At 75.6% G+C, this 57671-nt stretch carries 41 protein-coding genes and 4 pseudogenes (2 of these 45 only partly in view); 19 read left to right on the forward strand and 26 right to left on the reverse strand.

The genetic code is table 11. The annotated features are described in order from the left end of the window. Positions 1-521, forward strand: the 3' end of a protein-coding gene (locus tag LUW75_RS03350; protein WP_250334294.1) for a helix-turn-helix domain-containing protein. It extends 1009 nt beyond the left edge of the window; only the last 521 of its 1530 coding nucleotides appear in the window; its start codon lies beyond the left edge, outside the window; the stop codon is at positions 519-521. Between the two features lie 460 nt (positions 522-981). Next, a complete protein-coding gene (locus LUW75_RS03355) occupies positions 982-1335 on the forward strand; it encodes a hypothetical protein (RefSeq protein ID WP_462933689.1) in 354 nt (117 codons plus the stop codon). 257 nt (positions 1336-1592) lie between these two features. On the opposite strand, the gene LUW75_RS03360 is transcribed toward LUW75_RS03355, so the two are convergent. Further along, complete coding sequence (locus tag LUW75_RS03360; RefSeq protein WP_250334295.1) at positions 1593-2258, reverse strand: MSMEG_1061 family FMN-dependent PPOX-type flavoprotein; 666 nt, start codon at positions 2256-2258, stop codon at positions 1593-1595. Positions 2259-2339: 81 nt separating this feature from the next. Then, complete coding sequence (locus LUW75_RS03365; protein ID WP_284453798.1) at positions 2340-2678, reverse strand: NUDIX hydrolase; 339 nt, start codon at positions 2676-2678, stop codon at positions 2340-2342. Positions 2679-2810: 132 nt separating this feature from the next. Between LUW75_RS03365 and LUW75_RS24520 the strand changes: the two are divergent. Continuing rightward, positions 2811-3219: pseudogene (locus LUW75_RS24520) on the forward strand (SDR family NAD(P)-dependent oxidoreductase); the annotation flags it as partial. A gap of 319 nt (positions 3220-3538) precedes the next feature. Here the strand turns inward: LUW75_RS24520 and LUW75_RS03375 are convergent. Together LUW75_RS03375 and LUW75_RS03380 are read right to left on the reverse strand one after the other, a co-directional pair. Continuing rightward, complete coding sequence (locus tag LUW75_RS03375; RefSeq protein WP_250334297.1) at positions 3539-3826, reverse strand: hypothetical protein; 288 nt, start codon at positions 3824-3826, stop codon at positions 3539-3541. 27 nt (positions 3827-3853) lie between these two features. Beyond that, on the reverse strand, positions 3854-4078 hold the full coding sequence (locus tag LUW75_RS03380; RefSeq protein ID WP_250337527.1) for a zinc-binding dehydrogenase: 225 nt from the start codon (positions 4076-4078) through the stop codon (positions 3854-3856). Between the two features lie 74 nt (positions 4079-4152). On the opposite strand from LUW75_RS03380, the gene LUW75_RS03385 reads away from it, so the two are divergent. Further along, positions 4153-4953 carry a MerR family transcriptional regulator gene (locus tag LUW75_RS03385; protein WP_250334298.1) on the forward strand — a complete coding sequence of 267 codons (801 nt, stop codon included), beginning with the start codon at positions 4153-4155 and terminating at the stop codon, positions 4951-4953. Continuing rightward, positions 4950-6164 (forward strand): glycosyltransferase, encoded by a 1215-nt coding sequence (locus LUW75_RS03390; protein WP_250334299.1) that lies wholly within the window; start codon positions 4950-4952, stop codon positions 6162-6164. Before LUW75_RS03385 ends, LUW75_RS03390 begins: the two co-directional genes overlap by 4 nt. Positions 6165-6904: 740 nt before the next feature. Here the strand turns inward: LUW75_RS03390 and LUW75_RS03400 are convergent. The 3 genes from LUW75_RS03400 to LUW75_RS03410 form a co-directional block, all read right to left on the reverse strand. After that, positions 6905-7096: a DUF397 domain-containing protein gene (locus LUW75_RS03400; RefSeq protein ID WP_250334300.1), complete on the reverse strand. Its 192-nt coding sequence runs from the start codon at positions 7094-7096 to the stop codon at positions 6905-6907. Beyond that, positions 7093-7980 (reverse strand): helix-turn-helix domain-containing protein, encoded by an 888-nt coding sequence (locus LUW75_RS03405; protein WP_250337528.1) that lies wholly within the window; start codon positions 7978-7980, stop codon positions 7093-7095. Before LUW75_RS03405 ends, LUW75_RS03400 begins: the two co-directional genes overlap by 4 nt. A 224-nt stretch (positions 7981-8204) precedes the next feature. Next, positions 8205-8747, reverse strand: coding sequence for a hypothetical protein (locus tag LUW75_RS03410; RefSeq protein ID WP_250334301.1), 543 nt, complete (start codon positions 8745-8747; stop codon positions 8205-8207). 204 nt (positions 8748-8951) lie between these two features. Here LUW75_RS03410 and LUW75_RS03415 point away from each other — a divergent pair, with 204 nt between their 5' ends. Continuing rightward, positions 8952-11348 carry a hypothetical protein gene (locus LUW75_RS03415; RefSeq protein ID WP_250334302.1) on the forward strand — a complete coding sequence of 799 codons (2397 nt, stop codon included), beginning with the start codon at positions 8952-8954 and terminating at the stop codon, positions 11346-11348. A 357-nt stretch (positions 11349-11705) separates the two neighbouring features. Here LUW75_RS03415 and LUW75_RS03420 read toward each other — a convergent pair whose 3' ends face one another. Continuing rightward, positions 11706-13064 carry an alkaline phosphatase PhoX gene (locus LUW75_RS03420; protein ID WP_250334303.1) on the reverse strand — a complete coding sequence of 453 codons (1359 nt, stop codon included), beginning with the start codon at positions 13062-13064 and terminating at the stop codon, positions 11706-11708. Positions 13065-13568: 504 nt separating this feature from the next. Here LUW75_RS03420 and LUW75_RS03425 point away from each other — a divergent pair. Together LUW75_RS03425 and LUW75_RS24525 are read left to right on the forward strand one after the other, a co-directional pair. Next, the gene (locus LUW75_RS03425) at positions 13569-13916 is read left to right on the forward strand and encodes a hypothetical protein (RefSeq protein WP_349816391.1); all 348 of its coding nucleotides are present in this window, start codon (positions 13569-13571) and stop codon (positions 13914-13916) included. A gap of 1150 nt (positions 13917-15066) precedes the next feature. Next, a pseudogene (locus LUW75_RS24525) lies at positions 15067-16728 on the forward strand (tetratricopeptide repeat protein); the annotation flags it as partial. A gap of 674 nt (positions 16729-17402) precedes the next feature. On the opposite strand, the gene LUW75_RS03435 reads toward LUW75_RS24525, so the two are convergent. Further along, positions 17403-19058: an N-6 DNA methylase gene (locus LUW75_RS03435; protein WP_250334305.1), complete on the reverse strand. Its 1656-nt coding sequence runs from the start codon at positions 19056-19058 to the stop codon at positions 17403-17405. A gap of 344 nt (positions 19059-19402) precedes the next feature. On the opposite strand from LUW75_RS03435, the gene LUW75_RS03440 reads away from it, so the two are divergent. Together LUW75_RS03440 and LUW75_RS03445 are read left to right on the forward strand one after the other, a co-directional pair. Beyond that, positions 19403-19843, forward strand: coding sequence for a hypothetical protein (locus LUW75_RS03440; protein WP_250334306.1), 441 nt, complete (start codon positions 19403-19405; stop codon positions 19841-19843). Next, positions 19840-20613 carry a hypothetical protein gene (locus LUW75_RS03445; protein ID WP_250334307.1) on the forward strand — a complete coding sequence of 258 codons (774 nt, stop codon included), beginning with the start codon at positions 19840-19842 and terminating at the stop codon, positions 20611-20613. Before LUW75_RS03440 ends, LUW75_RS03445 begins: the two co-directional genes overlap by 4 nt. 88 nt (positions 20614-20701) lie before the next feature. Here the strand turns inward: LUW75_RS03445 and argF are convergent, their stop codons facing one another. The 12 genes from argF to LUW75_RS03505 all read right to left on the reverse strand — a co-directional run bounded on the left by argF (position 20702) and on the right by LUW75_RS03505 (position 42316). Next, positions 20702-21721, reverse strand: a complete 1020-nt coding sequence (gene argF, locus LUW75_RS03450; protein ID WP_250334308.1) for an ornithine carbamoyltransferase — start codon at positions 21719-21721, stop codon at positions 20702-20704. A gap of 149 nt (positions 21722-21870) precedes the next feature. After that, a complete protein-coding gene (locus LUW75_RS03455; protein ID WP_250334309.1) occupies positions 21871-23103 on the reverse strand; it encodes an arginine deiminase in 1233 nt (410 codons plus the stop codon). A gap of 43 nt (positions 23104-23146) precedes the next feature. Further along, the gene (locus LUW75_RS03460) at positions 23147-26068 is read right to left on the reverse strand and encodes a hypothetical protein (protein WP_250334310.1); all 2922 of its coding nucleotides are present in this window, start codon (positions 26066-26068) and stop codon (positions 23147-23149) included. Beyond that, positions 26068-28155 carry a hypothetical protein gene (locus LUW75_RS03465; protein ID WP_250334311.1) on the reverse strand — a complete coding sequence of 696 codons (2088 nt, stop codon included), beginning with the start codon at positions 28153-28155 and terminating at the stop codon, positions 26068-26070. Before LUW75_RS03465 ends, LUW75_RS03460 begins: the two co-directional genes overlap by 1 nt. Continuing rightward, positions 28152-30812 carry a hypothetical protein gene (locus LUW75_RS03470; RefSeq protein ID WP_250334312.1) on the reverse strand — a complete coding sequence of 887 codons (2661 nt, stop codon included), beginning with the start codon at positions 30810-30812 and terminating at the stop codon, positions 28152-28154. The genes LUW75_RS03465 and LUW75_RS03470 overlap by 4 nt, the downstream gene beginning before the upstream one ends. Next, positions 30809-34162, reverse strand: a complete 3354-nt coding sequence (locus LUW75_RS03475) for a tubulin-like doman-containing protein (protein ID WP_250334313.1) — start codon at positions 34160-34162, stop codon at positions 30809-30811. The genes LUW75_RS03470 and LUW75_RS03475 overlap by 4 nt, the downstream gene beginning before the upstream one ends. A gap of 44 nt (positions 34163-34206) precedes the next feature. After that, positions 34207-36627: a vWA domain-containing protein gene (locus LUW75_RS03480; RefSeq protein ID WP_250334314.1), complete on the reverse strand. Its 2421-nt coding sequence runs from the start codon at positions 36625-36627 to the stop codon at positions 34207-34209. Positions 36628-36634: 7 nt separating this feature from the next. Beyond that, entirely contained in the window at positions 36635-37129 is a 495-nt protein-coding gene (locus tag LUW75_RS03485) for a Pycsar system effector family protein (RefSeq protein WP_250334315.1), read from the reverse strand. After that, on the reverse strand, positions 37126-38370 hold the full coding sequence (locus LUW75_RS03490; protein ID WP_250334316.1) for a hypothetical protein: 1245 nt from the start codon (positions 38368-38370) through the stop codon (positions 37126-37128). Before LUW75_RS03490 ends, LUW75_RS03485 begins: the two co-directional genes overlap by 4 nt. Then, the gene (locus LUW75_RS03495) at positions 38367-40697 is read right to left on the reverse strand and encodes an nSTAND3 domain-containing NTPase (RefSeq protein ID WP_250334317.1); all 2331 of its coding nucleotides are present in this window, start codon (positions 40695-40697) and stop codon (positions 38367-38369) included. Before LUW75_RS03495 ends, LUW75_RS03490 begins: the two co-directional genes overlap by 4 nt. Then, the gene (locus LUW75_RS03500) at positions 40694-41503 is read right to left on the reverse strand and encodes a nucleotidyl cyclase domain-containing protein (RefSeq protein ID WP_250334318.1); all 810 of its coding nucleotides are present in this window, start codon (positions 41501-41503) and stop codon (positions 40694-40696) included. The genes LUW75_RS03495 and LUW75_RS03500 overlap by 4 nt, the downstream gene beginning before the upstream one ends. 87 nt (positions 41504-41590) lie before the next feature. Continuing rightward, entirely contained in the window at positions 41591-42316 is a 726-nt protein-coding gene (locus tag LUW75_RS03505; protein ID WP_250334319.1) for a Crp/Fnr family transcriptional regulator, read from the reverse strand. 375 nt (positions 42317-42691) lie between these two features. Between LUW75_RS03505 and LUW75_RS03510 the strand changes: the two are divergent. Both LUW75_RS03510 and LUW75_RS03515 read left to right on the forward strand, forming a co-directional pair. Next, a pseudogene (locus tag LUW75_RS03510) lies at positions 42692-44120 on the forward strand (3' terminal RNA ribose 2'-O-methyltransferase Hen1); the annotation flags it as partial. 237 nt (positions 44121-44357) lie between these two features. After that, positions 44358-44858: pseudogene (locus LUW75_RS03515) on the forward strand (AAA family ATPase); the annotation flags it as partial. Here LUW75_RS03515 and LUW75_RS03520 read toward each other — a convergent pair. From LUW75_RS03520 to LUW75_RS03535, 4 genes are all read right to left on the reverse strand, one after another. Further along, positions 44829-45752 (reverse strand): LLM class F420-dependent oxidoreductase, encoded by a 924-nt coding sequence (locus LUW75_RS03520; protein WP_250334320.1) that lies wholly within the window; start codon positions 45750-45752, stop codon positions 44829-44831. The pseudogene LUW75_RS03515 and the gene LUW75_RS03520 sit on opposite strands and share 30 nt — an antisense overlap. Before the next feature lie 84 nt (positions 45753-45836). Further along, positions 45837-46397 (reverse strand): DUF6099 family protein, encoded by a 561-nt coding sequence (locus LUW75_RS03525; RefSeq protein WP_250334321.1) that lies wholly within the window; start codon positions 46395-46397, stop codon positions 45837-45839. Between the two features lie 125 nt (positions 46398-46522). Continuing rightward, positions 46523-46891 carry a nucleotide pyrophosphohydrolase gene (locus tag LUW75_RS03530; RefSeq protein ID WP_250334322.1) on the reverse strand — a complete coding sequence of 123 codons (369 nt, stop codon included), beginning with the start codon at positions 46889-46891 and terminating at the stop codon, positions 46523-46525. Between the two features lie 298 nt (positions 46892-47189). Beyond that, complete coding sequence (locus LUW75_RS03535; protein ID WP_250334323.1) at positions 47190-47588, reverse strand: cell division protein SepF; 399 nt, start codon at positions 47586-47588, stop codon at positions 47190-47192. 498 nt (positions 47589-48086) lie between these two features. On the opposite strand from LUW75_RS03535, the gene LUW75_RS03540 reads away from it, so the two are divergent. Beyond that, positions 48087-48581 (forward strand): CBS domain-containing protein, encoded by a 495-nt coding sequence (locus LUW75_RS03540; protein WP_250337529.1) that lies wholly within the window; start codon positions 48087-48089, stop codon positions 48579-48581. Positions 48582-48880: 299 nt separating this feature from the next. On the opposite strand, the gene LUW75_RS03545 is transcribed toward LUW75_RS03540, so the two are convergent. After that, on the reverse strand, positions 48881-49726 hold the full coding sequence (locus LUW75_RS03545; RefSeq protein ID WP_250334324.1) for a caspase family protein: 846 nt from the start codon (positions 49724-49726) through the stop codon (positions 48881-48883). Between the two features lie 213 nt (positions 49727-49939). On the opposite strand from LUW75_RS03545, the gene LUW75_RS03550 reads away from it, so the two are divergent. From LUW75_RS03550 to LUW75_RS03575, 6 genes are all read left to right on the forward strand, one after another. Next, entirely contained in the window at positions 49940-50809 is an 870-nt protein-coding gene (locus LUW75_RS03550) for a DNA/RNA non-specific endonuclease (protein WP_250334325.1), read from the forward strand. Positions 50810-50825: 16 nt separating this feature from the next. Then, a complete protein-coding gene (locus LUW75_RS03555) occupies positions 50826-51839 on the forward strand; it encodes an alpha/beta fold hydrolase (protein WP_250334326.1) in 1014 nt (337 codons plus the stop codon). Positions 51840-51950: 111 nt separating this feature from the next. Continuing rightward, positions 51951-53117: a hypothetical protein gene (locus LUW75_RS03560; RefSeq protein WP_250334327.1), complete on the forward strand. Its 1167-nt coding sequence runs from the start codon at positions 51951-51953 to the stop codon at positions 53115-53117. Further along, on the forward strand, positions 53095-56022 hold the full coding sequence (locus tag LUW75_RS03565) for an AAA family ATPase (protein WP_250334328.1): 2928 nt from the start codon (positions 53095-53097) through the stop codon (positions 56020-56022). Before LUW75_RS03560 ends, LUW75_RS03565 begins: the two co-directional genes overlap by 23 nt. After that, a complete protein-coding gene (locus tag LUW75_RS03570) occupies positions 56019-57176 on the forward strand; it encodes a trypsin-like peptidase domain-containing protein (protein WP_250334329.1) in 1158 nt (385 codons plus the stop codon). The genes LUW75_RS03565 and LUW75_RS03570 overlap by 4 nt, the downstream gene beginning before the upstream one ends. 23 nt (positions 57177-57199) lie before the next feature. After that, positions 57200-57671, forward strand: partial view of a trypsin-like serine peptidase gene (locus LUW75_RS03575; RefSeq protein WP_250334330.1) — the beginning only. The gene runs 596 nt beyond the window's last position; the window shows 472 of its 1068 coding nt (coding positions 1-472); its start codon is at positions 57200-57202; its stop codon lies off the right edge, out of view.

Below are 57671 nucleotides of genomic sequence, written 5' to 3' on the forward strand. Positions count from 1 at the left end.
AGATCGAGCTGGCGGTCCTGGAGGAGATGGGCCTCGACCACGACCGCTCCACCGAGTACACCGCGGACAACGGCCGTACGCGCCTGACGGACCTGACCGTGCGCCCCTCCAAGCTGGAGGCGCCCATCGACAAGATCCACCCCATGCCGTTCCCCGGCCTGAACATCGACAACGTGCCGTTCTTCGCGGCCATCGCCGCGTCCGCCCAGGGCAAGACCCTCATCCACGACTGGGTCTACGACAACCGCGCCATCTACCTGACCGACCTCAACCGGCTCGGCGGGCGCCTCCAGCTCCTCGACCCGCACCGCGTCCTCGTCGAGGGCCCGACCCGTTGGCGCGCCGCCGAGATGATGTGCCCGCCGGCCCTGCGCCCCGCGGTGGTGGTCCTCCTGGCCATGATGGCCGCCGAGGGCACCTCCGTCCTGCGCAACGTGTACGTCATCAACCGCGGCTACGAGGACCTCGCCGAGCGCCTCAACTCGGTGGGCGCCCAGATCGAGACCTTCCGCGACATCTGAAAGCCTTCAGAACCAACGCCGTTACCCCCTCCTGAACTGCGCGTATGCGAGCCGGGAGGGAGTTCGGCTTCACCTGTGGGACTTCTCGGGGACTTTGCGCCCGGGCCCGGAGACCGTCGATCCCGAGGAACTGAAGTTCTCCTCGGGGTCTTGGACACCCGATGGTTGCGCCGCGGGGGTGTGCTGATGCCGCTGCCCGGCCCCGGCGGGGGTGAGGTAGCCGGAGGTGTTGTGTCTGCGCAGGCGGCGACGGCTCTGGAAGGTCTCGATGGAGGTGAAGGCCCCGGCGCGGGCGGTGGCCCGGTCGGGCCGGGTGCGGGTGCCGATCTCCTCCTTGAGCGGGGCCCGGAGACTCTCCGCGGCGGCGTTGTCGAAGCGTGATCCGGCGCGTCCGCGGCTCAGCCGTAGTTCCGACCCCCTTGTGCGGTCGCGAAGTCGGGCTGACGTGTACTCGCCCCCCGTGATCGCTGTGCATGACGCAGCCGGGCTCCGGTCCGCCGCAGCCGCAGGCCATGCCGAGGGCGTCCGCAACGGGTTCGGCGCGGTGGTGGTCGGCCATGGCGTGGCCGACGGGCTCGGGGTGGCACAGGTCGACATCGCGTTCGAACCGCGCGAGCTCAACGGACAGCCGGGCGCGCTCTTCCACGATCGCGACGGCAAGATCCTCCACGTCCTCGCCCTCGACGTGCTCGGCGGACGGATCCGGACCATTCGCTCGGTCATCAACCCCGACAAGCTCGGCCACCTCGGCTCTGTCGCCGACGCCTGGGCCGCTGACCGGAAAGTGAAGCAGACCCGTAAGCAGACCAGGTGACCTCCCGACCAGCAGGACCTGACGTACAGAACAGCCACAGGCCGATACCGGGTCGGAATCGGAACGGCCCAGGAAACCGGTGTTGCTGTCGGAGTGCTGATAGCGGTGATCCGAACCTCATCGCGTTGGAGCACCATCAGCCGGTCCCAGACGGCGCGCTCATGCCGACTTCGGCGTCCACCCGAACACGCTGGCGAAGCGGCTCCGATCCGGAGCCGATCCGCGTCGCGGTGATCGGCTCCGTAAGCCGACGACTCTCACTCGTAGCGCAGGCGCAGTGACTCCTGCTCGGCTTCCTCGATCTGGTCCAGGGTCAGGCCGGGCAGGTTCAGTTGGGCCAGGGTCACCTCGGCGCTGGTCGGCTGGGCGTCGGCGGGCAGCCACTGCTCGGGGCGCCAGGCGCTGGCACGCATCAGTGACTTCGGGCAGTGCGGATAGACCTGCTCGATCTGCACCACCAGTGCCGTGACCGGTGGCTTTCCCACGGGAGTGAGGTGGGCCAGTAGCTCCGGGCGCGCCGAAACACAGGCACGCCCGTTGATCCGCAACGTGGTCGGGCGCCCGGGGATGAGGAAGAGCAGCCCGAGGCGTCCGGTCTCCAGCACGTTGTGCAGGGTGTCGAGCCGCTTGTTGCCGGTCGCGTCGGGAATCACCAGGGTCTGCTCGTCCAGCACCGAGACGAACCCGGCCGGGCCGCCACGGGGCGTTACATCCGCCCGGCCTTCGCGGTCCGCACTGCCGATGAACACCAGCGAGGAGCAGCCGATCAGCGCCCGGGTCTCCTCGTTCAGGCGGTCGGTCTCCTTGCGCAGCGCGTTCGGGTTCGGCTGGGGATAGATCTCACGCAGTTGGTCCGAGTGGGTCAGCGCATCCGCCCGGAGGGAATCGAACAGCAAGCCGGGGGCATCGGTATCGACCATCATAGGGGCGACCCTAGAAGATGATCCGGTGACCTGAGCCGGAAACGGGAACGAGCGCCCTGCCCGAAGAACCTTCGACGCGCGTCATGGGGAGGTGCCCGGGCGATTTCCGACGGCCCGGGCGACGAGGTCGTGGATCATGAACTGCCCGGATCCGCGGTTCTCCTTGAGTCCGGCGAGATTGTCGGGACCGAACCAGTCGTAGGCGGAATGCTTGGACCACCCCGGCTCAGGGTGGTCCAAGTCGCCGTCGACCTCGACCGGGCAGTCGGCCTCGTGACGCAGCTCACCACCGTCGTCCCCCGTCCAAGTGGTGGTGTCGAGGAAACGCCGTACATGCGTCAGGCGCCGGCCCGTCTCCTCCTCGACTTCGCGTGCGAGAGCCTCCAGAAGCGTTTTCCCCTCCTCGACATGGCCGCCCACGATGTCCCAGGCACCGGGAGACAGGCGACGCTCCCAGCTCCGCTTCCGGGCAAAGGCACGACCTCCCCCTTGGGGATGACAGCTCCGGCGCTCCAGACCTCGTCCGCGCCAGGGTCGGGCACCTCGACATCGGTGCTGGCCACCATCTCCTCCGGCGCCACCGGTACGGCCCTGACCACGAAGAGCTTCCTTCCTCTCCTGCTCAACTCCGACAAGCCGGATGTCGCGACGATGGTCTCCGCACGCGGAACACCGGGCCACCACCGGTCGGACGCACAGGACGCCTTCTACGCGGCCAAGAGCGCCCAGGCAGGCTTCACCGAGATGCCTCTCCAGGCACCTGCGTCCTCAAGGAGTCCGGGTGATCTCCCTCCACCCGTCCGACTCCGACAACGCCGACCCGCTCTCCGAGGAGTGGGAGACCACTTCACGCGAAGCCGAGGACGCCCTCACGGCGCAGTCGCTCGTGGAGTGCGTCCTCTTCGCCGTCGCCCAACCTCGTGACTGCTTCATCAAGGCGTTCCATTTCGAACAGGTCTGACCCGTGCACTCGCCCCTAACCGAACGACGGCTGACGCCAGGCCACCCGGACGGCCATCGCGGACCAGGCCGCTCCGGTTGCCGACTGGCTCGACTGATTCGGTGCCCTCTCATCCGGCGGGCGGAGCCGTGATCAGGCCCGTGCTCGGGTAGCTGCCCGTGACGAAGCCTGCGGCCTCGTGGACCGGCCTTCCGGCCGTGCTGGCGTGCAGGCGTGCTGGCGTGCAGTTGGACGTAGTGGATGCCCACCATGCGGAGGCGGCCGACCAGTGCGTCCACGACGCGGCGTGTACGGCCGCGGCCGCGGGCGGGGACGTCGGTCACGATCCCGCCGAGGTAGCCGCGGCGTCCGTCGGGCCGGCGCGTACTGGGCAGATGGTAGATGACCCAGCCATGCCACAGGCCGGGAGCGGTTTGCCGGGTTCGCCCCCGACGACCAGGCAGACGCGGTCGTCGCGGTGGTTGATGCGCTCCTCGAACCAGCCGTGGGCGATGCGCCGCCACGGTGTGTCGGCCGGCTCGGGATCCATGCACAGGCCCTCAAGCGCGACTGCGCTCAGCCGGATCAGTTCCGGTACGTCGGCCGTGACGGCCTCACGAAGTTGCATGTCCTGACTCCTCGTGTTCCGGCCTGTTCATCGGCCCATCCTGAGCAGGACACGACCGAAGGGCCGGTCCTCGATCAGATGGCGTTGCGCCTCGGCCGCCTGTTCCAGCGGCAGTACACGAGCGCCAACGGGGTCGATGCGGCCCGCGTCCAGCCACTCCAGCAGGGTCACTCGGGCAGCCCGCGCGCCGTCACGCGAGGTCAGGACGGGCACGAGCGACGCGGTCACCCCTGTGAACGCGGCCCTCGCCATGCCCTCGGCCAAGTACGAGTTGACCCTCCCCCTACGTCAGGCTTGAGGCTGTGTGCCGACGAAAGGGCAGGTGGATGAGCTACTCCGTGGGGCAGGTGGCGGCCTTCGCCGGCGTGACGGTGCGTACGCTGCATCACTACGACAAAGCGGGCGTGCTCTCGCCCAGCGACCGCAGCCACGCCGGGTACCGGCTCTACAGCGAGGCCGACCTGGTCCGCCTCCAGCAGATCCTCTTCTACCGCGAGCTCGGCTTCCCTCTCGACGAGATCGCCGCGATCTTCAAGGATCCGCAGGTGGACCCCCTGGAGCGGCTCCGGGCCCGGCAGCGGCAGCTGAACGAGGAGATCGCCAGGCTGCAGCGGCTGGCCGAGGTGGCGGAACGGGCCGTGGAGGTTCAGAAGACCGGGGTGTCCCTGACTCCCGAGGAACGCTTCGAGGTGTTCGGTGAGGTCGCCTTCGACCTGAGTTACGCCACCGAGGCGGAGCTGAAGTGGGCGCGCTCGGAAGGACAGCGCGAGGCGATGGCGCGCGCGGACGCCCACACCAAGGAGGACTGGCGCCGGCTCATGGGCGAAGCCGCCGCCTGGCGCGCGGAGCTGCTCGCGGTCTTCGACGAAGGCGAGCCGGCCTGCGGCGAGCGGGCCATGGACCTCGCCGAGGAACACCGCCTGCACATCGCCCGCTGGTTCACCTCCTGCCCGCCCGACATGCACCGGCGCATCGCGGACGACTTCGTCGCCGACCCCCGCGCCTTCGCTCTGGTCGTACCGCCCTCGCAGCAACGCCCGGGCCTGGCCGCCTACACGCGCAAGGCGGTCCACGCCAACGCGGCCCGCCAGGCCGGTGACGGCACCGAATCCGAGGAGCACCGATGAGGATCATGATCGCCGCGGCCGGATCCCGCGGCGACGTCGCGCCCTACACGGGCCTGGGCGCAGCACTGCGCCGGGCCGGCCACGACGTCACCCTCGCCGCCACCGGCACCTTCGCACCTCTCGCACGCGAGGCGGGGTTGGATTTCCGCAGTCTGCCCGCCGACACACGGGGACACGGCGATGCCACGGGCAAACGTGACCTGATGCGCACCGCCGCAGCCTTCGTCACCGAGCTGGGTCAGGGCTTCGCCGACGCGGTGGGCAAGGGCACGGACCTGCTCCTGCTGTCCACCACCACGGCCCCCCTCGGCTGGCACCTCACCGAGGCCACCGGCACACCGAGCCTCGGCGTGTACCTCCAACCCACCGCGCCGACCGGCGACTTCCCGCCCGTCGTGACCGGCTCCCGCTCACTGGGCCGACTCGCCAACCGGGCAACCGGACGCTTGGCACTGCGGATGGCCGACCGCGTCTACGAACAGGCCGTCGCGCAACTGCGCCACCGCCTCGCCCTCCCCCCGGCCTCCCCCTGTGAGACGCGCCGACGGCGGGAACAGGCGAACTGGCCCATCCTGCACGGCTTCAGCACCGTCCTGGTGCCCCGCCCCGCCGACTGGCGCCCCGGTCTGGACATCGTGGGCAACTGGTGGCCCCATCACGACCCGGCCGAGCGGCTGCCCACCGATGTCGAGGACTTCCTGTCCGCCGGACCCCGGCCCGTCCTCATCGGCTTCGGCAGCATGGCGTCCGGCGACGGAGAACGACTGAGCGAGATCGCCGTGCGCGCCCTGCGCCGCGCCGGACTGCGCGGCATCCTCCAGGCCGGCAGCGCCCCACTCACCGCCGACGGGGACGATGTCCTCACCATCGGGGACGTACCGCACGCCCTGCTGTTCCCACGGCTGGCCGCGGTGGTCCACCACGCCGGGGCCGGCACCTCCGCCGCCGCGCTACGCGCCGGAGTGCCCGCCGTCCCCGTGCCGGTCACCGCGGACCAGCCGTTCTGGGCAAGGCGACTGGCCACCCTCGGCGCAGCCACCGACCCGATCCCCTTCCGGTCCCTCACCGCCGAACGGCTGGCCGACTCCCTTCACCAAGTGGTGAAACAGCGGTCATACGGCCGAGCCGCCGCGGCAGCGGCACAACACATGGCGGCCGAGAACGGAGCACGGGAGACGCTCAAGACCGTCCAGCGGATGACCGGGGGATGACGCCGATCCGTTCCCTGTGCTCGTCCCGTATCAACCGAGTAGCACAGGCGCCCCGCTGGTCATCCGTCCCGCCGCACTCGACGTGCCCTATTCGCTCGTGCGCCGGGTCACCGTCCCCCGTCACCTGCGAGGAGGGGCGGGATCCGTTCAGACGCGTACGCCTGCGAAGTGCTCTGACGCCCACGCTGTCACACGGATCGACGGGACGGTGTCCCGTGCGCGAACCCGCTCGAACCCGCTCGAAACGAGGGAGGCAGCATGGCTGAGAACACCGATGTGGTGGTGATCGGCGGCTACGCCGGCGTCATGGCGGCCGACCGCCTGACCCAACGCGGCGATATGACCGTCACGTTGGTCGACCCGCGCCCGACCTTCGTCCACGGGGTCCGTCCTCACCGGCTGGTGGGTGGGACCGGCTCCGCGGCTGTCGGCTATCAGGAAGTTCTGGCGGAAGGTGTTCGACCGGTGGTCGACGGCGTGACGCGGATCGACGCCGTAGGGCGCGGTGCGGAACCGGCGAGCGGTGGTGCGGTCGGCTGCTGCGGCTGTCGGGTCGCTCGGGAACCCGGCCGCGGAGGAACAGGGCTGACGGTGTGCATCTGCCCGAGGCCGACGGCCACCTCGCGCTCGCCCCGGGCCACCTGCATGATCCGGCGGTCAAAGGCCTTTCGGGCGGGGAGGTGCCTCCGTCGCTCCGGTGGCCGGCCCGGTCGGCGCGGCGGAGGCACGTCCCCGGTCGTTCAGCGCTCCGAAGCGAACCGTACGAACCGTCCCCAGCCGTCGCGGCCGACGGCGAGGGCCGGGCGGGCCACGTCCTTGGAGTCCCGCACGTGGACAGCCCGTTCGGCGATCGCGACCTCCACGCAGTCGTCACCCTGGCTGCCGCTGTAGCTGGACTTGAACCAGGCGAGTTCCGTCATACCGTCCTTCATAGCTCTCCTCGCAGTCGCTCCAGCAAGGCCCGGGATTCGCCGGGGGGCAGGGCCTGCGAGCGCAGTGTGTCATAGCGCTGGCAGAGCAGGCTCACCTCTTTCCGGTCCGAGATGAGGCGCCCGTTCTGTTGCCCTTCGGAGTAGCCGAGCCGCTGCCCCTCCGGGGTCTCCAAGAGCCTCACCGGCCCGTCCAAGCACGCATGCAGCCGTGCGTCCAGAGGCACTACCTGAAGCGTCACATTGCGCGGTGCGCTGCGCTCCAGCACGTGTTCCACGAGAGCACGCATCGCCTGCGGGCCACCGAACCGCCTCCGAAACACCTGCTCTTCGACGATGAAGCTGAATGGCACGGTCGGACGCTCATGCATGGTCGCCTGCCGTTCCATCCGAGCGGCGAGCTGTTCTTCCATCTGTTCGTCGGTGCGCAGCGGAATCGTGCCCTCGATCACGGATCGCGCGTACGCCTCCGACTGCAACAGCCCCGGCACCAGCCGGCACTCGTAGGTGCACAGGCTCACCGCCTCCCGCTCCAGCCGGGCCCACCGCCGGAACCACGCCGCCAGTCCCGCCTCGCCCCGCGTCAGGTGCCGCGCGGCCTTCCGTAACGCACCCGTGTCGCCCGTGGCCTCCTCCGCGCGCTCCACGAACGCCTCGTCCGGCATCCGGCGGCCCAGCTCCACCGACTCCACGGTGTGCCTGGAGTACCGGACGGCGGCGGCGAGGTCACCCCTGCTGAGCCCCGCGTGCTCGCGCAGCGCCTGGACGACCGCGCCGAACGTCCGCAGACTGTCGGACGGGTGGGGTTCCCGCTCCCACTCCCCCGGCGGGACCCTCCGCGCGCCGGCGCCCCCGGCCGTCTCCCCCTCGGCTCCGACGTTCCCCATCGCCATCGCCGCCCCTTTCCGCCGTACCGCATCGCGACGGCTCCTGACGCCGCCCCGTGCTCACCGTCCAGCGTGGTGGAGAACCAGACGTACCGTCCACTCTTCGTGTCCGTACACTGACTCCGCGTACGAGGCGTCGCGCCCGTCCCCGCCCGCCCCGCCCGTTCCGGCCGCCGGGGCCGCGCCACCGGCGGAGGTGGGCGACATCGGCGTGCGGACCGGGGTCAGCCCCAACCGCCGGTCGGGTCCGGCTCCTCGCCGTCCTCGCCGTCCTCGTCGAAGGGGTCGGCGAAGATCGACGGCAGTGTCGCCTCGACCGGGTCGCCGAGCTCGTCCTCGGTGAGGACGATCCGGCGGAGCATGTTCAGCGGGTACAGGTAGCTTTCCGGGTCGTCGGGGGCGCCGACGCAGGGGTGGTCGAGCGCGGAGGTCTCCCCGGCCGCGCCGAAGAACGGCTCCAGCTCCCCGCTGACGATGTCGGGGATGTACTTCCACACCATCTTCCGGTGCCGGCGGAACACCTCCCCCACGTACCAGATCGCACCCTGGAAGAAGGGCGTCATGCGCCGGTCGGTGATCTCCTCCATGCTGTCCGCGGTTTCCCGGACCAGACCGTCCAGGATCCCCAAGGAGGCCGGGGTGAAGTCCAGCGCGTCCGCAAAGGGGGTCTGCTCGGCCCACCTTTCGTGCGCCTCCCGGCGCTCGTCCAACCACCTGAGCAGGTCGGGGTGCCGGGTCGGGTCGCAGGTCTCGTCAGGCTCGGTCATGCCGCCGACGGTAGTGGACGCCTTCGACACCGCGGTTCCGGTGCCGCCGAGTCGACGTACCGCCGCTTGACAATTCCTCGCGTCCGGGGTGGCGAAATCCTCTAGTGTGTTGGCCGACGGGCGGCGAAAGCTGACACGGGGGCCCTACCAGCCGCTCGCCCGCACCACCCGAGTCCCGTGGCCCCCCACGACCAGGGACACCCCATGAGAACACAGACACCCATCCGTACCCGGCTCCGGCGACGCCTGGTTTCCTGCCTCGCGGTCGCCTCGGCGGCCGGGATGGTGCTCGTCGGCCTCCCCGCCGCCGCGAGCGCGGCGCCGGGCGACCACGCCAAGGTCACGTCCGGCGGACGGTGCGACGAGATGCACCTCCGCAAGCGGCTCCCCCGCACCCCGGGCAACTCCGGAGCCCCCACCGGCCAGCACCACTGGACCAAGGGCGGCCCGGACGAGGAGTACTACTTCAACCTCGAGTTCAAGGGCTTCGAAGACGTTCCCGCGCCCACCCGCACCGACCTGAACAACGTCGGCAACACCGACGCCGACGTCAGGAAGTGGGACGCCGCCTACCGGGCGTCGAGGGACCCCGAGGACATGAAGCGCGCCGTCTGGGCCCGCTACGCCCGCTACCTCCAGGGCAAGCCGTCCCCGAAGGCGTTCAGGAAGTGGGTGCCGCAGAACCTGATCGGCGCACAGCACTCCCGGGAGAAGGGCAGCGTCTTCGAACGGAAGACCGTCCAGGACTTCAACCTCGTCGGCCCGGACTGGCTGTGCGAGGTGACGATCGAGATCTTCGACAAGGACGGCAACAAGATCGCGTCCCGGCGTTACGACGCCTACAACCAGCGCACCGGCGACCTGGGCGAGTTCAAGGCCGACGGCAAGCGGAAGCCCGGCCAGTTCAAGAACGACAAGATCATCCTCCGCCACAAGGACGCGAAGTACGACTTCACGAAGTCGAAGTTCACCATGTTCGCCGGGGAGAAGCCCAACGGGGCCACCACCAAGGAGTACAAGGCGGAGAACGCCAGGCTCCGCGCCGAACGGGGGTCGGGTGACAACCCGATCCGGATCGCAGAGCGGCGGGCGACGGCGAAGGGGCTGTGGCCGCAGACGAAGTACACCACGTCCTACCCGGTGTTCAACCCGCGGCCGAACACCGGCACCCAGGGCCCGATCAACTCCCTCGCCTACGAGTCCGGGAAGAACCCGGCGCAGGCGCGGCAGATCCAGGACCAGCACAACCGGATGAACACCCGCGGTGTCCTCGGCCGCGGCCCCGGCGGCGTCGACTTCTCCACCCTGGAGCTCCAGTACGTCGGCAGCCCCGTGAAGGGCAGGGGGCTGGACTACAGCATGAAGGCCGACTTCATGCCCGACGAGGACAACGAGCCCGGCTGGGGCGGGCGGGCGAAGCTCGAGCTGGCCTCGGACGCCCTGTTCACGTGGCTGGCCCTCACCCCCGACAGGCAGTGGGTGAACCTGAACCCCGACCAGCCGGACAAGATCATGGACGAGGCGTTCGGGAAGACCGACGCCGGACGCGTCCTCCTCGTAGCCGACATGGAGATGAAGCGGGACTTCTCCCGCGCCATGGACCCCAAGAAGTCCCCCGGCAAGGAGTTCATGGACGCCGCCCCCAAGGTCGACGGGGTGCCGTGCTGGGGATCCGGCCGCAACTGGATCGTTCCCGGCCGGGCCAAGGTCCGCGAGCAGGACGGCGGCATCTACATCCTCGACGCCCCGCTCGAGGTCAACCACGCGGCGATGGACTTCGACGCCCCCGTGCACGGCGAGGACTGCTCGAAGAAGCTCACCGAGGCGGAGAAGGAGCGCAGCCACCGGCTGATCACCCGCTATCTCGTCCCGCACGTCGAGAAGCAGATCAACACCGAGAAGAAGTACGCCGACCTGCGCCGCGTCTACAAGTCCCGGGTGGCCGCCGAGTGGATCCGGCAGCAGGACGCCAGGAAGGCCACCGACTTCCGGCCCATCATCGACAGCAACGACCTCAAGCGGTGGCCGCTGCGGGGCGAGAACGCCGACTGGGACAAGCGCACCGTGTGGGAGGAGATGGTGGAGTCCTTCACCAAGGGTGATTTCACGTACGAGTGGCCCCTCGGTGACGGACGCGTCTACACCTTCTTCGTGGGCGGCGTCGACTTCTCCAAGGCCCCCAAGCGCAACGTCACCTCCGCGGAGTTCCGGCTCCGGCACCGGCACCTGCCCCGGACCACGAAGGACAGCGTGCGGGCGCAGACCTCCGCGCGGGACGCCGACGTGGCGTTCCTCGGCGGGAGCGGAGCCGCGAGGACCGACGGCGGCGAGCCCACCCCCACGCCGGCCCCCACGGGCACCGGGAAGCCGGCACCGACCGGCACCCCGTCCACTCCGGCGCCGGATCCCACCACCCCGGGCCCCGGTGACACCGGCAAGCCCGTCCAGCCCCCGGCGAAGGACCCCGACGGCGACCTCGCCGACACCGGGTCGGACGCCCCGGTCGGCCTGATCAGCGCCATCGCCGCCGCCGCCGTGGCGGCAGGCGGAGCGCTGACGTGGTGGGTGCGCCGCCGCAGGTCGGACACCACCACCGGCTAGGACCGCTTCGTAGCCGCAGCCGTGCGAGAGGCCCCCTTTCCCATAGGGAGGGGGCCTCTCGCACGCTCGGGACCGCCGTGGCCGGAGGGGGCGGTCGAACCGGGGAGCACGCGGGCCGCACACGCCGCGTAGGCGTGTACGGGGGCGGCGGTTCCGGTGTCGCGGCCCCGGTTGCCCCCCATCCGGAGACCGCGGGACGGGGCCGCCGGGCCGGTCCCCCGGGTTCCGGCCCGGTGGCCCCGTACGCCGCCCCCGTACGCCGCCCTCGTACGCCCTGCGCCCTGCGCGTTGCTCCGGGCGGCGCCCCACGCCCCCGCGCCGGGCGCCGTCACGGGCGGGCGGGGCCCGGCGGACGGGTCAGAGGGCGCCCCGGGACCAGGGGCCGGTGATCGCGAACGTGATGCCGGGGGTCTGGATGTTCACGAACAGCCAGTTGCCGTTCTTGGGCTCGAAGACCGAGCCGGCCCACTCGGAGCCCCGGTGGTCGGCCGCCGCGACCTTCTTGCCGGCGGTCCCGGTCCGCAGGTCCACGTTGTTGGCGGCGAAGCGGAAGATCTCGCCGCCCGTGGTGAGGCCGTGGACGTACTCGGTGCCGCCGCCGTCCTCGCACAGCACCAGGCCGCCGCGGGGGCTGACGCACATGTTGTCCGGCGCGTTGAGGACCTCGGCGCCCGGGGAGGCGAAGAGCACCCGGAACTCGTCGGTCGCCGGGTCGAGCTCGAAGACCTGGCCCTGGCGGGCGGGGCCGCCGTCGGTGGTGATCACGTAGATGCGGTCGTTGCCGTACCAGGCGCCTTCGAGGCGGCTGAACACCGCCGCGCCGTTGGCCTGCGCCTGGAGCCGCACGGTGTCCTCCGCCGGGTCGGCGTCCTCCACGGGCACCCAGGAGACGGTGCCGTACGCCTTCTCCCCGTCGCCGCGGGTGTCGTACCGGCCGACGCCGATGCGCAGGGCTTCGAGACGGCCGCCCCTGGACAGGTCGCCGGGCACCGCCGGGACGAACCGGTAGAGCGAGGCGTCGCCGCGGTCTTCGGTCTCGTAGACGTAGCCGGTCGCCGGGTCGACGGCGACGGCCTCGTGGTTGAAGCGGCCCATGGCCTTGTAGGGCTCGGGGTCGCCCTTGCCCTCCGAGGCCACCTCGAAGATGTAGCCGTGCCGCTTGCCGGCGTTGGTGGAGAAGGTCTCCTCGCAGGTGAGCCAGGTGTTCCACGGGGTGGGGCCGCCGGCGCAGTTGCGGAGGGTGCCGCCGAGGCTGCCGTAGGACTCCAGCCACCGCCCGGCGTCCGGGTCGAAGACCAGGGTGGTGGTGCCGCCGCCGGCCTCGGGGTCGTAGGCGGGGGCGGTGAAGGCGGCTCCGGCGCCGCGCTCGTGGTTGCGGACGAGGTGGACCCGGTCCCCGTACCGGAAGGCCGCCATGCCGTCGTGCGCGCCCGGGGTGGGGACCCCGTCGTCCATGGGGTCGCCGGTCCAGCCGTAGGAGATGTACGCGAACCCGCGCGGGAGCTGCAGCAGTTCCAGGCCGGTCGCCTGGTCCCGGACCGGGCGCAGCGGGCCGTACCCGGCGTCGAACTCCAGCTTGGCGGGTGCGGCCGCCGCCGTCCGCGCCGCGAGGGCCTGGAAGGGGACGGACGCGGCCGCGGCCACGGCGGCGCCGCGCAGGAGGGCGCGTCGGTCGAAACCGGAACCGGTCGGCCTCGCGGCGGACTCGTTCGTCATCGGGGTCCTTTCGATACCTCTGGCCGGGGGGCGGCGCGGGCAACCCTAGGAGCAGCCGTTCGATTCCTTCCCCCAACGGGGCGTGAGCGGCGGGTGAACTTCTTTCAGCCACGTACGGCGCCGTTCAGGCCGGCGAGGGTGCCCCCTCGCCTCGGCGGCGGTACGGCGCGTCGGGGGCCCGCCGCACGCGGGGCCGGGGCTCGTGCGGGATGGGGGCTGTGCGGGGCGGGGCCGTACGGGCGGACGCTGTGCGGCGCCGGGGTGCCGGACGGCGCCGGGCGGGGTGCCGGGCCGGGTGGGGTGACTGGCTGTGCGGGACGCCGGGCGGCGGCCGCTCGCCCGTCCCGAGGCCGGGAGCCCTCCCGGTTCGATCGCCCCGGTGGGCGTTCCGTGGGCCCTTTCCGCGCGAATCCCCTTATCGCACGAGGTCGTTGGGTGACAATGGCCCTCCGGGCGGGAGGTCCGCGCCCGGTGGCCGGGCCGGGAGCCGAAGGGGTGGTGGGGGTGGCACGGGGCTGGAAGGTCGCGGTGGTGGTGCTGGCGGTGGCCGGAGTGGTGTCCACGCCGGTGGTGTGGCTGCTGGACGGCCCCGGTGCGGGGCAGGTGGCCGGGGCGTCCGTCCAGGCGGCGGTGGCGATCGCCGCTCTGGTGTGGGCGATGTTCCAGCCCGGCGGGGACCGGGCGGAGGCGACGGTGACCGGGTCCGGACCGGCGGAGGCGACGGACGGGGCCCGCTCGGTCACCGGACTCCTCCGGCGTGCGGGCCGGGGCCCGGCGCGGGTGGAGAACAGCGGGCCGGCCACTGCCCGCGACGCCGGCAGCAGCGCGGTGAGCGGGATCGAGGACGTCTGACCGGCCCGCCGCGGGCGGGACTCCGGGAACGCGGGACGACGACGAGGGGGCGGGTGGACATGGCGTGGTGGCACCGGAGGCGGGAAGAGGGGGAGGCTCCGGACGCGGTGGTCGTGACGGACACCGGTGAGGCCGTCGCCCGGTCCGGCGGCAAGGCGGTGACCGGCCACAGCGGCCCGGTGCCGGCGGACGGCCGGGATCCCGGTACCCGGGTGGAGGTGTCGGGGACCGGCCCCGCGACCGCCAACGGCGGGATCGCCGTCTCCGGCTACCTGAGGGTCGACACGCTGCGCGTGGAGCAGCGCGGCCCCCAGGAGCCGATGCCGTGGCCGCACCGGGTCGGCACCGTCCCGCGCGAGTCGCGGTCCTTCCAGCACCGGGCCGAGGCGGACCGGTTGCGGGCCGCGTTCGCGGACGGCGGGACGGCGGTGCTGACCGGGATGGGCGGGGTGGGCAAGACCCAGCTGGCCGCCGGGTACGCCCGTACCGCCTGGGGGAGGCCGGCGGGGACGGGGAACTGGACGTGCTGGTGTGGGTCACCGCCGGCAGCCGGCAGGCCGTCGTGGAGCGGTACGCGCAGGCCGGCGTCGAGCTGTGCCGCGCGGATCCGAACAACCAGCAGAGGGCGGCCGAGTCCTTCCTGGCCTGGCTCGCTCCCGGGGCCGGCGGCAGGCCGTGCCGGTGGCTGGTCGTCCTGGACGACCTGGCCGACCCCGACGACCTGTCCGGTCTGTGGCCGCCGGCCGGCCCGCACGGACGGGTCCTGATCACCACCCGCCGCCGGGACGCCGCCCTGGCCTTCGGTGGCCGCCCGCCGATCGAGGTCGGCCTGTTCACCGACCGGGAGGCACTGGCCTACCTCACCGACTGCCTGGCCGGGCACGGCCGCACCGCTCCGCCCGGCCAGACGGCCGCGCTCGCCGCCGACCTGGGGCACCTACCCCTGGCGCTCTCCCAGGCCGCCGCCTACATCACCGACTCCCGGGAGAGCGTGGCCGCCTACCGCGGTCTGCTGGCCGACCGCACCGCCACCCTCGCCGACGCGGCTCCCGACGCGCTGCCCGACGACCAGTCCCTGCCTTTGGCCGCCGCCTGGTCGCTGTCCGTCGAACGGGCCGACACCCTGCGCCCGGTCGGCCTGGCCCGCCCCATGCTCCATCTGACCTCCCTGCTCGACCCCCACGGGATCCCCCGGGACGCGTTGACCGCCGCTCCCGCCCTGGCCTACCTGGCCTCGGAGCGCACCGGCGCCGGGCAGGGCGCCGCGCGGGAACCGGAGCCGGTCTCCTCCCGTGACGCCCGGCTCGCCCTGGCGGCCCTGCACCGCCTCCACCTGGTGGACTACACCCCCGACACGCCGCACCAGGAGGTGCGGGTCCACCAGCTCGTCCAGCGCGCCACTCGCGACACCCTCGGCCCTGGGCGGCGGCACCGCCTCGCCCGTGCCGCCGCCGACGCCCTGGGCGACGCGTGGCCCGAGGTGGAAAGCGCCACTCCGCTGGTCCAGAACCTGCGCGCCTGCACCCTCGCCCTGGCCGAGCACGCCGAGGACGCGCTGTGCCGGCCCGGCGACGGCGCCCACGTGGTGCTGTTCCGCGCCGGCAACAGCCTGGGGGCGACCGGGCAGGCCACCGCTGCCGCCGACTACTACGAGCACCTCGTCGACACCGTCCGGCGCCGCCTGGGCGGCGACCACCCGGACACCCTGATCGCCCGCCAGAACCTCGCCCAGTGGCGGGGCTGGGAGGGGGACACCACCGGCGCCGCCGCCGACCTGGAAGCGGTGCAGGAGGACATGGCCTCCCTCCTGGGGGACGCCGACATCACCACCCTCACGGCACGTGCGAACCACGCCTACTGGCGGGGGGAGAACGGGGACGCGGCCGGCGCGGTCGCCGATCTGGAGGCGCTGGTGGAGGAGATGGGCCGGTCGCTCGGCCCCGGCCACTCCCACACCCTGACCGTCCGCTACAACCTGGCCCTCTGGCGGATGAGCGCCGGGGACGCCGACGGGGCTCCCGCCGCACTGTCCCTGCTGGTCCGGGACATGACCGAGGCGCTGGGACCCGACGACTTCCGTACGCTCCTCTGCCTCGGCACCCTCGCCCGGTGGCGGGGCGAGGAGGGGGAGGCGGCCGAGGCCGCCGCCGTGCTGGAGCAGGTGGCGGAGAGGATGGGCCGGGTCCTGGGCCCCGACCACCCCCACACCCTCACCACCCGGCAGTACCTCGCGCTCAACAGGGGGCGGGCGGGGGACGCGGCCGGGGCCGTCCCGCTCTTCCGGGACCTGCTCGCCGACCTCGTACGGCTGCGCGGCCCCGAGGACCGCCTGACCCTCACCGTCCACCACCAGCTGGCCGACTGCCGGGGGGACGCGGGGGATGCGGCGGGGGCCGCGGACGCCTTCCGGGAGCTGCTGGAGACCACCGTGCGGGTACTCGGCCCCGCCCATCCGGGCGTTCCCACGCTCCGTCACCGCCTGGCCCACTGGCGGGGCATGGCGGGCGACGCGGCCGGGGCGGTCGACGCGTACCGGGAGCTCCTGGCGGACCGGCTGCGCGCGCTCGGCCCCCGCCATCCGGACCTCCTCGCGATCCGCACCCAGATCGCCGTGTGGCAGGACCAGGCGGGCGACGCGGCCGGAGCCGTCACCGCCCTGCGGGAGGTGCTGGACGACGAGGTGCGGCTGCTCGGCCCCGAGCACCCCGAAACCCTCGCCACACGCGAGAGGCTCGCCAACGCGCGGGCCATGGCGGGGGACCCGGAGGGGGCCGCGGCCGATCTCGAGGAGGTCCTCGCGGTCCGCACGCGCCTGTCCGGCCACGACCACCCCCAGACCCTCGTCACCCGGCGCAACCTGGCCACCTGGCGGGGAAGGCGGGCGACGCGGCCGGGGCCGCGGCCGCCCTGCAGGACGTGCTGGAGGACTTCGTCCGGGTGCTGGGCCCCCGCCACCCCGAGAGCCTCGTCACCCGGCACAACCTCGCCACCTCGCGGGGGCGCGCGGGGGACCCCGCCGGCGCCGCGGCGGCCCTCGCGGAACTGCTTCAGGTCATGGTCTCGGTGCACGGCCCCGACCACCTCCACGTCCACACCACCCGCCGCAACCTCGCCGAGTGGCGGGAGAAGGCCGGCGGTTGAGCAGCCCGCCCGGGGGCCGGGCGGTGGCGGCGGAGGCCCGCTCCGGGGCGGCGGGCCGCCGCGTGCCCCGGAGGTCGCGGCCCCGGAGGGCCCCGCGACAGGCGCCCGGCGCGGTCCGGAGCGGGGGCACCCTGGTGCGGGGACGCCGGTGCACCGCGGGCTCGGAAGCGGGGAGCCGCTGCGGGCGGTTACGGAACGGAACGGGCGGGCGCGGAAGCGGGGCGGGCCGGAAGCGGGGCGGGCGCGGAGGCTCCGCGAGCCGGAAGCGGGGCGGGCGCGGAGGCTCCGCGGGCCGGAAGCGGGGCGCCCGCGGAAGCGGGGTCGCGCCGGGGCGGCCCCGCGCCCTCATCCCTCCGGTGACAGGGCGCCCGTGGCGAGGCCGTCGCGGGCGACCTCGGCGAGCCGCCGACTCAGTTCGTCGACCTTGCGGAGTCCCTCCTCGAACTCGGTCAGGGCGCGGAAGGCGGAGCCGTACCGGCGTTGCTCGTCGATGCCCATGCGGGGGATGCGCGAACCCCTGCCGTCGAGGCGGAAGGTCCCGCTGAGGCTCGTGGAGCGGCGGGCGTTGACGGAGCTGCGCAGGAACCCCCGCAGGTAGTCCGTGTCGAGCTGGTCGCTGGCCGAGACCGGTTCCGCGCCGTCGTACGTGACGAGCCCGGCCCGGGCGAGGTCCGCGACGCTGGTGCTGGCGCCCTCCAGCGGGCCCGGCCCCTCCCCCGGCGCGAGGCCGGGCAGGAGCGCGGCGAGCCGGCGGATCCGCTCCTCCAACTCCTCCCGCAGGGCGGCGTACTCACCGGGGTAGTCGCGGTGCCGGGCGCGCAGGTGGAGGCCGGGGGTCAGGTCGACGGTGTCGTCCAGGAGCTCGATCAGCGGCACGTCGGCGACCTGGTCGGGACGCGGCTCCAGGCTCCCGTCGGGGCGGTCGCCGGTCAGGTCGACCATGCGCACCGCGGGGCCGGCGTCCGCGCCCCCGGCGCTCTCGGGGCGGCGCAGGCACCAGAGGTGGACGGGCAGGGCGTGGGAGGCCGCCGTCCCCGGCGGCAGGGCGACCACCTGGCGCACGACGCCCCGGCGCACGAGCTCCGCGCGGATGCGGCGGCCCGCCTTGCGGTAGGCGACCGAGGCGGGCATGACCATGATGACCTGGCCGCCGGGCTTCGTGTGCGCGTAGGCGTGCTGGAGCCAGGCGAGCTCCCCCTCGGCCTTGGAAGGGGTGCCCAGTTCCCAGCGGGAGTCGAGCAGCAGCTCCTCCCGCCCCCACTCGGTCACGCCCGCCGGCGGATCGCAGACGACCAGGTCGGCCTTGAGGTCCGGCCACCCGTCCGCGCGCAGGGAGTCCCCCGCCGCGACGCGCACGTCCGGCCGGCCCGCGAGGCCGGCGCGGAGCCGGGTGAAGCGGGCGCCGTCGGGATCGATCTCCTGGCCCCGGTACCGCGTCCCCTCTCCGGCGGCGACGGACAGCAGCAGCGCCCCGATTCCGCAGGCGGGGTCGAAGACCGTGGCGCCGGCGGGCAGTTCGGGGGCGAAGCGGCACACGGCGCGCACCACGCGCTCCGAGGTCACCTGGTCCGACCCCGCGCGCCGGGCGGAGTCCGCGAACCGCTCGGTCAGCGCGTCCACGAGGTCGAGAGGGGTCCGGGTGCGGGTGATCCTCTCCACCCGGGCGGCGATGCCGTCGGGCAGTCCCGGCTCGCGCCGTCCGGTCAGCACCCCGGCCACCTGCGCCAGGCCCGTGACCATCTGGTCCCCGTACGCGGCCCGCATGGCCTGCCACAACTCGACCTCGGGCGACACCTCCTGGCCCTTGCGCTGCTCGTCCAGCCACGCCTGGACTTCGGCGAGCGCGTAGAGCGGGCTGTTCGCGGCGCCGCCCGCCGGGGCGGGGAAGTCGTCGTAGCGCCGGCGCCAGTTCGAGACAGCGGCCCGGGTGACTCCGGCCAGCCGGGCGATCTCGGCGCCGGTGACCAGGGGGCCGGCCGGCGAAGCGGCATTGTCCGTCATACTCCCAGCGTACACGGAGGGAAACCCGCCTTCCAGAACAAGACAAGTTGACGACGTAAACATCTTCACGCCTTCGCCACATGTGTACTTTTGTCCCCGGCTCCGGTACAACGCGCCCGCCCCCCCGGCCGGTTCCGGGTCCCGGCGCGGGGGTCCGGCGGCCCCCTCCCCCGGCGCGCCCTCCCGCGGCCGCAGGAGTCCGCCGTGCGGGACCCGGGGCCGCGGGAGGGCGCCTCGCCCGGCCCCGGGAGCCGTCGCCCGGACGGGATCCCCCGAAGTCGTGGTGGCCGGTCCTGCCGGGTCGTACGATGCCCGCAACCGGCACGTCTCCGAAGGGGGAGCCCATGCTTGGCGAGTCGTTGACGATGGCGGCGGCGGCACTGGGGACCGCGATCGTCCAGGCCGCCGGAACGCAGGCGTGGGACGGCCTCCGGGCCGGCGTCGCGCGGATCCTCGGACGAGGCCGGGCCGACCGGGAGACGATCGAGCTCACCTGGCTCGACCGCACGGCCGCCGCACTCGACGCCGCGGAGCCGGACCGGGCCGAGGCGGAGCGGGTCCGGCAGGAGGCCGTGTGGGGCACCCGCCTCGCCATGCTGCTGGAGAGCCTCCCCGAACAGGAGCGCCGGGCCCTGGTGGCCGCGCTGCGGGAGGTGCTCGGCGAGCGTCCGCGGCCCGCGGAGGGCGCGGGCGGCAGCGTGGTCGGCAACGACTTCCGCGGGCCCGCCTTCATCCAGACGGGCCCCGGCGGCGTCCAGAACATCACCATGGGACCGCAGGCGTGAGCCTGCCGCCTCCCCCGCCGGGCTCCGGCGGGGCCTCGGGCAACACCTCGGGCAACGTCTTCGACTCGTTCGCCGCCGTGCAGGGGCCCTTCGGCGTCCAGCACATCTACCACCCGCCGCCACCGCCGCCCCGCAGGGCGTGGGCCGTCGTCGCGGGCGTCGTGTCGGTGGTCGGCGCGGCGGCGGCCGGGGCGCTGCTGGTGCTGCACTTCGCGGACGAGCCCGGCGCCGGGGCACGGCCCCCGGCGGGTCCGGCCGCCGCGGGGACCGCCGCCGCCCCGGCGCCCGGGACCTCCGCACCGGACGCGCCGCCCGGCGGGCCGGACACCGCGCCGGACACTCCCGAGCCGCCCGGGGAGGGGGGTGCGGGGAAGGACGCCGAACGGTGGGCGGGCACCCTGCTCATCGACGTCAACGGCCATGTGCTCGACGAACGGCCTCCGGTCAGGCAGCCGTTCTTCGGCGACGTCCGTCTGGGGGAGGACGATCCGCCGGTCCTCTACGGCTCCGAGCTGGCCGCCCCCGGCTCCACCAACCTGGCGCTGTGGCAGCGCCCCGCCGCCCCCACCCGCGAGGAGTGCGCCGAGCTGGTGTCCGCCCAGGGCGTCGACCGGGTGGAGGTGGGCAGGGGCAGCGTGGTCTGCGTCCGCACGCAGGGCGGCCGTACGGCGGTGCTCACCGTCGTGTCCGCCGGCGGGGACGCACGCGGCGGCGTCCGGGCCGAGACCCGGGTGTGGTCCGCGACGGACAGGCGCGGCCCGGTCTCCTGACGGCTCCCTCCCGCCAGTGGCGCGGGTGGTGGGCGGGGGGCCGGGGCCCGGGGCCGGGCCGACTCGCCCCGGGCGGGCGCGTCCGGGGTCAGGGACGGGGGAGGTCCGGGCCGGCGAGGGTGGCGACCAGGAGGGCCTTGACGGTGTGGAGGCGGTTCTCGGCGCCGTCGAAGACGACCGAGTGCGGCGACTCGAAGACCTCGTCGGTGACCTCCAGTTCCGTCAAGCCGTGGCGTGCGTGGATCCCGCGGCCGAGGGCGGTGCCCAGGTCGTGGAGGGCGGGCAGGCAGTGCAGGAACCTCACCCGCGGGTTGCCGGTGGCGCGCAGGACGTCCATGGTCACGGCGTACGGGCGGAGGGCGGCGATCCGCTCGTCCCACACCTCCTCCGGCTCGCCCATCGACACCCACACGTCGGTGGCGACGAAGTCGGCGCCCGCGACCCCCTCCTCGACGTCCTCGGTGAGCGTGAGGCGGGCGCCGCTCTCCTCCGCGAGCTTGCGGGCGTGGACGACGACGTCCTCGGCCGGCCAGTACGCGCGGGGGGCCGCGACCCGGAGGTCCATGCCGAGGAGCGCGCCGGTGACGAGGTAGGAGTTGCCCATGTTGTTGCGGGCGTCGCCGAGGTAGGCGAAGGCCACCCGCTCCAGGGGCTTGTCGGTGTGCTCGGTGACGGTGAGCACGTCGGCGAGCATCTGGGTGGGGTGCCAGTCGTCGGTGAGCCCGTTGTAGACGGGGACGCCCGCGTACCGGGCCAGTTCCTCGACGGTCTCCTGGCCCGCGCCGCGGTACTCGACGGCGTCGAACATCCGGCCGAGGACGCGCGCGGTGTCCCTGACCGACTCCTTGTGGCCGATCTGCGAGCCCGAGGGGTCGAGGTGCGTGGTGGAGGCGCCCTGGTGGGCGGCGGCGACCTCGAAGGCGCAGCGGGTGCGGGTGGAGGTCTTCTCGAAGACCAGGGCGATGTTCCTGCCGCGCAGCATCCGGACCTCGGTGCCGGCCCTCCGGGCCGCCTTGAGGCGGGCGGCGAGGTCGACGAGGCCGCGGAACTCCTCGGCGGTGAAGTCCAGTTCCTTGAGGAAGTGGCGGCCGGTGAGGTCGGGGGCCATGGGCGCTCCTGGGGTCTGCGGGCAGGTCGGACTGACAGGAGTGGAATTCTATACAGTGAGAGACATTGTTATACAGGGAGGGCGGGGGCAGCCCGCGGGGAGTGCGGGTCTGCCGTGGTGCTGTGTGGTCGGGGTACCGGTGGACGGGGTCAGACGGCGTCGCGTTCGATGGGGCAGCTCATGCAGCGCGGACCGCCGCGGCCCCGGCCGAGTTCACTGCCGGGGATCTCGATCACCTCGATGCCCTCCCGCCGCAGGTACGTGTTGGTGGTGACGTTCCGCTCGTACGCGATGACGACGCCCGGCTCGACGGCGAGGACGTTGCATCCGTCGTCCCACTGCTCCCGCTCCGCCGCGTGCACGTCCTGGGTGGCCGTCAGGACGCGGATCGACGGCAGGCCCAGCGCCTCCGCTATGGCGCGGTGCATGTGCTCGGGCGCGTGGTCGGTGACCTTGAGGGGCTGCCCGCCCTCACCCGGCTCGATCGTGTACGAGCGGAGCATGCCGAGCCCCGCGTACTTGGTGAACGCGTCGGGCGCGACCATCGTCATGACCGTGTCCAGGTGCATGAACGCCCTGCTTTTGGGCATGTCCAGCGCCACGATCGTGTGCGCCGAACCGGCGGCGAACAGACCGCGGGCGAGCATCTCGACGGCCTGCGGGGTCGTGCGCTCGCTCATGCCGATGAGGACGGCGCCGTTGCCCAGGACCAGGACGTCGCCGCCCTCGATGGTGGACGGGTAGTCGTCCTGTCCCTGCGACCAGTGGTGGAACGAGCCCGCCTCCGGGCCGGTGAAGAGGGGGTGGTGCCCGTAGATCGCCTCGAAGTGGACCGTCTCCCGGCGGCGGGCCGGCCAGCGCATCGGGTTGATGGACACGCCGTCGTAGATCCACGTCGACGTGTCGCGGGTGAAGAGGTGGTTGGGGAGGGGCGGGAGGAGGAAGTCGTCCAGATCCATGACGTGGAAGCGGACGGACGTCGGTTCGGCGTGGCCGGCCAGGTACTCGCGCTTCGTCATCCCGCCGACCAGCGCCTCGACGAGCTGGGGCGTCTCCATCGCGTCGAAGACGCAACGGAGGTGGTCGGTCGCGAGAGGGCCGTACTCCTTCTCGTCGAAGACCCGGTCGAGGACGAGCTTGCGGGCGGCGGGCATTTCGAGCGTCTCGCAGAGGAGGTCGCCGAAGAGGTGGACCTCCACTCCGCGGTCCGCCAGGGCGTCGGCGAACCCGTCGTGCTCGTGGCGCGCGCGGCGCACCCAGAGCACGTCGTCGAAGAGGAGGTCGTCCTTGTTGCTGGGGGTGAGGCGCTTCAGCTCCAGATCCGGGCGGTGCAGGATGACGCGTCGAAGGCGCCCGGTCTCGGAATCGACATGGAATCCCATTCCCCCATCCTGGCCGAATCGAGCCCTGAAAGCACTGTTCCGATCACGCACACGAGCGCGATATCAAGACAATGATCACCCCGACGAGGGCGAGGATGGTCCCGGTTCCGGCGCCGACCACGAGGAACGGCCGCCGGTCCGCGCCGCCCGGCGGGTCGGCGCCCCCGCGCGAGTCCGGTCCGGAGGCCGGTGGGCGCCGGTCCCCCGGAGGCCGCCCCGAGCCGTCCCGCGCCCCCTCCCCCGCGGAGCGGGGCGGGTGCGCGGGGGGCGGCGGAGTGGGGTCCGGACGGTGCCCGAGCGGAGCCTCCCCGGGGCGGCCCCCCGTCATGGGTCGCCACTCCGGCTCCGGGCCGCCGGGTCCCGCACCTTCGCGGGGGATGCCGCGCCCGGCCGGCCGGGCGCCGGGTCCGCCGCCCGGCCCCCGGCGCGCGGCGCGGTGCCACCGGCGCTCCGGGGGGCGGTGTCGGCGGCCTGGGGGCTGGTGTCGGTGGACCGGGGGGTGGCACCGGTGGGCCGGGGGTGGCGTCGGTGACCCCGTAGGCGATCCCGCCGTCGTGTGGCTCGGCACCGGTGTCGTGTGGGTCGACGCCGGTGGGCCGGTAACCGCCCCCGGTGTCCCGGGGGGCGAGGCCGGTGTCACGACGGTCGAGGCCGGTGTCCCGGGGGGCGATCCTGCCGGCCCCGTAGTCGCCCCCGGTGTCCCGGGGGGCGAGGCCGGTGTCACGACGGTCGACATCGGTGGGCCCGCAGTCGGTCCCCGCGTCCCGGGGGGCCGCCCCGGTGGCCGGGGGGCGCGGCGCCGCGCCCCGCGACTGCGGGACGCGGTCCCGGCCGAAGGGGCGGCCGTCCCCGTCCGTACCCGGGGCCGTCCGGCCCTCCTCCGGGAGGCGGGGTCCGTCCGGTGACGGCTGACCGGTACCGGACCACGCGCCACCCGGCCGGAAGCGGTCGGGCCCGGTGGGCCCGGCGGGCCGGGTCTCGCCGCCGCGCCGCGGCCCGGCCCCGTACGGACGTCCGGCACCGGTGGGGCCCTCGTCCGCGCGCCTTTCCCAAGGACGGTCCTCCCGGGAGCGGCCCTCCGGGACGTGGTCCTCCCGGGAGCGGTCCTCTCCGAAGCGGTCCTCCTGCGGACGGTCGTTCCAGGAGCGATCCTCCCGAGGGCGGTCCTGCCGGAGGTGGTTCTCCCGGCGACGGCCGTCCCGGGAACGGCCGTCCCGGGAACGGTCTTCTCCGAAGCGGACCTCCCCGGAACGGTCACCCCGGGGACCGCCCTCTCCGGGGCGGCCCTCCCGCGCGGCTCGGGGGAGAGCCTCGTACGGGGGGTGCTCCCGGCGCGCGGCCCGGGCCGTCCGCACGGGCCGGCCGGCCGGCCTCGTCCGGCCGTACGGCGGGGCGGGGCGGGGGCGCCGCCCGGGTCCCCCACGGTCCCGGGCGGGAGACTGGCGGCCCGCAGCAGGGCCTGCCAGGCGGGTTCCGGGAGGCCCGGGGACGGGCTCTGGGTGATCTGCCGGACCGCCGCGCGGGCCGCGCGGTGCGGACCGGTGCTCAGGCGCGGAAGAAGGTCCGTCACCCGGGCCGCCAGGGCCGGGTCGTCCAGCAGGGGACGCACCGCCCAGCGGTAGAGCGACGCGGCGTTCGCGGCCCGCACGTCGTCGGGCGCCCGGAGCGCGCCCGCCCGGTCCGTGACGAACAGTTCCCGGTCCAGGAGGATCGCGCACAGGGCCGCGCGCCGTTCCCGGTTCCAGGACGGCCACCGCTCGGCCACCTCCCCCATCAGGGCCGTCAGCGCCTCGTACCCGCCGGTGCCCGCCCGCAGGGCGCGGAGCAGTTCGTCATCGGCGGGTCCGCGCCGCCGCGTCGAACCGCCCCCCCGCCACCTGCGCGTGCGCGACCGCTCCTCGGACGGTGCCGGCCACTCGGGCGCCACGACCGGGACCGGAGGACCCGCCGGGGCCCTCCGCGGCGGCGGGGCGGCGGGACGGGGCGGGGACTGGTCCAGCGGCCGCCCCGGGGGCTGGTCCAGCGGCCGATTCGAAGGCGGATCCGGCAGCCGGCCCGAGAAGCGGGCCGGGGGCCGGTCCGGCGGCAGGTCCGACAGCGCCGCCTCGGCGAGGGCCAGCCACGTCACGGGGCCGCCGCGGGCCGCCCGGTGGCGGTCCGCGGCCCGCCGCAGGGCCGCCCCCACCGCGTACTCCTCGCGCAGGTGGTGGCGGACCAGCCGCTCCGCGACGGACTCGGCGCGGTCCCCGCACCGTTCGAGGGGATCGGCGCGCCGCCGGGCGCCGCTGCCGGACGCCTCACCGGTCCAGCGGCTGACGAACACGAAGCGCAGCAGGTCCGACTCGACCGTGTCGTGCGTGGCGAACGTCCACCGCCGCGCGGTCCGGCCGCCGAAGAGGCCGTACAGCCCCCACAGCACCCGGTGCGCCGCCCCTCCGGACGGGTCGAGGAAGGTGAACCCGGCCTTCGGGTGGCGCAGGAACTCGGCGACGGCCCCGACCAGTTCGCGCCGCACCGGGGCGAGGCCGTCGGAGAGGAGCCGCATGCCGGCGTCGGCGGCGGGCAGCAGCGCGGACCCGGGGACGGGCGGCAGCGCGCCCCGTACCTCGGCGAGCGGCAGGTCGCCGCCCTCCCACGACCAGGGGTGCAGGCCCAGGCAGGTCGCGGGGTCGAGGAGGTCGGCCGGGCCCATCAGGGCGTGGCAGACGGTGCCGGCCCGGCCGCCCGCCTCGCGCCACGGCGCCCGGTGCACCAGCAGGATCCGGTCGCCGTTCTCCAGGCGCAGCAGCGCGGGTGCCGTCGCCTCGCCGGTGGCCCGCAGCAGCGGCGCCGCCGTCCGGAACACCGCGTCGGCCCGTTCGGGCGCGCAGGACCAGGCGACGGGCCCGAACCCGGTGGTGCCGGAGAGGTTGTCGGTGTCCCAGCGGAAGACGATCTGGTCGGCCGACCTGTCGTGGGAGGACATCAGATCCCTGCCTCTCGGTGGTCCACTCCCGGCAGGAGCCCGCACATGGCGAAGATCGACAGCAGGGGCGCCAGGACCCGGCGGGGCCGGACGCCGTGCGGGAACCGGTCGTCCCGCGCCTGCCCGCCGGTGGCCGCCACGAAGTGCAGCGTGCAGCGGGCGCAGTCGTCGAACGGCCGCAGCCACGCGGACGTCGCGTGCCGGGTGACGAACCCGTGGACGTCGCGGCTCTCGGCGCGCGCCTCCTCCACCCGGTACGCCGGCGGCAGGGCGCGGCCGAGCCACCGGTCGACGGCCGGCTCGACGCGGAGGAGGTCGCTCTTGTTGACGGCGATCGCGGCGGGCGCCGCGACGTAGGGGCCCCAGGTGCGCGGGATGCGGTTGAGGACGGTGGTGAACGCCTCGTCGCCCAGGTCCCGCCGCCGCAGCCCGTTCAGTTCCCGCACCGGGTCCAGGGAGGGCAGGCGCAGGGCCCGCAGCGGGTCGAGGACGAAGATGAACGCGTCGACGCCCGTCAGGAACCGCGCCACCTCGCCGTCCTGCGCGAGGTCCTCGCCCGCGAGGTCGAAGAAGACGACGGGCCGGGCCGGTCCGTGCCCGGTGACCAGCAACCCGTCCGCGAACCGGGCGAAGGCCTGCTGCCCGGTGCGGCCCAGTTCCCGTCCCTGCAGGAGGCTCTGCACCCGCTCCCGCAGGAACGTGCGGTGGGTGTCCGGGTTCAGCGGCAGGCAGGTGAGGCCGTACGAGGCCAGGGCGCCCTGCTCGACCTCGCCGAGCATCGCCGCGAGGAGGTGGGTCTTGCCGGCGCCGGAGCTGCCGACGAGGGCGACGGTCAGGGGCCGTCCGTTGGTCAGGTACGGCACGGGCAGTTCGTGCAGGGTGCCCCCGTCGGCGTACGGGCAGGGCTGGTACGCCTTCCGGAGCGCGTCCTCGCGGTGGGCGGGCGGCAGGCCGCCCAGGTCGAGGGGGACGCGGTCGCCCTTCGGGTCGATGGTGACGAGGCGGGACTCGTCGTAGGCGACGGGCAGCAGGCAGTGCGGGCACAGCCGCTCCGCCGACGCGGTGTCGGCGGCGGGCGGCGACGGCGCCGCCGGGGCCGCCGGGGCCGGTGCGGGCCGCCGGGCGGGGGCCCGTCCGGGCCACCAGCGGCGGCCCTGCCGCGCCCGTTCCCCCGGTTCTCCGGGCGGGGGCCGGTCGAGGCCCAGGTCGGCGCGTTTGCGGGCGATCCGGGCGTCGTAGCCGGTGCCGCCGTCCGGTGGACCGGGGTCGCCGGCGGACAGGGCGAGCGGGTCGGGGACGTTCAGCAGGCGCATCAGCTCGGCCGGGGCGGGGCGCCCGGCGGCCAGCGGCGCGAAGACGCCGCCCCGGTCCAGCGCGGCGAGGGCCCGGAAGTCCGCCAGGTCGGCGGGCGGGCCGGCGCCCCGGTCGGGGCGGCCGGCGGCGAGGAAGTACACGAGCTGCGCGACGGACCACAGGTCGTCGCGCGGGTCGGCGGCCCCGGTGCCCCGCCGCTGCTCGGGGCAGGCCCAGGGAGCGGAGCCGTACGCCTCGCGCGGCTCCCCGGCCCGCAGCGCGGCGTACGGCTCCGCGAGCCGCACGTGCCGGCCGTCCCAGCGGACGGTGTCCGGGCCGATCGCCCGGTGCACCAGCCCGGCGTCTTCCAGGAGCCTCACCGACAACGCCAGTTGGGCGGTGATCCGCTGCTGCTCCCCGACGCCGAGGGCGCCGCCGAGGGAGGCGAGCGGCTCGCCGTCCGCGATCCGGTACAGGACGAACGGCTCGGGCGCGTCGAGGTCGTAGCCGACGACGCGGGTGAAGACCTCCCCGAACCGCTCGTGTCCGTACCGCCGTTCCAGGGTGACGGCCGCGGCGGTCTCCCGTTCGAGGGCGGCGTGCGCGTGCGGGTCGCCGGGGGCGACGCGGTACTGCAGGACCGTCCAGTCGGCGCCGAGGGTGACCGTGCGGGCCAGCCGGCCCGGGCAGCCGGGCGGCTCGCGGTCGGCGCCGAACCGGGCGGCGAAGCGCACCGGCTCGCCCTCGTGGGTCAGGAAGGCGAGGTCGTCACCGGGCGGGTGGGGGTGGGTCATGAGGGGTCGCCCTCCTCTCCGGCGGCTTCCCCGCGGACCGTCCGGACGGCGTCGCCGCGCAGCGGTACGAGGCCCAGCACGCCGGCGTGGCGGCCCGCGGGCGTCCACACGACGTCCTCCGCGTACGCGGGGGTCGCCGGGTGCGGCCCGTCCGGCCGGGGCCGGCCGTCCGGTTCGGCCGTGCCGCGCCGGAACGCCTCGGGGGCGAACCGGACCCGGTGCACGGCCAGCGGGTCGGCCGACAGCAGCCGCCGGTGCTGCGGCCCGCACAGCGGGACGGCCGGTTCGGCGTCGCCGCCGGGGGCGAGGAGGCCGGCCACCCGGTCGGGGGCGACCCCGGTCATCCGGGCGGCGTCGGGGCGCCGTCCGGGGTGCGGGTCGTGCGGGGGCGGGGAGGTCGCCGCGTCGCGCAGGAGGCGCCCGCGGACCTCGTCGAGCAGGTCGCGCACGGGTCCGTCGAGGGGGATCCGCCCGGCGCGGGCGGGGTCGCGTTCGATCCGCGCCCAGCAGGGGGCGAGGATACGGCGGATGCCGGAGGCGAGGTCGGCGACGAGGGTGTCGACCAGGTCCGGTCCGCCGTCGCCGCGCTCCCGCTCCAGCCACGGCGGGTCCTCGGCGGCGCCGGGCGGCGGCCAGCCCTCGTCGAACCCGTCGTACGGGTCGTCCGACGGGTCCGGGAGGGCCTCGTAGGCGGGCCCGATGAGCCGCGGCGGCCCGGCCGCCGGGTCGTGGGGGTGCGCCGCGGTGCCGTACGGGCCGCGGGGGTCGCCGTCGTACGGGCCGCCGTCCGCCGGTGCGGTTCCCGGCCGGGAGGGCGGGGCGGCGTCGTACCAGCCGTCGTCGGCGGCGCTGTCGCTCCAGGTGTCCCACTCCCACGGATCGGCGCCGCCGTCCGCCCCGGCGGTGGGCGTCTCGCGGGGGGCGGGCTCCGGCCGGGCGCCGCGCGGGGCGGGGACGGCCGGGCCGTCGCCCTCCCCGTGGGCGTCGGCGGTCGCGGCGAGGGCGCGCAGGAGCAGGGAGGCCGCGCGGGCGCCGTCCGCGCAGTGGTGCCGCGCGTCGGCGAACAGCCAGTCGTGCACGGCGGTCTCGGCGAGGAGCCGGTCGACGCCGGAGAGGACCCGCTCGGCGTACTCGGCGTCGGTGTCGCGCCACCAGGCGTCCACGGAGCTCGTCCAGTCCCGCACGGCGAGGAGGACCGCGCCGACGAGGGCGACCGCCACGGCCAGGACCCCCGCCCAGTCGGGCAGGCCCAGCAGCGAGCCGGCCACGGCACCGGTCGTACCGCCGGCGAAGCCGCCCAGGAGCCGGGCGGTCACCCGGGTGGTGCCCCCGCCGTCGTGGCGCCCGTCCGGGGAGCGGTTGGGGCGGTGGCGCCGCATCAGGGCGCCGAGCGCCGCCGCGACGGCCCCCACCGCGGGGCCCAGGAGCCAGCCGGGGCCCGGCCACAGCCCGGCCGCGGACGCCGGTACGAGCGCCTGCAGCGCCGCCCCGGCGGTGGTGCCGCCCGCGCGGAACGGCGGTGGGCCGGCCAGGTGGCGCAGGTACGCCGGGTCGCACAGTTCGTCGAGGCGGGCCAGCCGGGCCGCGCTGCCCGCCGGGGCCGAGCGGTCCGACAGGGCGGCGAGCCGGGCGGCGGCGGACCGCAGCGGCAGGGGCCGCTCCAGCAGGTGCTCGGTGAGGGCCCGCAGGGCGGGCACGACCCGGGTGCGGTCCGCGGCGGTCAGGTCGGGCAGGACGATGCCGCGCTCCAGGAGCCGGGCCCGCTGCTCCGGGGTGAGCCGTACGCCGTCCGCGTCGGTGAACGCCCCGGCGACGGTGTCCCGGTACGCCTCCACGGCGCGGCCCAGGTCCACGAGCCGGCCGGGCAGGTCGCCGCGGCGGGACGCCCGGCCGAACAGCCCGGCGGGGCCGCGTGCGAGCCGGTGCCCGGCGCGGGCCTCCTCCAGCGCGTCGTCGCAGGCGCGGCGGCGGGCGGAGGCGGGCCGCGAGGGGTCCAGCCAGCGGTGGTCGGCGACCGCGTCGGGCAGGGAGTCGTCGAGGAGGAGGGCCAGTTCGGGCGGGACGAAGTCGCCGGGGCCGCCGCCCGTCACCTCCTGCCCGGCGAGGGCGGCGAGGGCCTGCCTCCAGGCGCGGGTGCGGGCCTCGTTGCCCAGGTCGTGCTCCGCGACCCGGACGGACGGGACGGCGACGCCGTGGACGACCCCGGCCAGGCCGTGCAGGACGGCGTCGAACACCTCCGGCTGGACGAGGAGTTCGACCAGCGGGCGCAGCCCGTCCGGGTCGTCGCCGGTGTGCGGGTCGAGGATCCACAGGACGCCTGCGGCGGGCGGGCGCAGGGTCAGCGGGCGGTGCAGGGCGCCCCCGGGTGCCCCCGGCTCCGTCCGGGGAGGGGGGACCTGCCGCCCGGGGGCGCCGACGGCGAGGCAGAGGATCCTGGCGGGTCCGTACGAGTAGAGCCGCTCGTACAGGAGCTGGTGGGCGACGAGCCGGGCCGCGTCGTCCAGGACGAGGAAGCGCCGCTCGTCGTCGCCGTGCCCGGAGGCGTCGAGCGCGGCGCGCACCGCGTCGGGGCCGGGGGTGCGGCGCAGGTCGAGCGGGACGGCGTGGCCGGGCTGCCGGTGCGCCGGGGAGGTGCCGGGGGTGTCGCGGAGGTTCACTCTTCGTCCCAGGGGTACGTGGGCGCGTGGCCGGTGCCGGGCTGCGGGTCGGCGGGGGCCGGGGCGGATTCGGGTGCGCTTCCGGGCCGGGGCCCGGGGAAGGGTTCGCGGCGGGGCTCCGCACCGGGCCGGTGCGGGGCGGTCCGCGGGGGGTGGTGGTGCGCGGCGCCGGGGGAGGTGCCGGGCGGGTGCGGGCCGCCGGCGGGCGGCACGGGCGCGGCGGCCCGCTCCTCCCGGTCGCGGCGGTACCGCTCGTACAGGTCGCGCAGTGACCTGGAGGAGCTCTTGCCCTCCGTCTCGAAGGGCCGGCCGAGGGCTCCGGGCAGGGTCTCGGCCCAGAAGTGCCGCACCGGCTCCAGCCACTCCTCCGGTCCCCAGCGGGCGGTGAGCTCCTCCACGCGGGCCAGCTCGCGCGGTGCGATCTCCTCCACGAGGTCCAGGAAGAGCGGGGACGGCGCCACCGGAGCGGTGGACAGGCCGGCCGGCTGCATGTGCATGAGCCGGTCGCAGAACACCCCGATGATCGACTCCTCCTCCAGCAGCGCGGTGCGCTCGTACGCCCGCAGGAGCCCCGCCCAGCTGGAGAGCTGCCCGTCGAACGGTTCCACGCGGAGCGCCATCGTCGCGGACTCGCCGCGCTGGAGGCGGATGCGCACGACGTCCGGGGAGGCCGCGGCGCCCTCGTGGCCGACGAGCCCGTTCCACATGGCGCACAGGAGGCGGTGGAGGATGTGCTGCCGGTCCTCCTCGGTGCTGACGAGCCAGTCGTCCTGGTAGCCGAGCCGCTGCCGCCAGGGCAGGAAGTCGTCGGAGCGGCCGGCCTCCCGCGCCTCCGACCACAGCTTGAGCAGTCCGCGGACCTCGGAGATGTCGGTGAGGCTCATCCCGCTGCGGAACAGCACGACGGTGATGGACTCCGAGTCGACGGGGTGCGGGTCGACGTCGGCGTGCGGGGGCAGGTAGAGGGCCTTCCTCAGGTAGTCGGAGGTGCGGCCCTCACCCTCGCTCTGCGGGTAGGTGATGAGCGCCTTGAGGGGGCCGTTGCCGTCGGGCGTGAAACCGACGGGGAGGAGCCCGGCGACCTGGGCGCGGAACTGCTCCAGCCACCGGGCGTCCACGGCGGCCTCGGCCGCCCCGTCGCCGGCGGCGGCGCGCAGGAGCTGGGCCATCGACGGCAGGAGGGGCCGCTCGTTGAGCTGCTTGCTCTCCTCCCCGAACAGCGCCTTGACGCGCCGCTCCAGCACGTGCTTGACCTCCTTGACGGCGGCGCCGTGGGAGTGGCGCACGGCCTCCAGGGCGCGCAGCCAGTCGGGGGCGCCCACGAGCCGGCCGACGATCTGGGCGGCGTCGGTGTTCTCCTCGGGCAGGTGCAGGCTGCGGCCGAGGCGCTGGACGACGTCGTCGTAGAAGACGCGGAGGCTGTTCTGCGGCGGCAGCAGGTAGGAGACGCCCTTGCGGTCGTCGCGGTAGAGCTCGCGGCGGCGGGCGGCGAACGCCTTGCCCTCCTCGTCGGCGTGCCGGCGCAGCGCCGTGACGAGCTCCTCCAGTTCCTGGACGGCGTGGTTGAGGACCGGCCGCCACCGGGACTCGTTCTCCCGCCAGGCGTGGTGCCACAGGGCGTTGGCGCGCCAGCGGTACCAGTCGTCCTGTTCGGTCCTGGCCTTCCGCACGTCGGGGTCGCTCCAGCGGGCCGGTACGAGACCGGCGGCGCCGCCCTTGATCCTGGGCACCTGCGGGGCGGCCTGCTGGACGTGGGCGGGGCGGCGGGGTTCGCTGCGGCGGTTGTCGAGCATGCCCTTGAAGCCGGCCTCCGCGACCGGCTCGGGGTGCTCGCGCAGCCCCTGGACCGCGGTCCTGACGTCGAACGGCCCGTACGCGGAGAGCATCTCCCGGACGGCGCCGCCGGGCTGGAACTCCTCGACCAGCCGGGGCATGTCGCGGGCGAGGTCGCGTTCGAGCCGCGCGAGGGCGTCCTCCATGTCGCCGCGGCGGTGGTGGAGGGCGAGCGTCACGGCGCGGCTGCCGCGGGGCGGCACCTCGGGGTCGGGGACGTCGGGGGCCGCGCGGGACCACAGGGCGTCGACGCGGGCCTGTTCGAACATCTCCCGGACGCGCTGGGTGCCGTCCTTGACGGGGGTGCGCGCGCGTTCGTCCATGCTCCGCACGGCCTGGGCGAGGAGGCGGGCGGCGACGATCTCGGCGAGGTCGTCCACGGGGACGGTGAGGGAGGCGGCGAGGGTGGTGGACATGCTGCGGTAGCCGATGCCGGAGGGGGCGTGGCTGGAACGCTCGACGCCCTTGTTGATGAAGCTCTCGGCGAACGACTGGTAGTCGTCCTGGGAGCTGCCCGCCCGGTCGGGCAGCTCGGTGCCGATGAGGGACATCACCAGGGCCGTGATGGAGCGGCGCAGGTCCTCCCTGCGGATGACCGTGGGCTTGCTGAAGAGGAAGGCGGTCTGCACGGTGGAGGCGCGCAGCCGCACGGTCGTGTCGCCGGGGTAGCGGACGCTGATCCGGGACCGGTGCTCGACGTCGCCGACGTCGGAGTCGGCGCCGGGCATGTTCTGGTCGTCGACGAGCCGGGAGAGGTCGACCAGGGCGCGGGCGCCGTTGAGTTCGGCCTCCCGGCCGCCGCCGGCCTCGGGCGGGAACGCGGACGGCATGACGACGAGCGGGTAGATCTTCACCCCGGGCACCCCGGCGTTGCGGAACTCGTGCCCGATGAGGTGGAGGAAGTCGTGGTAGATGCCCGCGCCGGTGCCGCCCGCGACGGAGAACGCCACGAACACGTCGCACCCGCGGATGCGGCCGCCGCCCAGCCGCTGGAGGTCGCCGGCGGAGGTGCCGATGGCGCTGATCGCGGCGCGCAGCGGGCGCAGGACGGGTTCGAGGCCGCCGCGGAGGGTCGCGAAGAGGGCGGCGCGGCCGACGGTGGGCAGCTGGCCCGCGCCGTTGTGGAGGGGGGCGACGCGGGGCTGGCGGACGTCCGGGGGAAGCCAGTCGCGGGTCTCCTCGTGCAGGGCGACGCGGAGCATCCGGGTCACGTCGGACGAGCTCTCGAACCCGCCGGGCAGCAGGTCGTTCACCATGTGGGTGGTGCGCGCGTACGCGGCGGCCTCGGAACCCTTCGTGCTGAACTGCGGGTGCCACTTCAGGTCGCCCTCGCTGAAGTCGGCGTACACGAACTGGAGGCAGTCGGGCAGCTGGAACGGGGCGCGGCGGCCGCCGTCCACGAGCCGGGTGCCGTCGGGGCCGCACAGTTCGCGGCGCAGGCTCCGTTCGAGCTCGGCGCCGATCCGTCCGCCGGTGCCGCCCAGTCCGACGAAGAGCATGGGCTGGTAGATCTTCATGAGGTCTCCCCTCGGGACGCGGGGCCCCGTCGTGCGGTGTCGCGTCAGAAGTTCGGGTCCCAGGTGCCGGCGCCGGCCCTGCGGTCGTCGTGGCCGCCGCCCGTACCGCCCGTTCCGTCCGGGCGGGTCCAGGCGGAGGCGCCGTCGCGGCCGGCCGGGGGCTCGGGGCGGGGGTCGCGGCGGAACCGGTCGCGCCAGGTCCCGCCGGGCGGGGTGCGGTCGTCCGGGGCGCGGTCGGCCCGGGAGCGGCCGGTGCCGGTGCGGCCGCCGGAGCTCCTGCGGTCGTGGACGGCGACTTCGAGGCCGCCGTCGAGCCGGGTGGCGGCGCCGTTCCGCACGGGCTGCTCGGGGCCGCCGTAGGGGCGCAGCCGGAGCTCTCCGGCGCGGGCGGCGACCAGCAGGTGGGCGCCGGGCGCGCCGGGCCCCCCGCGCTGGAGGGCGGGGGCGGTGCCGAGGCCCTGCTCCACCGTGAAGGCGAACCTGCCGCGCGCGCTCTGCCCGTGCCGCACGGTGAGCCGGTCCAGGGCGTGGCCGTCGCGCAGGAGTTCCAGTTCGACGCCGGTCAGGTCGAGCCGGTCGCGGCGGGCGCGCAGGCGCACCGCGAGGTACGCCCCGGCGAGCAGCGCGGCGGCGCCGCCGCCGGCGAGGACGGGCCACCAGCGGTCGATCCAGGTGGGCGGCGCCTCGACCCGGACGACGAGGAAGGCGCCCGCGAGGGACCGGCCGGGGTCGGCGGTGTCGACGACCGTGATCTTCCCGCCGAGGTCGCCGAGCGGGGTGCCGGGGCCGACCTCCAGGGTGAAGGGCGTGTCGCGGCGGCTGCCCGGCGGGACGGTGACGGTGGTGGGGGCGATGCGCAGTTCCGTACCGGCCGCCTGGTCGGCGAGGGTGAGGCGCAGGGTGCGGGGGGCGCCGTCGTTGTTGGTGACCGACAGGGTGCCGCGGACCGTGCCGCCGGGGTGGACGGCCGTGCGGTCCACGGTGATCCCGGCGACGACGGCCGGGGACCCGTCGCCGATGCGGGCGTTGAGCGGGCGCAGGTCGGAGGTGACGCCGGGCGCGGCCATGCGGGTGGTCAGCCGCAGCGCCCCGGTGGCGCCGGCCGGGACGGTGACCGTGCCGGTGAACCGCACGTCGGACGCCGTGCGGTCGGGGGCGCGGCCGTCGTCGGCGAGGGCGAAGCCCACGGGGTCGAAGCCGTCGCCGGCGAGCTGCCCGGTGACCTTGATCCCGGCGAGCTGCGCGGGGTCGGTGACGTAGACGCCGCGCCGGGTCTGCATGCGGACCTCCACGACGGCCTTCTCGCCGGGGTGGGGCGACGCGGGGTCGAGGACGACGGAGGAGCGGAGCCTGCCCTGCCAGATGGCGCGGACGGCGACCTCGCGGTCCCGGTGCCCCTCGGGCGCCTCGACGCGGGCGCGCCAGCGGCCCGGCAGCGGGTCGTTGACGCGCAGCGCCTCCACGGGGCCGTCCTGGCCGCTGAGCTCGAAGGTGGAGCCGTCGAAGGTCCCGCTGGTCGGCACCTTGCGGCCGCGCGGGTCGTAGTAGGTGACGGTGACCTTCGGATCGTGCTTGCCGACGGTGATGGAGCCGTCGGTGGCGATCGGCGGAATCGTCACGTACAGGTCGGCGGGCGGCCGCTCGGAGTCGCCGGGGGTGAGGCCGGCGCAGCGGGCGGCGGCGAAGGTCTCCTGGAACGCCTCGTCGATGCCGGTCGAGTCGGCGACGACCCGCATGCGGGGGGTGACGGAGGGCAGGTCGGCGCAGCCGCCCCGGTAGCCGCCCTCGGCCATGCCGGTGAGCGTGGCGCGGTCGATGGCCGCGCCGAAGCCGAGGGGCCAGATCTGGACGTGCTCGCGGCGGGCGCGGGCCAGTTCGTCGGCGAGCCGCTTGGCGCCGTTGGCCCTCCGGCTGGCCGGGTCGGCGCCGTACTCGGGGCTGTCGTCCACGTCGAGACGGCCGTCGGTGAGGAGGAAGACGACCTTGGGGGTGGTCGGGGCGGCCTCTTCGGTGAGGCGGGTGACGGCCTGGCGGACGGCGGCCGGGAAGTCCGTGCCCGGGCCGACGCGGGCCGGGTCGCGGTGGGCCAGCCGCTGCACGCAGTCGCTGAGGAGCTGCCGTCCGGCGGCGTCGGCGACGGTGGGCGGGCACACCTCCCGCACGGGCGACTGGCCGGGCTTCTCGGAGCTGCCGAAGCCGATGACGGTGGCCCGGGAGCGTTCGGAGATCTCGCCCTGGACGAGGAGCGCGGCGGCCTCGACCTCGCGGGCGAGGTCCTCGTCGGACAGGCTGTCGGACTGGTCGACGACGATGGCGAAGTCGACCGGGTCGGCGCCCTCCGGGGCGGCCGCGACGGCGGCCGCCGGGGCCGGGGCGGCCGGCGCCGGCGGCGGGGCGGCGGTCAGGGCCAGGCCCAGGGCCAGGGCGGCGGCCCCCGCGGCGCGTTTGGTGCTGGTCAGTCGCATGTCTCGGTCACCACAGTTCACTCGAGAGGGCCAGCGCCGCGCCGAGGGCCAGGCAGAGGACGCCCGCGCGCAGCCAGCGGTATTTGGCGGCCAGGACCTGTCCGTGGACGCTGGCCTGGTCAAGGAGCCAGGAAGTCGTGTCGGCACCGGCCTCGGTGAGCCGGTCGAGCAGCGCGCCGACGGGGGCGCCGGCGATGAGGTCGCGCAGGAGGGTGCGGTCGGCGCCGATCCGGGTGCGGGGCAGGACCACCGCGACGAGCATCAGCATTCCGACGCTCCACAGGGCGACGGCGAGGGCGACGAGGACGGCGGCGAACCCGTGCGCGGTGAGGTACGCGGGGTTGCGGGCGAAGACGACGGCGAGGAAGGCGAGCGCGCCGGACAGCAGGATCGCCGCCTTGGTGTCGGCGCGGCCTATGTCCTCGCGGACGGTGCTCAGCAGGCGCTCCGCGAGGGCGCGGACCTCGTCGGGGGAGGCGGGGGCGCCGCCCGTGCCGCTCACTCGTCGTCCCAGTCGTCGAAGTCGGCGCTGGGGGGCGCGGGCGGGGCGTACGACGGGGCGTCGCCGTCACGGCGGAGGGCGTCCCGCCCGGGCGCGCCGGCGTCGCGGCCGTGTCCGCGTTCGCGGGCGGACTGGACGCTGGTCGGTTCGTGGACGCGGTGCGGGTCGTCGTCGCCCGGGTCCGCGGGCCGGGGGCCGGGGGGCTCGTCCTCCCAGGGCGGGCGGACCGGTTCGGCGGACGGACCGCCGTCGGTGAGGGCGCGGGGCCGGGGGCGCGGCAGGTCCAGGACCCGGTCCGCGACGCCGCCGAGGACGCCGCCGCTGCTGCTGCGCAGGTGCTCCAGGACCTGGTAGGTCATCTGGTCCAGGTCGTGGCGCTCGATGACGCCGGTGTCGATGAGCCGGTGCAGGACGGCGAGGAAGTCGGCCTTGCCCTCCCGCTCCTCCGCGAGGAGCTGCCGGCGGATCTCCCACTGCTTGTCGGGGTTGGCCGCCATGTGGTGGGCGATCTGCGCGGCCTCGCCCTGCTGGAGCACCGCCTGGAGCTCCCGCGCCCGGTCGGCGAGGAGCTGCCGGTCGTAGGCGTCCCTGCGGCGCTCCCGTTCGGCGACGCGCCGGTCGACGCCCATGCCGACGAGGGTGCGGTCGGCCTCGGCGAGCTGTCCCTTCACGTCGCTGTCGAGGTCGAAGAAGACCAGGACGCGGGCGCGCAGCCCGAGGTCCCGTCCGAAGTGGAGGCGCCCGGCGGCCAGTTCGTCCCGTACGGCCTCGTCGGCGCGCTGGGCCTCGGTGATCCCGAACCGGCGGGAGACGGCACGCAGCCCGTCGAGGAGGTCGTCGCGCAGGAGTTCGGCGACGTCCCACACCTGGCGGGTGACGACGAGGTGCGGATCGTCGACCTCCCACTGGACGCTCGCCTTGGCGCGGAAGGACACCCCGTCGCCGGCGGCGGGCAGTTCGAGGTCGAACTCGGTGACGTTGCGGCCGAGCAGCACCTCGAAGACGGTGTAGGGGCCGCCGAAGAGGGGCGTGCCGTGGTCCTCCTTGCGGTCGGGCCACATCACGCGGTGGCCGCCGTTGCGGTAGAGGAGGACGGCGGCGAGGCGTCCGCTGGTGCGCCGGTAGGGCGGCGGGCACTCGCGCAGGAGGGGCCCGCGGGGGCGGGTCCCGGGCGGGCCGCCGTCGGGCCGTCCCTGCTCGGCGTCGTCCCGGGGTTCGTACGGGGCGGGTCCGGGGGTCATCGCTCGGCTCCTTCCGCCACGGCGTCCCACATGCGGCCGGCCGCGGCTCTGTCCAGGGGCTTGTCCCGGTCGCGTACGAGCCCCGTCAGCAGGCCGCGCAACCGGTCGCGGTCCCGGGGGGTGGTGGCGAGCGGCGGCAGGAGGCCGTCGACCAGCCGCAGGGTCTCGGGGTCCCGGGCGGCGCGCCGCAGCAGGGAGGCGAGGCCCTCCAGGGCGGGCGCCCCGGAGCGGGGGGTGCCGAGGGCGGCCCGGACGAGCGCCGCCAGGGGGGCCGTCAGTTCGGGCCGGGTGGCGAGCAGCGCGAGCAGCAGCGGCCGGGCGCCGTGCGGTTCGAGGTGCGGGACCTCGGTGAGGCCCCAGAGGTGGGTGGTGCGCATGGTGAGCGTGCCGATCGTGGTGAGCAGGACGAGGTCGGCGAGGGCGCGCCGCCCGTCGCCGAGCCAGTGGCCGAGGCGGTGGGTGACGGTCTCGGGGTCGGCGGAGGCCAGGAGGCGCATGGCGCTGAAGGAGGCGGTGCCGAGGAGGTCGGGGTCGGCGCCGTCGCCGGCGCGCACGACGGCCCCGAGCGCGTCGAGGGAGGAGCGGACGGACCCGGCGGGCAGGACGTAGCCGTGGGCGAGGACGGCGGTGTCGACGAGCGCGGCGTCGCCGCTCCTGGCCCACTCGCGCAGGACGGCGGCGACGGCCGGCTGGACGCGGGGGTCGCGGGCGGCCTCGGCGAGGGCGGTGGCGGCGGCCATGCGCGGGACCCGGCCGTCGAGGGCGGCGAGGGGGCGGACGAGTTCGCCGAAGCCGTACACCCAGTCCCAGGAGCACAGGACGCCGGCGGCGACGGAGGCGCGGACCCACACCTCGGGGCGGGGGTCGTCGCACAGGCCGCGCAGCCAGCGGGCGACGGGGCCGCGGACGTTGTGGTGGCCGTGCCACACCTCGCGGAGGACGGCGGTGGCGAGGGCGTCGCCCTGGAAGCGGACGACGCGGGCGGGGACGCGGGCGGCGCCGAGGTCGAGTTCGCCGTCCTCGACGACGGAGCGGGCGACGACGGGCCGGTTTTCGGCGTGGGTGCCGAACAGGCGGCGTCCGACGGGGTGCGCGGGGTCGAGGGTGACGGCGAGTTCCCAGGCGAGCAGTTCGGCGGCCTCGGCGGTGAGGCTGTACGCGGAGCCGTTGAAGACGGCGACGGCGATGCGGAACGCGGCGGCGTTCAGCGCGGGCAGCGCCTCGGGGAGCGTGCCGGGCCGGTCGGCGCCGGCGAACCAGGCGCGGGCCTGGGCGCGGACGAAGGCGCCGCAGTCGTCGAGGAGCTGGTCCCGGGTGAGTTCGCCCTTCTGGTGGCGGGCGAGGTGGTCGGCGAGCCGCGCGGCCTCGCGGGGGCGCAGTTCGTCGAGGCCGAGGGCGCGGACGACGTCCTCGTGGGCGGCGAGGGCGCGGGCCTCGGCGAGGGCGCCCTCGGGCTCGCCGCGCAGCAGGGTGCGCAGGTGGCGGTGGAGGACCTCGGCGGGTGACGGGGGCGGGCAGTACGCGCCGTACCGGCCCTGGAGGAGCCGGTCGGCGAGGGCGCCGCTCTCGACGAGGACCACGCCGTACGAGTCCTTGGCGCGGAGTTGGCCGCTGAAGCGGTCGAGGTGGAGTTCGGTGAGGCGGCGGGGGCGGGGTGCCCGGTCGGCGCCGTCGGGTTCGGGCTCGGCGCCGGTGCCGTCCTCGGGCGGGAGTTCCAGGAGGTAGCCGTGGCCGCGCTGGAGGGCGTCGTCGGTGATCGTGTGCACGGCGGTGGCCGGGTCGAGCCGGGTGACGCGGTCGCCGGTGAGTTCGGAGAGCAGGGCGAGCGCGGTGGCGGTGCGGCCGCTGCCGGGTTCACCGGTGAGGACGAGCAGCCCGCAGGAGCGCAGGAGTTGCTTCATCCGCTGGTAGCCGGCGGTCTCGCAGTAGACGTCGGCGAGCCGGCCCAGGGTCTCGTCCGGTACGGCGCCCTGGACGGCGGGCGGCCCGGAGTCCGTCCAGAACTGGTTGATGAAGGTGTTGTCCTCGAAGACCTGGCCGTCGCCGCGGATGTCGTAGCGGCGTTCGGAGCGGCCGTGCTCGAAGGTGGTGCGGGCGGCGTGGGCGGTGCCGGCGCCGCCGGTGCCGCCGGACGCGCCGAGCGGGTTGCGGCCGGCGTGGTCGAAGGGGTTGGGCGGGGGTTCGGGCGCGCGGTCGGCGTCGGCGCCGTCCCTGCCGGCGCCGTCGCGGTCGCGGTCCTGGTCGCGGTCCCGGTCGCGGTCGCGGTCAGCGGGTTCGGCCTCGGCGGCGCGGTGGTCGGACTGCGGGGCGTCGTCGTGGTCGGTCATGCGCGTCCGCCTCCTTCGCGGTCCTTGCGGATGCCGGTGAAGCCGCCGCGGATGGTGTTGTGCTCGAAGACCTGGAGGTCGCCCCCCGCCCGGTAGCTGCGTCCGGGCGGGGCGGTGGTGCGGGGCGGTGGGCCGTCCCCCGTCGCCGGCCCACCGCCGGCCCGTGCGGCACCGGGCGCGCGGCCCCTGGCGCCGGGGGGTTCCCCACCGGGGTCGTCCGGCAGGGGCGGGGCGGACCGCCTGGGGATGTGGAACCAGGCGGTCTCGTCGGTCTCCTTGGCGCGGACGCGGGCGGGCCGGTAGTGGCCGGGCTCCACGTACCGGCCGCCCTCGGAGACGACGTTGTCGTACAGCCAGCCGGAGACGACGACGAGCAGGTCGGCGTCGTCGGCGCGGGCCATCACCTCCTTGGCGGCGGCGCTGTCGCAGAGCCGGCAGGCGAGGTCCACGGCGCGGCCGACGAGTCCCTCGCCGTCGTCGAGGACGAGGCCGGCGTTCATGCCGACGCGCAGCCGCAGCCGCGGGTCGCGCCCGGCGTTGTGCTCGCGCAGGCTCTCGTAGAGCGTGTCGACCCACCGGCCGACCATGAGCGTCGGCGGTACGTCGGGGCGCAGGGCGGCGAGGATGCCGTCGCCCCGGTCCTCCTGGTGGACGTGTCCGGGCTCGACGCCGACGGCGGCGTACGCCTCGTCGAACGACGCGTACATGGCGGCGCGCATGTGCTTCTTCGCGTCGATGCCCAGCGTCCCGGAGGCGCAGGCGTCCCCGTAGACGACCAGCCTGTGGATGGCTCCCGCACTGCTCACTCGGACTCCCTGGGTGCCGTGATGTGCCGTGGTGCTCGTGGTGACAGGGCAAGCGTCGCCGCCCGGCGCGGCGGGTGGTGTAGCCGTTTACACACCCGGCGGAGATTTCTCCGCGGGTCCCGCCGGGCGCGCCCCCCGGCCCTGGGCGAGGTGGAGCAACTCCTCCATGTCGGTGACGACGACCCGGCGCGGGCCGGTCCGGACGACGCCGCGTTCGCGCAGTCGGCGCAGGGCCTTGGCGACGGCTTCGCGGGTGGCGCCGATGGCGGCGGCCAAGTCGTGCTGGGGCAGCGGGATCTCCAGGACCGTGCCGTGCGGGCCGGGCCGTCCGGCGCGCTCGGCGAGTTCCGCGAGGCGGGCCGCGAGGCGCTGGAGGACGGTCTCGGAGGCGAGGGAGCGGCGCTCGACGTCGGCGCTGCGCAGCCGGGCGCTGAGCTGCCGCATGACCAGCGCGGTGGCGTGCGGGCGGGCGGCGAGGAAGCGGCGGAACCGGTCGCCGGAGACGGACACGGCCCGGACCCGGCCGAGCGCGGTGACGGTGGCGCTGCGCGGGCCCTGGTCGACGGCGGCGAGGTCGCCGACGACCTCGCCCGCGCCGCGCAGGGCGAGGATGAGGCGCGCGCCGCGCTCGGTGCCGACGGAGACGACGGCCCAGCCGGAGAGCAGGACCAGGACGTAGGCGGAGGTGTCGCGCTCCCGGATCATGACGGCCCCGGGTTCGTAGGCGCGGGGGGCGCCCTCGGCGAGGAGGGCGCGGCGGTCCTGGGCGGAGAGGGCTTCGAGGAAGGAACGGTCCTGGCCGAAAAGACTCATTCCGCTCCCCTCACCCGCGCGTCGCACACCCGAACGGACGGCCGCGTGTTCGGCCGGTCCAGATGGGAGCCCGCACGCCGTTCGGTGGGGGGCGGCATTCCGAATGACGTTGCGGAACACCCGGTTGACGTCGCGTCACTCCTTCGGGGTGAAGAACGCTATGGGGGTCGGTCCGAGCCCGTCAACAAAAACAGAAGCGCATCGGGCGCATCCCGCTCGGTATCGCGCTCCCCGCGCCCCCCTCCCACCCCTTGCGCCCGCTTCCCGCGCCGTGTAGAGGCGCGAACCGCCCCGGCGCCGCCCCCGCCGGCCCACCGGCCGGCCGGCCGGTAAATCCCCTGGTCGGTGCCGGGGAGCAGCCTCGATACCGGCCGGGTGCTCCTGACCGTCAGTACGACCGGTCCCCCGGAACGCCCCGCGACCGACCTCGGCTTCCTGCTGCACAAGCATCCGGACAAGGCGCAGGCGTTCCCCACCGCCTACGGCACCGCCCACGTCCTCTACCCCGAGGCGACACCCGGGCGCTGCACGGCCGCGCTGCTGCTGGAGGTGGACCCGGTCGCGCTGGTGCGCCGCGCCGGGGGCGGAGGCGCCCGGGGCCGCGGCCCCGGCACGGTGCCCGCCCGGTACGTCGACGACCGCCCGTACGCGGCGTCCTCGCTGTTCGCCGTCGCCCTGGGCGACGTGTTCTCCAGCGCGCTGGCCGGGCGGTGCGCCGCCCGCCCCGAACTCGCGGCGACCGCCCTGCCGTTGCGCGTCGAGGTCCCGGCGGTGCCCTCGGAGGACGGCGCCGGTCCGGTGCGCCGGCTGTTCGAGCCGCTGGGCTGGGCGGTGACCGCCGCACCGGTACCGCCGGACGAACGGTTCCCCGAGTGGAGCCGCTCCCCGTACGTCCGCCTCGTCCTCGACGGCGAGCTGCGTCTCGCGGACGCCCTGCGCCACCCGTACGTACTGCTGCCGGTGCTGGACGACGCCAAGCACTACCGGGTGTCGCCCGACGAGGTGGACAAGCTGCTGCGGGCCGGCGGCGGCTGGCCGCCGGACCACCCGGAGCGGGACCTGATCACCCACCGCTACCTGGCGCGCCGCCGGTCCCTGACGCGTGAGGCGACAAAGCGGCTGGAGCTGGCGAGGCTGGCCGCGGCCGACGACGCGGAGGCCGGGGAGCTGGACAACGCCGTCGACGGGGACGCCGACGCGCGGGAGCGGCCGGTACCGCCGGCGGCGCGGCGCCGCGAGACGGTCCTGGCCGCGCTGCGCGACGCGGGCGCGGGCCGGGTCCTGGACCCGGGCTGCGGGGAGGGCCTGCTGGTCCGCGAACTGCTGGAGGACCCCCGTTCCACGGAGGTCGTCGGCGTGGACGTGTCCGTGCGGGCACTGGCCCTCGCCGCCCGGCGGCTGCACCCGGACCGCGTGGGCGAGCGCCGGGCCGCGCGCGTCCGACTCCTGCAGGGCTCCCTGCTGTACACGGACGAACGGTTGAGGGGGTACGACGCGGCGGTGCTCAGCGAGGTGGTCGAACACGTCGACCCGCCGCGCCTGCCCGCGCTGGAGTACGCGGTGTTCGGCGCCGTCCGGCCCGGCACCGTGCTGGTGACGACGCCGAACGCCGAGTACAACGTCCGCTGGGAGTCCCTGCCCGCCGGGCAGGCCCGCCATGGCGACCACCGGTTCGAGTGGACCCGCGAGGAGTTCCGCGACCGGGCGCGCGGCGTCGCCGGGCGTCACGGGTACGCCGTGGCGTTCGCGCCCGTCGGCCCGGAGGACCCGGAGGTCGGACCGCCCACGCAGATGGCCGTGTTCGCCGCCGCCGGCGGCCCCGCCCCGGACCCCGCGCCCGGCCCCGGCCCGGACCCCGCGCGTGACACCGCCCCGGACCCCGCGCCCGGCCCCGCCCCTGCGCCCGGTACCGCTCCGGACCCCAGCACCGGCACCGCCGCCGACGCCGGGCGCCCCGCCGCCGCGCACCGCGGCACCCCGCCGGGCCCCGCCCCGCGGACCGCCCCGGCACCGCGCCGGCCGGGAAGGAGGAGAGGGCCGCATGACCACCACCGCCGTCGCGGAGTCCGCCTCGCGGGCCCGGACGCTGCCCGTCCCCGATCTGTCCCTCGTGGTCCTCGTCGGTGCCACCGGCTCCGGCAAGTCGACGTTCGCCCGCAGGCACTTCAAGCCCACCGAGGTCCTCTCCTCGGACTTCTGCCGCGGGCTGGTCTCCGACGACGAGAACGACCAGGCCGCCAGCCGCGACGCGTTCGACGTGCTCCACTACATCGCCCCCAGGCGGCTCGCCGCCGGCCGGCTCACCGTCGTCGACGCGACCAACGTGCAGCCGGAGCCCCGCCGACAGCTGGAGCGGCTGGCCGCCGGCGATCCCCTGTGGCGCGTCCACGAGCCGGTCTTCGCCGTCCTGGCCCTGGAGTCGGAACCGGTCGACCCCCGTCTGCAGCCGCCGGGACGGGCGTCGTGGTGGGCGCCGGGGCCGCGCGCCCCGTACGTGCGGCCCCGGCGCCGCTCAGCGCAGCTGGGTCTGGACCCGGGAGGAGATCAGCTCCAGGTGGTCCAGGTCGTGGAGGTCCAGGATCTGGAGGTACACCCGGGAGCAGCCCAGGTCGGCGTACCGGCCGATCTTGTCGACGACCTCGGCGGGCGAGCCCGCCAGGCCGTTCTCCTTCAGCTCGTCCACGTCCCGGCCGATGGCCGCGGCGCGGCGGACCACCTCCGCGTCGTCCTTGCCGACGCACACCACCAGGGCGTTGGAGTACACCAGGTCGTCGGCGCTCCGCCCCGCCTCCTCGGCGGCCGCGCGGACCCGGTCGAACTGGCGCTCCGTGTCGGCGGGGGAGGCGAAGGGGACGTTGAACTCGTCGGCGTACCGGGCCGCCAGGCGCGGTGTGCGGGTCGCGCCGAGGCCGCCGATCAGGATCGGCACCCTGGGCTGCGCCGGCTTGGGCAGCGCCGGCGAGTCGACGAGCCGGTAGTACTTCCCTTCGTGGCTGAACGTCCTGCCGGTCTCCGTGCCCCACAGGCCGGTGACGACGGCGAGCTGCTCCTCCAGGCGGCCGAACCTCTCCTTGGGGAACGGGATCCCGTACGCCGTGTGCTCCGCTTCGTACCAGGCGGCGCCCAGGCCCAACTCGACCCGGCCGCCCGACATCCGGTCGACCTGCGCCACCTGGATCGCGAGGACTCCGGGGAGCCGGAACGTCGCGGCCGTCATGAGCGTGCCGAGTCGGATGCGCCGGGTCTCGCGAGCCAGACCCGCCAGCGTGATCCAGGCGTCCGTCGGACCGGGCAGTCCGGTGACGGACCCCATGTGCAGGTAGTGGTCGGAGCGGAAGAAGGCGTCGAACCCGAGGTCCTCGGTGGCCCTGGCGACGGTGAGCAGGGTGTCGTAGTCGGCGCCCTGCTGCGGTTCGGTGAAGATGCGCAGATCCATGCACCCATCCTGCACCCGGCGGGTGCCGCCGACCGGGCCGCGACGGGTGGTGTCCGTCCCCGCCGCCGGGAGTGGCCGGGGCCGTCACCTCGGCGCGCCCGGACCGCGTCCCCCTCCCGCGCCGGTGGGCCGCGCGCCCGGTGTGCCGTCGGGTGCCGTCCCGGCCCGGTCCCGCCGCCCGTCCGCCGGGTCGGGAGGGCGGGCGCGGTCCCGCGCCGCCAGCCGGCGCAGCATGACGCGCACCCGGTCGCCGGCCTCGTCGGCCGCGTCGATCGCCTCGACGCACTGCCAGTACAGCCCCTCCTCGTCCGTGGCGCAGGCCACGCCGACGAGGGCCATGCCCACCTCTCCGAGTAGCACGCCGAGCGCCGTCAACGTGCCCCGGGGGTCGAGCACTTCGGACAGCCGCGACGCCGTCGCCCCCGCTCCCCGCGCCGGGTGGTCCGGGGCGGCGCCCCCGCGGCCGCCGGTCTCGCCCAGCCCGCGCGCCTCGCCTCTCAGCTCCCGCGGCCCGAACAGGGCCAGGTGGTCCCCGATCGCCTGGGCGAGACACTGTGCCCGCCAGGCCGACGCCATGATGTCGGGCACCGCCCGGCTCTCTGCGAGGTCATCACGACTGATGGAGATGAGTCGTTCCGCGTCCATACCCGCCGTCCCCGTTCATACGACTCTCCGCTCACGAATTCACTACCCAGAGTGAAGCCATCCGAGTCGAAACACCAGGGGAATTCGGAAATCTGTGGACAGGAGGCTCAGTGTGGATAAGTTTATCACTCCGAAGAGTGACGATCTTGCCGTGCGGACCGCCCCGGCGGCCGCCCCGCGGGGAAGCGCCGCTCGTTCCGGTCGATCTTCGCGGAGAGCGCCTCCAACGGGTCGACGCCCAACGCCCCGCAGAACTGGAGGAGATAGGCGAGCACGTCGGCGACCTCGTCGGCCACGCGGTGCGCCGTCTCCGGGTCGTCCATGACCCGGTCGGCCTCCTCGGGGGTCAACCACTGGAAGATCTCCAGCAGTTCGGACGCCTCGACGCTGAGCGCCGCCGCCAGGTTCTTCGGGGTGTGGTACGGCCGCCAGTCGCGCGAAGCGGCGAACTCGGCCAGTCTGCGCTGCAGTCCCTGCAGGTCCGGTTCGGTCACGGCGACATGTCTACCACCGCGGCCCGCCCGGCCCCGCCCGCGGCCCCGCGGTCACCGCGGCCCGCGCCCCCTCCGCCGCTGCCCGCCACGCGTCCGCCCTCCCCCACCGCCCGCCCGCGGTACACCCGTCGGTCGCCCTCGCCGCCCGCCGTCCCCGTGCGCCCGCCGTGGACCACCACCGACCACCACCCGCCTACCGCCCCTCGTCACCCGCCCCTCGCCACCCGTCGCGCACCGCCCCGCCGCACCGCCGTCAGGCGTGCGACCGTCAGGTACGGGGCCGTCAGGGGCGCGGTCGTCAGGTGTGGGGGACGGCCGCCGCGGCCGTGCCCTCCACCTCCGTGCCGGCGGGGGTGAGGAGGAAGACGTTCCGGTCGACCCGGTGCATGGAGCTGCCGAGGCCGAAGACCACCCCGCTGCTGAAGTCCAGGACGCGCTTGGCGACCTCGGTGTCGGCGCTGGTCAGGTCCAGCAGCACGGGGACCTGCGAGACGAGGTGCTCGGCGACGTCCCGGGCGTCCGAGAAGACCTGTACCCGCAGGACCACCATGCGGCGCTGCGCTCCGGCTCCGGGGTCCCGGGGGGCCGTGCGGTGGTCGGCCCCGGACGGCCACTCGTCGCGCCCCCGCAGCGGGACCACCTGCGCCAGTCCCTCCCACTGCTCGTCGGTGGCGTCGTACCTCTCGTGCCTACTCATGCGTCCATCCTGACGCCCTTCACCCGTTCGGCCCAACTCCGACACGGGCCGTGTCGGGAACGGGCCGTCCCGCCGGGCGCCGCAGGTGCTTCGGCCGGTGCCGGACGGCGGTCGCGCGGAGGCCGTTCCGGGTTCCCGCCGGCGGACGACGCGGCCGGAACGAGAGCCTGCCCGGCGCCGCCGCCGGGTCCGCACACCCGGGGGCGGCGCGGCCCTCCCTCCCACCGCCGCCCCGCCGCCGGCTCCCCTCCGCCGCCGGTCCTCCCGCCGGCGCGGCCGGTCCGCGATCCGGACGGAGGGGACCGCACCCCTTGCGCGGACCGCCCGGGGGTCCACAGTGGAAGGAGAGGGACACGGACCGACACGACGTCGGCGCCGATCGCGTCCGGGAGGCCGTCATGGGGCAGCACACGCCGGTACGGGGTGTCCCGCAGTCCCCCGCCGTCCGGGAGGGCGCCCGGGCCGCGGGGGGCCGCACCCGCCCCGCGTGACGCGGCGGTGCTGGAGCGGGCGGTCCGGGACGTGATGCGGACGTCGCTGGTGACGGTCGCGGCCGGTGAGACCGTGCTCGCCGCGTGGGAGCTCCTGGAGCGGTCGAACGCGCGGCACCTGCCCGTGGTCCTGCCGGACGGCCGCTGCGGCGGCCTGCTGGACCGGGCCGAGGTCGCGGTCGCCTGTGCGGCGCCCGCCGTGTCGCTGTCCCGGTGCTACGCGCGCGACCTGGTGCGCTGCCACAGGTGCGTGGTGGTGCACGAGGGGGACGCGGTGGGCCGGGCGGTGGCCGTGATGGACGCGAACGGCTGCGACGCGGTGCCGGTCGTCGGGGACGACGGGACACTGGCCGGGCTGCTCGCGGCCGGTGACGTGGTGGCGGCGCTGGCCGGCCGCGGGCCCGGGGCGCTGCCCGGCGCGGGCGCGCGGCCGCCGTACCCGTACCCGGTGGTGCCCGGTCTGCCGCCCCGGCGGGACGAGCGGGTGTCGCCGGTGCCGTGACGCGGGGCGGCGCCCGGAGGCGTGGAGGAGGTGGCGCGATGGCGGACGGGGCCGAGCGGGGCCGCGGGCGCGGCGGGACCGACGGCGGGACCGGGCCCGCCGGACGGGGCCGCGGCGGCGGTGTACGTGACGGCGGTGGCCGCGATGTCCCCGGAGCGCGGCTGCCGGCGCGCGGGCCCGAAAGGACGGCGCGGGTCGCACGGTCCGCGCGGCCCGGCGCGGCGGCGCGGCCGGACCGGCCCGTGCGGACGATCCGCGCACCCGACCTGTTCGGATGAGCCCGGCGTACCCGGCGCCGGTCAGACGGTGAAGGGGCGCTGCGCGAGGAACGACTCGGCGGGCCGTCCGGACAGGTACAGGTTGGGACTCTGGTTGGCGGGCATGCGGCGGACGATCGCGCGGTGGAAGGCCCGGTGGTCGCCGCGGTAGGCGCCCCCGTCCCAGACCCGCAGCAGCGCTCCGGTGAACCTGCCGTTCACCGGGCCGTCCGCGGCGACCTGGTTGTCCTGGCAGGCGGAGATCAGCAGCGCGTCCGCGGGGCGCCCCTCCGCGCGCAGTTGCCGCCGGAGCCCGTCGAAGAAGTCCTTGTCGCGCTGGTACAGGGCGCCCTGCCGGGCGGCGGGCATGAGGCGGGACGCCGCCTCGACCGCGTCGCGGTCCGCGGTGCCGAACTGCTCGCGCAGCGCCTCCGGCGTGAGCAGGTCGCGCACCTCGACGGCGCTGCCGCTGTGGCAGCAGTCGAGCAGGACCAGGATGCGCACGCCGTCGGCGAAGCGGGCGAGTTCGCGGTTCAGCTCGTCGTCGAGGTACTGCCGGTCGTACAGCACGAGGGTCTCGTCGAGGGCGTCCGGTTCGTCCTCGCCGGCGGTCTCGTCCGGGACCTGGCCGCCGTGTCCCGAGTACGTCAGGAGGAAGGCGTCCCCGTCGCCGAGGCGGGCCGCCGCGTCGCGCAGGGCGGCGGTGACGCCGTCGACGGTGGCCTCGCCGGTGAGCAGGACGGTGTCGGCGTAGCCGGAGTCGCGGGCGAGGGCGGCCATGTCGCGCGCGTCGTTCTCGCAGGCGAGGAGGCGGCCGTCCCAGCCGTCGTAGCGGTCGGGGTCGACCGTGTTGAGTCCGATGTGCAGGGAGAGGCCGGTGGCACCCATGGAGACTCCTGGAGCGGGCGGTTTCGGGGTCGGTGGCCCCATCCCTTCCGCGTGCGGCGCGCGGGCGAACCGCCCGGGGGCGGCCGGGTGGGGAAATCCGCCTGAACGGGCCCGTCCCCCGGTCCGCGGGCCGCCGCCGGCCCCCTGCGCCGATGGGGTGGCGCGGGCCGCCGTGCCGTTGGGGACCCGCCCTCGCACGGTAATGGGCATATCATGATTTCTTCCGATGATTCGGAGGGCCCTGGCGGGTCGCTCGCCGGCCGAGACGGCTACGACGAGGGCTTCCTCGGCCCCGCCGTGCCCCTGCCGCGCCTCGTGGCGCCCGGCGTCGAGACGGTCGTCCTGCCGTACACGCACTTCAGCGTGGTGCTGCGCCCCGACCGGCGGCTCGCGGCCGCCACCGCCGTGTGCATCGACGGCGAGCACCTCGTCGAGGACGTGCCGCGCGACGACGCCTGGTACTACGACCCGCGCGTGCCGGAGGAGTGGCAGGCCGGTCCCGAGGTGTACCGGGACAACTCCCTGGACCGGGGCCACCTGGTGCGCCGCCTCGACCCGGTGTGGGGCGCGGGCGCGGTGGCGGTGCGCGCGAACGGCGACACGTTCCACTACACCAACGCCGCCCCGCAGGCCGACGTGTTCAACCAGGGCAAGGAGGTCTGGCAGGGCCTGGAGAACTACCTGCTGGACCACGCCGCCCGCCACGACCGGCGGCTGACGGTGCTCACCGGCCCCGTCCTGCACGACTCCGACCCGCCGTACCGGGGCGTGCAGGTGCCGCTGCGGTTCTGGAAGGTCGCCGCGTTCCTGCACGACGGGGCGCTCGCGGCGACGGCGTACGTCCTCGACCAGAGCCCCGACCTGACGCGCGACGCCGACCGGGCGCTCGCGGGGGCGCTGCCGGGCGCCCCGCCGCCGCTGGGCGCGTTCCGCACGTACCAGGTGCCGGTGGAGGACGTGGTGCTGCTGACCGGCCTGGACCTGGGGCCGCTGCCGGCCGCCGACCTGATGCCGGCGGCCCGCGCCCCGGAGTCCCGGTGGCGGCGCCTGGGGGCGCTCGAAGAGATCACCGTGGGCGTCTGAGGGGACGGGAGGGCCGATGCGACCCCAGATCGTGTACGTGCACGGCAGCGGCCCCAAGCCGCGCGCCGCGCTGCTCAGGGCTCAGTGGGACCGGGCGCTGTTCGGGCACGGGGCGGACGGCACCTCGCGCCTGGCGTACTGGGCGCCGCTCCTCCACTCGGAGCCGCTGCCGGACCGGGAGCCGGACCCGCTGGAGGGGCTCCCGGGCGCCGTCGCGGAGACGGAGGCGGAGACGGAGGCGGAGGCGGAGGCGGAGGCGGAGGCGGAGGCGGAGCTGCCTGCTCCGCCGCTGGAGGACCCGGCCCGGTTCGTCGAGCGCACGGCCGCCGCGGCCGCCCGGGTCCGCGCGGCCGCGGAGGGCGGCGCGCGGGGCGGCCTCGGGGCGCGGGGCGGGCCGCTCGACGGGTGGCTGAGCGACATGGCGTACCTCGCCGAGGCGCTCGCCCTGGCCGAGGAGCCCCGCCCGGGGCCGGGCGAGGAGCCGCTGCCCAAGGCGCTGCCGCTCCCCCGGCCCGCCCGCACGGCGCTGTTCCGGCTGCTGGTGCGGCACACCTTCGAGGACGTCCACGCGTACTTCTTCGGCGGTTTCGGGCCGGCGGTGCGGCAGGTCGTGGCCGAGACGCTGGACGCCGCCGAGGAGGCCCGGGGGGCGGACGGCGGCCCCCTCGTCGTGATCGGCCACAGCCTCGGCAGCGTCGCCGCGTACGAGGTGCTGGCCGCGGGCGGCCGGGAGGTCGACCTGTTCGTCACGCTCGGCTCGCCGCTCGGGATCGCCGAGGTGCAGGACCACCTCGGCGTGCCGCCCGCCGTGCCGCCCGGCACGGCCCTGTGGCTGAACGCGTCCGACGCGCGCGACGTCGTGGCCCTCGACCACACGCTGCGCCCCGACTACGCCCCTCCGGGCCGGATCACGGACCTGCTGGTGGCGAACGCCAGCGCCAACCACCACGGCATCGGCGAGTACCTGTCGAACCCGCTGGTGCGGGAGCCGGTGCGCCGGGTGCTGGACCGGGCCGCGGGGCCGGCGTGACCGGATTGCACGGCCGCGCGCCGGGTGTGACCATGGCGTGAGAGGGCCGAAGGGGGGCTCGGGGCGACCGGGAGGGCGACCGCGCGACGGCGACGACCGGGCAGGTGCTCAATGCCGTTGGAGACCCCCGAGTGGGACAAGGTCACCGAGTGGGTGCGGGAGTACCTGCTGGACTCCACCGACCCGTACACCCAGCTGCGGCACGCCGGCTTCCCCTCCGAGTTCATCGGCGGCCTCCCGCTGACCGCCGTCAGCGCCCACAACGCGCGCGTCCTCGTCAGCTCCTCGCACAGGACCGTCGACGGGCAGGTGCGGCTCCTGCGGGCACTGGTCCTCAACGACCGGCTGCGGAACCTGCCGTACGTCAGGGACGCCGAGGAGTACCTGGACCGGCTGGAGCGGGACGCCGAGGCGCACGCCTCGCAGGACGTGTTCCGCACCCAGCTGCTGCACGGCGGGGCGGAGGTGTTCCTCGACCGGGAGGAGCTGCGCGAGACGCTGCGCGCGTTCGTGGCGGACGACCACAAGTCGGTGCTGCTGGTCGACGGCGAGCCCCACAGCGGCCGCTCCTACACGTACGCGTTCATCCGGTACCTCTCCCAGCACCGGCGCTTCTGCCCGGCGCGGGTCCTGCTGGGGCCGACCACGACGGCCACCAAGGTGGTGCGGCGCCTCGCCTCGTTCGTCTCCGACCCGCGCGCGGGGGTCGTGCCGCCCCTCGCGACGGAGCTCGACGACCCGCTGCCCGCGCTCGACGAGGCGGTGCACTGGGTGGTCGTCCAGGCGACCGGCGCCGAGGACCTGTTCTGGTTCGTGCTGGACGACTGCGACCGGCTCGACCCGGGCTCCGACGTGTGGGACCTGATCGGCCAGCTCGCCCTCGCCATCTACGAGTACGGGCCCGTGCGCCGCGCCCAGGCGCCGCGCCTGGTGCTCCTCGGCTACGGGGAGGCGATGCAGCAGCTGCCGTACGAACTGCGGCACAGCCTGTGCCGGGACCGGGCGCGGCCCGCCGGGCCGGGCGACGTGCGGGCCTTCTTCGACCGGTACGTCCGCGAACGGCCGCCCCCGTCGCTGACCGCGCTGGCGGCCGAGGAGCGCGAGGCGGCGCTCGCCGGACTGGTCGACACGGCCGTGGACGAGGTCCTCGCGGCGGTCGGCGGCGCGGACGGCGGCACGCCGGGGGGCGGCCCGGGCCGCCCGGGCGGGGAGAGCTACATGCGGCGGCTGGGCACCGCGGTGGAGGGGGCGGTCCGTGTCTACCGCACCCTCCCCTGAGCCCTCCGGCGCCGCCGCGCTGCGCGAGCTGTTCCGGGCCCGGCTGCGGCAGGAGCTGCGGCCCGCCGGCGGGACGCCCGGCGCGGTGCCGGACGTCCGCCGCGACTACCGCCGGGCGGCCTGCCTGCTCGCCTGCTTCGACCCGCGGAGGCTGCGGCTGCCGGGGGAGCGGGCGCCGACGGGGCGGGCGGTGATGGAGCTGGCCGGGGACTGCTCGGCGGCGGGCGTGGCGGGCCGCACGGAGTGGACGCTGAAACCCGAGGTCCGGGAGGAGACGCTGCGCGGCCTGCCCGGCCCCGGCGAGGCGCTGCGCGCGCTGGAGCCCAACCTCGGCGCGGTCCCCGAGGGACCGGGCCCCGAGCGGGTGTGCCTGGCGGTGCTGCGGGGGCGGGCGCCCGGGACGGCCGGCGCGGGGCCGGACGAGCTGGCCGACGTGCTCCAGGCCGTGCTGTGGCTGTCGCTGGTGCCGGGCGTGACGGGGCTCCCGGAGGCCTGCGCCGTGCGGGACGAGCTGGAGCTGGCCCGACTGCTCCAGCCGCTGGAGCGCCTGGTGCGGGTGCCGTCGTTCGTGGGCCGGGAGGCCGAACTGGCGGAGCTGCGCGACTTCGTCCACGCGCCGGGCGCCCCGGCCGGCGCGGGCCCGGCCGCACCGACGCCGCTGCTGGTGCTGGTGGTGCACGGGCCCGGCGGGATGGGCAAGAGCACGCTCCTGGCCAACTTCCTGCTGGACAGCCTGCGCGGGGGGACGGAGGGCGGGGAGGGGCACGGGGGGCGGGGGTTCCCGTTCCCCTTCGCGTACGTCGACTTCGAGCGGCCCACCCTGTCGGTGCACGAGCCGGTGACGCTGATCGCGGAGGTGGCCCGCCAGCTGGGCGTCCAGTACCCGGCGTTCCGCGTCGAGCTGGACGCGCTGGCCGCCGGGTGCCAGGAGGAGGCGCGCGCGCAGCGGGCGCAGGAGGAGCGGGTCGCCGAGCTCAACCGGCTGGCGGCCACGCGGGCGGGGCTCGGCCGCAGGACCTCGCGGGAGTTCCTGGCGGGGGCGAGCGAGCGGGAGAGCTCGCTGTTCCGGCGGGTCGGCAAGGTGCTGCGGCGGGCGGTGGCGGGCGGTGCGCCGTTCGTGACGGTCATCGACTCGTTCGAGGAGGCCCAGTACCGCGGTTCGCCGGCGCTGGGCCGGATGTGGGCGGTGTTCCTGGCGCTGGCGGAGGCGTACCCGCGGGTGCGGGTCGTCGTGTCGGGCCGGTCGCCGGTCGGGCACCCGGCGGCCGGGTCGCGGCCGGTGGAGGTCGAGCTGCGCGACCTGGGCCCGGAGGCGTCGGTGGGGCTGCTCGGGGCGTGCGGGGTGCGCGACCCGGAGCTGGCGCGGGTGCTGGCCGAACGCGTCGGCGGGCACCCGCTCAGCCTGCGGCTCGCGGCGCGGGCGGCGACGCTGGCCGGGTCGGACACGGCGGGTGTGAGGGAGCTGGTCGGCAGCCTCCCGGCACGGCGCCGGGACTTCTTCCGGCGCGTCGACCAGATGCTGGTGCAGGGCATCCTCTACGAGCGGATCCTCCAGCACATCCCCGACCCGGACGTGCGGCGCCTGGCCCACGCCGGACTGGTGCTGCGGCTGATCACACCGGACGTCATCCGGGAGGTGCTGGCCGAGCCGTGCGGGGTGGCCGTGGCGGGGTCGGAGGAGGCGAGGCGGCTGTTCGGGACGCTGTCGCGGCTGGACCTGGTCGAGCCGCGCGGCCCGCAGGCGGTGCGGGTGCGGGCCGACGTGCGGGCGATCATGCTGCGGCTCGCCGCGAGCGACCCGGCGTCGCCGTCGCGGGAGGTGGAGCGGCGGGCCGTGGCGTACTACGCGGCGCGCGAGGGCCTGGAGGCGCGCGCCGAGGAGATCTACCACCGGCTGCGGCGGGGCGAGGACCCGCGCACCGTGGAGGAGCGGTGGCTGCCCGGCGTGGAGCGGCTGCTGGAGGGGGCGCAGGACGAGATGAGCCCCCGGGCGGCGGCGCTGCTCGACGCGCACCGGCGGCGCGGCGGGGCGTCGGACCTGGTGATGGCCGAGGCCGACCAGGAGGACTGGGAGCGGATCGCCGGCCGCGAGGTGGAGGACCTGCTGGTGCAGGGGTTCACCGAGGAGGCGCTGGCCCGGCTGGCCGAGCGGCGCCCGTGGACGCCGTGCAGCGCCCTGCACCCGCTGCTGGCGGAGGCCCTGGACCGGGCGGGACGGCGGGCGGAGGCGCGTCGGGCGGCGTCCGACGCGGTCGACGCCGCGCGGGAGGCGGAGTGCGGGGAGAGGCAGCTGGAGCTGCTGCTGCTGTCGGCGCGGCTCGCGGAGGAGGACGGCGACGCGGACAGCGCCGACCGGGACCTGCGGCTCGCGGAGGACGTGGCGATCGGGCTGGGGCAGGACCTGGAGGCGATGGGCACGCTGCTGGCCAGGGCGCGGCTGGCGGCGGGCGCGGACGCGCCCGACCGGGAGGCGGACACCCGGCTCGCGCGGCGGCTGCGGCAGGTCCCGGACGAGGTGCTGGCCGACCAGCCGTCGCTGGTGCGGGCCGCGGCGTCCCGGGTGTACACGCTGGACGCACGGGCGCTGGACCACGCGCTGGAGCTGGTGGGGCTGCCGGAGGACGACGAGGCGCTGGAGGCGCTGGGCGCGGGGCTGCGGCGGGCGGTGCGGGCCGACCCGCTGCTGCTGCGGCCGCTGATGGACGTCCTGCGCTCGGCGGCCGGCGCCCACGACGCGTCCGCGCCGCCGCCCTCGGACGTCACGGACATCCTGCGGCTGGTACGGGACCGGGGGTCGCTCGACGGGCTGGCGCGGCGGCTGCTGGTGCTGCGCGACGGGAGCGGGCAGATCGCGGCGGGCGTGGCGGCCGCCCTGCGCGGCGGGGAGGGCGGTGGTCCGCCGTGACGGGCGGAACCGCGTGGGGCTACCTGACGCAGGAGGACGTCCTGGCCGTGCGGGACGCCGCCCTGGACGCGGGCCTCACCGATCCGGCGGTACGGCCGCTGCTCTTCGACGGGATCATGCCCCGGTACCGGGCGACCCTGCCGCTGCTGGCCGCGCCCGGGCTGCAGGTGCAGTCGGACCTGGTGGAGATGAACCGGGTCGAGCGGCTGGTCGACGGGTCGGTGCCGCTGGAGATCTGGCTGCGCAACGCGGTCGCCCAGACCACGGCCGCCGCGCCGGCGGCCGTGCTCCAGCGGGCCCTGGACGACGTGGCGCGGGACGCGGGCGGCGAGCCGGACGTGTTCGCGGGCCGGCGGGTGCCGGAGGCCAAGGAGGAGATCGTCCACCGGGACGACACGGTGCCGTTCGGGTTCCTGCGGGGCGGGGACGCGGCGGGCGCGGCGGTCGCGCGGATCAAGGTGCCGCCGTACGAGGGCGGGCAGCCGCTCCAGCCCAACGGCTTCCCCCACTCGGGCACCGCCTGGCTGGTCGCCCCGGACCTGCTCGTCACCAACCACCACGTCGTCAACGCCCGTACCGGATCGGGCGGCAGGCGGACCCTGGCCGGCCCGGAGGACCTGCTGCTGCAGGCGCGGTGCGCGCGGGCCCGGTTCGACTACGAGAGCGACGACACGGGCACCGAGGAGGCCCCCGTACGGGAGCTGGCCGCCGCCGACGCGGAGCTGGACTACGCCGTGCTGCGGCTCGCGGAGCCCCCCGCCCGGCCGGTGCTGCCCCTGGCCGGGCGGACGCTGCGGGTCGCGGCGGGCGACGTGGTGGCCGTCAACATCATCCAGCACCCGGGCGGCGCCCCCAAGCGGGTCGCGCTCCGCAACAACCTCGTGTTCGAGGCGGACGAGCGGGACCTGCACTACTTCACCGACACCCGCGGCGGTTCGTCGGGATCGCCGGTCCTGACGGACGACTGGCGCGTGGTGGCGCTGCACCGGGGCACGCGGCGCGTGGAGAACGTGTCGTTCCAGGGCCGCGGGACCGCGTTCGTGAACGTCGGCACGCAGTTCACCGCCGTCATGGCGCACCTCGCGGCCCACTCCCCCGGGGTCCGCGCCGAGATCGAGGCGGCCCAGCGCGGTGCGGCCGGGACGCCCTTCTGAGAACCCTCTGGGAGGAGGAGCACATGGACGGCAGGAGCAGGTCACCGGTGGCGGCCGGCCCCCAGGAGATCTTCACCGACCTGCGGGCCGTCGCCGACCGGGTGCGGGAGGGACTGGCGCGGGAGGTGCCGGAGTCGGCGTACGAACCCCCCGCCGACCAGGCCCCGGGCGAGGAGATCGCCCGGTTCGCCGCGCAGGAGCGGGCCCGGGTGCTGGAGGCGGGGGCGCGCGGGCTGGAGAAGCTGGCGGCGGGCCGCGACGACGAGGTCGGCGACGACGAGTCGTTCGGGATGGAGGCGATCGTCCTGCTGGAGGGCCGGCCCGCGATCCTCGTGCAGAACGGCGACTTCCCGCCGCAGGAGGGCGACTGGGCCGTGCTGGACGCCCAGCGGGCCGCGATCCGCCGGACCCTGGCGCGGGTGGGCCGGGTCGAGGTGTCCGGGCACGCCAACCTCGACTGGGTGGGCACGGCGTTCCTGGTCGGCGAGGACGTGG

Origin of the sequence: Streptomyces sp. MRC013 (assembly GCF_023614235.1) — a bacterium.
Classification (GTDB): domain Bacteria; phylum Actinomycetota; class Actinomycetes; order Streptomycetales; family Streptomycetaceae; genus Streptomyces.

Bases quoted from the DNA above. Each gene is read 5' to 3' on its own strand.
- LUW75_RS03405 (WP_250337528.1), bottom strand. From the start codon at position 7,980: ATGGGGAACGTCGGAGCCGAGGGGGAGACGGCCGGGGGCGCCGGCGCG.
- LUW75_RS03420 (WP_250334303.1), bottom strand. From the start codon at position 13,064: ATGACGAACGAGTCCGCCGCGAGGCCGACCGGTTCCGGTTTCGACCGA.
- LUW75_RS03555 (WP_250334326.1), top strand. From the start codon at position 50,826: ATGCGACCCCAGATCGTGTACGTGCACGGCAGCGGCCCCAAGCCGCGC.
- LUW75_RS03460 (WP_250334310.1), bottom strand. From the start codon at position 26,068: ATGTCCTCCCACGACAGGTCGGCCGACCAGATCGTCTTCCGCTGGGAC.
- LUW75_RS03505 (WP_250334319.1), bottom strand. From the start codon at position 42,316: ATGAGTCTTTTCGGCCAGGACCGTTCCTTCCTCGAAGCCCTCTCCGCC.
- LUW75_RS03545 (WP_250334324.1), bottom strand. From the start codon at position 49,726: ATGGGTGCCACCGGCCTCTCCCTGCACATCGGACTCAACACGGTCGAC.
- LUW75_RS03400 (WP_250334300.1), bottom strand. From the start codon at position 7,096: ATGAAGGACGGTATGACGGAACTCGCCTGGTTCAAGTCCAGCTACAGC.
- LUW75_RS03435 (WP_250334305.1), bottom strand. From the start codon at position 19,058: ATGACGGACAATGCCGCTTCGCCGGCCGGCCCCCTGGTCACCGGCGCC.
- LUW75_RS03375 (WP_250334297.1), bottom strand. From the start codon at position 3,826: ATGCAACTTCGTGAGGCCGTCACGGCCGACGTACCGGAACTGATCCGG.
- argF (WP_250334308.1), bottom strand. From the start codon at position 21,721: ATGGCCCCCGACCTCACCGGCCGCCACTTCCTCAAGGAACTGGACTTC.
- LUW75_RS03440 (WP_250334306.1), top strand. From the start codon at position 19,403: ATGCTTGGCGAGTCGTTGACGATGGCGGCGGCGGCACTGGGGACCGCG.
- LUW75_RS03490 (WP_250334316.1), bottom strand. From the start codon at position 38,370: ATGACCCCCGGACCCGCCCCGTACGAACCCCGGGACGACGCCGAGCAG.
- LUW75_RS03385 (WP_250334298.1), top strand. From the start codon at position 4,153: ATGAGCTACTCCGTGGGGCAGGTGGCGGCCTTCGCCGGCGTGACGGTG.
- LUW75_RS03455 (WP_250334309.1), bottom strand. From the start codon at position 23,103: ATGGGATTCCATGTCGATTCCGAGACCGGGCGCCTTCGACGCGTCATC.
- LUW75_RS03480 (WP_250334314.1), bottom strand. From the start codon at position 36,627: ATGCGACTGACCAGCACCAAACGCGCCGCGGGGGCCGCCGCCCTGGCC.
- LUW75_RS03475 (WP_250334313.1), bottom strand. From the start codon at position 34,162: ATGAAGATCTACCAGCCCATGCTCTTCGTCGGACTGGGCGGCACCGGC.
- LUW75_RS03390 (WP_250334299.1), top strand. From the start codon at position 4,950: ATGAGGATCATGATCGCCGCGGCCGGATCCCGCGGCGACGTCGCGCCC.
- LUW75_RS03525 (WP_250334321.1), bottom strand. From the start codon at position 46,397: ATGGACGCGGAACGACTCATCTCCATCAGTCGTGATGACCTCGCAGAG.
- LUW75_RS03415 (WP_250334302.1), top strand. From the start codon at position 8,952: ATGAGAACACAGACACCCATCCGTACCCGGCTCCGGCGACGCCTGGTT.
- LUW75_RS03360 (WP_250334295.1), bottom strand. From the start codon at position 2,258: ATGATGGTCGATACCGATGCCCCCGGCTTGCTGTTCGATTCCCTCCGG.
- LUW75_RS03550 (WP_250334325.1), top strand. From the start codon at position 49,940: ATGATTTCTTCCGATGATTCGGAGGGCCCTGGCGGGTCGCTCGCCGGC.
- LUW75_RS03410 (WP_250334301.1), bottom strand. From the start codon at position 8,747: ATGACCGAGCCTGACGAGACCTGCGACCCGACCCGGCACCCCGACCTG.
- LUW75_RS03560 (WP_250334327.1), top strand. From the start codon at position 51,951: ATGCCGTTGGAGACCCCCGAGTGGGACAAGGTCACCGAGTGGGTGCGG.
- LUW75_RS03380 (WP_250337527.1), bottom strand. From the start codon at position 4,078: ATGGCGAGGGCCGCGTTCACAGGGGTGACCGCGTCGCTCGTGCCCGTC.
- LUW75_RS03535 (WP_250334323.1), bottom strand. From the start codon at position 47,588: ATGAGTAGGCACGAGAGGTACGACGCCACCGACGAGCAGTGGGAGGGA.
- LUW75_RS03520 (WP_250334320.1), bottom strand. From the start codon at position 45,752: ATGGATCTGCGCATCTTCACCGAACCGCAGCAGGGCGCCGACTACGAC.
- LUW75_RS03465 (WP_250334311.1), bottom strand. From the start codon at position 28,155: ATGACCCACCCCCACCCGCCCGGTGACGACCTCGCCTTCCTGACCCAC.
- LUW75_RS03495 (WP_250334317.1), bottom strand. From the start codon at position 40,697: ATGACCGACCACGACGACGCCCCGCAGTCCGACCACCGCGCCGCCGAG.